Annotated in this window: 59 protein-coding genes and 1 tRNA gene (2 of these 60 cut by a window edge); 39 read left to right on the plus strand and 21 right to left on the minus strand. The window is 65.5% G+C overall.

From position 1 onward, the window contains the following. The 11 genes from MasN3_RS03095 to MasN3_RS03145 form a co-directional block, all read left to right on the plus strand. Positions 1-751: the final stretch of a TldD/PmbA family protein gene (locus tag MasN3_RS03095; protein ID WP_281912225.1), read on the plus strand. The gene continues 884 nt to the left of window position 1, outside the view; only the last 751 of its 1635 coding nucleotides appear in the window; its start codon lies off the left edge, out of view; its stop codon occupies positions 749-751. A gap of 15 nt (positions 752-766) precedes the next feature. Continuing rightward, on the plus strand, positions 767-2101 hold the full coding sequence (locus MasN3_RS03100; RefSeq protein WP_281912227.1) for a TldD/PmbA family protein: 1335 nt from the start codon (positions 767-769) through the stop codon (positions 2099-2101). Positions 2102-2233: 132 nt separating this feature from the next. Continuing rightward, complete coding sequence (locus MasN3_RS03105) at positions 2234-3871, plus strand: TldD/PmbA family protein (protein ID WP_281912230.1); 1638 nt, start codon at positions 2234-2236, stop codon at positions 3869-3871. Positions 3872-3885: 14 nt separating this feature from the next. Next, complete coding sequence (locus MasN3_RS03110; RefSeq protein ID WP_281912233.1) at positions 3886-5223, plus strand: TldD/PmbA family protein; 1338 nt, start codon at positions 3886-3888, stop codon at positions 5221-5223. After that, positions 5224-5844, plus strand: a complete 621-nt coding sequence (locus MasN3_RS03115) for a DUF4159 domain-containing protein (RefSeq protein ID WP_281912234.1) — start codon at positions 5224-5226, stop codon at positions 5842-5844. A 3-nt stretch (positions 5845-5847) separates the two neighbouring features. Next, positions 5848-6852, plus strand: coding sequence for an AAA family ATPase (locus MasN3_RS03120; protein ID WP_281912235.1), 1005 nt, complete (start codon positions 5848-5850; stop codon positions 6850-6852). A 2-nt stretch (positions 6853-6854) separates the two neighbouring features. Further along, positions 6855-7757 (plus strand): DUF58 domain-containing protein, encoded by a 903-nt coding sequence (locus MasN3_RS03125; RefSeq protein WP_281912237.1) that lies wholly within the window; start codon positions 6855-6857, stop codon positions 7755-7757. After that, positions 7754-8725, plus strand: a complete 972-nt coding sequence (locus tag MasN3_RS03130; protein WP_281912239.1) for a BatA domain-containing protein — start codon at positions 7754-7756, stop codon at positions 8723-8725. The genes MasN3_RS03125 and MasN3_RS03130 overlap by 4 nt, the downstream gene beginning before the upstream one ends. Then, entirely contained in the window at positions 8709-10700 is a 1992-nt protein-coding gene (locus MasN3_RS03135) for a DUF4175 family protein (protein ID WP_281912241.1), read from the plus strand. Before MasN3_RS03130 ends, MasN3_RS03135 begins: the two co-directional genes overlap by 17 nt. Before the next feature lie 2 nt (positions 10701-10702). Beyond that, positions 10703-12229 (plus strand): hypothetical protein, encoded by a 1527-nt coding sequence (locus MasN3_RS03140; RefSeq protein ID WP_281912244.1) that lies wholly within the window; start codon positions 10703-10705, stop codon positions 12227-12229. 14 nt (positions 12230-12243) lie between these two features. Beyond that, a complete protein-coding gene (locus tag MasN3_RS03145; RefSeq protein ID WP_281912245.1) occupies positions 12244-13308 on the plus strand; it encodes a Kelch repeat-containing protein in 1065 nt (354 codons plus the stop codon). On the opposite strand, the gene MasN3_RS03150 is transcribed toward MasN3_RS03145, so the two are convergent. The 10 genes from MasN3_RS03150 to MasN3_RS03195 all read right to left on the minus strand — a co-directional run bounded on the left by MasN3_RS03150 (position 13265) and on the right by MasN3_RS03195 (position 26041). Next, positions 13265-15646 (minus strand): TonB-dependent receptor plug domain-containing protein, encoded by a 2382-nt coding sequence (locus MasN3_RS03150; protein ID WP_281912248.1) that lies wholly within the window; start codon positions 15644-15646, stop codon positions 13265-13267. The two genes, MasN3_RS03145 and MasN3_RS03150, sit on opposite strands and share 44 nt — an antisense overlap. A gap of 294 nt (positions 15647-15940) precedes the next feature. Next, on the minus strand, positions 15941-16717 hold the full coding sequence (locus tag MasN3_RS03155) for a spermidine synthase (protein WP_281912249.1): 777 nt from the start codon (positions 16715-16717) through the stop codon (positions 15941-15943). Between the two features lie 119 nt (positions 16718-16836). Beyond that, positions 16837-17445 carry a glutathione S-transferase family protein gene (locus MasN3_RS03160; protein WP_281912251.1) on the minus strand — a complete coding sequence of 203 codons (609 nt, stop codon included), beginning with the start codon at positions 17443-17445 and terminating at the stop codon, positions 16837-16839. A gap of 16 nt (positions 17446-17461) precedes the next feature. Beyond that, the gene (locus tag MasN3_RS03165) at positions 17462-18826 is read right to left on the minus strand and encodes a sensor histidine kinase (protein ID WP_281912253.1); all 1365 of its coding nucleotides are present in this window, start codon (positions 18824-18826) and stop codon (positions 17462-17464) included. Then, positions 18823-20154 carry a sigma-54-dependent transcriptional regulator gene (locus tag MasN3_RS03170; RefSeq protein WP_281912255.1) on the minus strand — a complete coding sequence of 444 codons (1332 nt, stop codon included), beginning with the start codon at positions 20152-20154 and terminating at the stop codon, positions 18823-18825. Before MasN3_RS03170 ends, MasN3_RS03165 begins: the two co-directional genes overlap by 4 nt. A gap of 30 nt (positions 20155-20184) precedes the next feature. After that, the gene (locus tag MasN3_RS03175) at positions 20185-21417 is read right to left on the minus strand and encodes an ABC transporter permease (protein WP_281912257.1); all 1233 of its coding nucleotides are present in this window, start codon (positions 21415-21417) and stop codon (positions 20185-20187) included. 17 nt (positions 21418-21434) lie between these two features. Continuing rightward, positions 21435-22745 carry an ABC transporter permease gene (locus MasN3_RS03180; RefSeq protein ID WP_281912258.1) on the minus strand — a complete coding sequence of 437 codons (1311 nt, stop codon included), beginning with the start codon at positions 22743-22745 and terminating at the stop codon, positions 21435-21437. 13 nt (positions 22746-22758) lie between these two features. Next, entirely contained in the window at positions 22759-23475 is a 717-nt protein-coding gene (locus MasN3_RS03185) for an ABC transporter ATP-binding protein (protein ID WP_281912260.1), read from the minus strand. Positions 23476-23518: 43 nt separating this feature from the next. Beyond that, positions 23519-24784: an efflux RND transporter periplasmic adaptor subunit gene (locus MasN3_RS03190; RefSeq protein ID WP_281912261.1), complete on the minus strand. Its 1266-nt coding sequence runs from the start codon at positions 24782-24784 to the stop codon at positions 23519-23521. Positions 24785-24898: 114 nt separating this feature from the next. After that, entirely contained in the window at positions 24899-26041 is a 1143-nt protein-coding gene (locus MasN3_RS03195) for a hypothetical protein (RefSeq protein ID WP_281912263.1), read from the minus strand. On the opposite strand from MasN3_RS03195, the gene MasN3_RS03200 reads away from it, so the two are divergent. After that, complete coding sequence (locus tag MasN3_RS03200; protein ID WP_281912265.1) at positions 26040-26579, plus strand: MutS-related protein; 540 nt, start codon at positions 26040-26042, stop codon at positions 26577-26579. The two genes, MasN3_RS03195 and MasN3_RS03200, sit on opposite strands and share 2 nt — an antisense overlap. Before the next feature lie 113 nt (positions 26580-26692). Here the strand turns inward: MasN3_RS03200 and MasN3_RS03205 are convergent, their stop codons facing one another. Then, a complete protein-coding gene (locus tag MasN3_RS03205) occupies positions 26693-28483 on the minus strand; it encodes a phosphoethanolamine transferase (RefSeq protein WP_281912268.1) in 1791 nt (596 codons plus the stop codon). Between the two features lie 373 nt (positions 28484-28856). On the opposite strand from MasN3_RS03205, the gene rpsL reads away from it, so the two are divergent. The 5 genes from rpsL (at position 28857) to rpsJ (ending at position 33866) form a co-directional block, all read left to right on the plus strand. Then, on the plus strand, positions 28857-29243 hold the full coding sequence (gene rpsL / locus MasN3_RS03210) for a 30S ribosomal protein S12 (RefSeq protein WP_027867278.1): 387 nt from the start codon (positions 28857-28859) through the stop codon (positions 29241-29243). Between the two features lie 148 nt (positions 29244-29391). After that, positions 29392-29862: a 30S ribosomal protein S7 gene (rpsG, locus tag MasN3_RS03215; protein WP_224944319.1), complete on the plus strand. Its 471-nt coding sequence runs from the start codon at positions 29392-29394 to the stop codon at positions 29860-29862. Positions 29863-29979: 117 nt separating this feature from the next. Next, complete coding sequence (fusA, locus tag MasN3_RS03220) at positions 29980-32085, plus strand: elongation factor G (protein ID WP_281912271.1); 2106 nt, start codon at positions 29980-29982, stop codon at positions 32083-32085. A gap of 85 nt (positions 32086-32170) precedes the next feature. After that, complete coding sequence (tuf, locus tag MasN3_RS03225) at positions 32171-33361, plus strand: elongation factor Tu (RefSeq protein ID WP_281912143.1); 1191 nt, start codon at positions 32171-32173, stop codon at positions 33359-33361. Between the two features lie 187 nt (positions 33362-33548). Then, the gene (rpsJ, locus tag MasN3_RS03230) at positions 33549-33866 is read left to right on the plus strand and encodes a 30S ribosomal protein S10 (protein ID WP_005663509.1); all 318 of its coding nucleotides are present in this window, start codon (positions 33549-33551) and stop codon (positions 33864-33866) included. Positions 33867-33965: 99 nt separating this feature from the next. On the opposite strand, the gene MasN3_RS03235 is transcribed toward rpsJ, so the two are convergent. Continuing rightward, positions 33966-34154: a hypothetical protein gene (locus tag MasN3_RS03235; protein WP_281912275.1), complete on the minus strand. Its 189-nt coding sequence runs from the start codon at positions 34152-34154 to the stop codon at positions 33966-33968. Between the two features lie 171 nt (positions 34155-34325). On the opposite strand from MasN3_RS03235, the gene MasN3_RS03240 reads away from it, so the two are divergent. After that, positions 34326-35219 (plus strand): hypothetical protein, encoded by an 894-nt coding sequence (locus MasN3_RS03240; RefSeq protein ID WP_281912276.1) that lies wholly within the window; start codon positions 34326-34328, stop codon positions 35217-35219. Between the two features lie 9 nt (positions 35220-35228). On the opposite strand, the gene MasN3_RS03245 is transcribed toward MasN3_RS03240, so the two are convergent. The 9 genes from MasN3_RS03245 to ggpS form a co-directional block, all read right to left on the minus strand. Further along, entirely contained in the window at positions 35229-36470 is a 1242-nt protein-coding gene (locus MasN3_RS03245; protein WP_281912277.1) for a TerD family protein, read from the minus strand. Beyond that, the gene (locus tag MasN3_RS03250; protein ID WP_281912279.1) at positions 36467-37360 is read right to left on the minus strand and encodes an HpcH/HpaI aldolase/citrate lyase family protein; all 894 of its coding nucleotides are present in this window, start codon (positions 37358-37360) and stop codon (positions 36467-36469) included. The genes MasN3_RS03245 and MasN3_RS03250 overlap by 4 nt, the downstream gene beginning before the upstream one ends. Further along, positions 37353-38435, minus strand: coding sequence for a cysteine protease StiP family protein (locus MasN3_RS03255; RefSeq protein ID WP_281912280.1), 1083 nt, complete (start codon positions 38433-38435; stop codon positions 37353-37355). Before MasN3_RS03255 ends, MasN3_RS03250 begins: the two co-directional genes overlap by 8 nt. Further along, positions 38432-39184, minus strand: coding sequence for a hypothetical protein (locus tag MasN3_RS03260; protein ID WP_281912282.1), 753 nt, complete (start codon positions 39182-39184; stop codon positions 38432-38434). Before MasN3_RS03260 ends, MasN3_RS03255 begins: the two co-directional genes overlap by 4 nt. Then, positions 39162-40346 (minus strand): phosphoribosyltransferase domain-containing protein, encoded by a 1185-nt coding sequence (locus tag MasN3_RS03265; RefSeq protein ID WP_281912283.1) that lies wholly within the window; start codon positions 40344-40346, stop codon positions 39162-39164. Before MasN3_RS03265 ends, MasN3_RS03260 begins: the two co-directional genes overlap by 23 nt. After that, the gene (locus tag MasN3_RS03270) at positions 40343-41362 is read right to left on the minus strand and encodes an ATP-grasp domain-containing protein (RefSeq protein WP_281912284.1); all 1020 of its coding nucleotides are present in this window, start codon (positions 41360-41362) and stop codon (positions 40343-40345) included. Before MasN3_RS03270 ends, MasN3_RS03265 begins: the two co-directional genes overlap by 4 nt. Before the next feature lie 63 nt (positions 41363-41425). Continuing rightward, complete coding sequence (locus MasN3_RS03275; RefSeq protein ID WP_281912286.1) at positions 41426-42001, minus strand: TerD family protein; 576 nt, start codon at positions 41999-42001, stop codon at positions 41426-41428. A 129-nt stretch (positions 42002-42130) separates the two neighbouring features. After that, positions 42131-43225, minus strand: coding sequence for a mechanosensitive ion channel family protein (locus MasN3_RS03280; protein WP_281912287.1), 1095 nt, complete (start codon positions 43223-43225; stop codon positions 42131-42133). A 12-nt stretch (positions 43226-43237) separates the two neighbouring features. Further along, on the minus strand, positions 43238-45559 hold the full coding sequence (gene ggpS / locus MasN3_RS03285) for a glucosylglycerol-phosphate synthase (RefSeq protein WP_281912288.1): 2322 nt from the start codon (positions 45557-45559) through the stop codon (positions 43238-43240). Positions 45560-45875: 316 nt separating this feature from the next. Between ggpS and MasN3_RS03290 the strand changes: the two genes are divergently transcribed. The 21 genes from MasN3_RS03290 to rplO all read left to right on the plus strand — a co-directional run. After that, positions 45876-45952 (plus strand) — tRNA-Val (locus tag MasN3_RS03290). 277 nt (positions 45953-46229) lie between these two features. Further along, positions 46230-46886 (plus strand): 50S ribosomal protein L3, encoded by a 657-nt coding sequence (rplC, locus tag MasN3_RS03295; protein WP_036246294.1) that lies wholly within the window; start codon positions 46230-46232, stop codon positions 46884-46886. 2 nt (positions 46887-46888) lie between these two features. Continuing rightward, positions 46889-47509 carry a 50S ribosomal protein L4 gene (rplD, locus tag MasN3_RS03300; RefSeq protein ID WP_036208965.1) on the plus strand — a complete coding sequence of 207 codons (621 nt, stop codon included), beginning with the start codon at positions 46889-46891 and terminating at the stop codon, positions 47507-47509. Continuing rightward, positions 47506-47823 (plus strand): 50S ribosomal protein L23, encoded by a 318-nt coding sequence (gene rplW, locus MasN3_RS03305; protein WP_027867259.1) that lies wholly within the window; start codon positions 47506-47508, stop codon positions 47821-47823. The genes rplD and rplW overlap by 4 nt, the downstream gene beginning before the upstream one ends. Continuing rightward, positions 47823-48650 carry a 50S ribosomal protein L2 gene (gene rplB, locus MasN3_RS03310; protein ID WP_036246291.1) on the plus strand — a complete coding sequence of 276 codons (828 nt, stop codon included), beginning with the start codon at positions 47823-47825 and terminating at the stop codon, positions 48648-48650. The genes rplW and rplB overlap by 1 nt, the downstream gene beginning before the upstream one ends. A gap of 10 nt (positions 48651-48660) precedes the next feature. Beyond that, entirely contained in the window at positions 48661-48936 is a 276-nt protein-coding gene (gene rpsS / locus MasN3_RS03315) for a 30S ribosomal protein S19 (protein WP_005663463.1), read from the plus strand. After that, positions 48933-49265: a 50S ribosomal protein L22 gene (gene rplV / locus MasN3_RS03320; protein ID WP_171085678.1), complete on the plus strand. Its 333-nt coding sequence runs from the start codon at positions 48933-48935 to the stop codon at positions 49263-49265. The genes rpsS and rplV overlap by 4 nt, the downstream gene beginning before the upstream one ends. 11 nt (positions 49266-49276) lie before the next feature. Continuing rightward, positions 49277-50071 carry a 30S ribosomal protein S3 gene (gene rpsC / locus MasN3_RS03325; RefSeq protein WP_281912293.1) on the plus strand — a complete coding sequence of 265 codons (795 nt, stop codon included), beginning with the start codon at positions 49277-49279 and terminating at the stop codon, positions 50069-50071. Between the two features lie 2 nt (positions 50072-50073). Further along, positions 50074-50493, plus strand: a complete 420-nt coding sequence (gene rplP / locus MasN3_RS03330; RefSeq protein WP_027867255.1) for a 50S ribosomal protein L16 — start codon at positions 50074-50076, stop codon at positions 50491-50493. Positions 50494-50505: 12 nt separating this feature from the next. Further along, positions 50506-50697, plus strand: a complete 192-nt coding sequence (gene rpmC, locus MasN3_RS03335; protein ID WP_027867254.1) for a 50S ribosomal protein L29 — start codon at positions 50506-50508, stop codon at positions 50695-50697. Next, on the plus strand, positions 50694-50966 hold the full coding sequence (rpsQ, locus tag MasN3_RS03340; RefSeq protein ID WP_027867253.1) for a 30S ribosomal protein S17: 273 nt from the start codon (positions 50694-50696) through the stop codon (positions 50964-50966). Before rpmC ends, rpsQ begins: the two co-directional genes overlap by 4 nt. A 225-nt stretch (positions 50967-51191) precedes the next feature. Beyond that, positions 51192-51560 carry a 50S ribosomal protein L14 gene (gene rplN / locus MasN3_RS03345; protein WP_211519064.1) on the plus strand — a complete coding sequence of 123 codons (369 nt, stop codon included), beginning with the start codon at positions 51192-51194 and terminating at the stop codon, positions 51558-51560. A gap of 9 nt (positions 51561-51569) precedes the next feature. Continuing rightward, complete coding sequence (gene rplX / locus MasN3_RS03350; RefSeq protein WP_036208955.1) at positions 51570-51884, plus strand: 50S ribosomal protein L24; 315 nt, start codon at positions 51570-51572, stop codon at positions 51882-51884. 5 nt (positions 51885-51889) lie between these two features. Next, positions 51890-52429 carry a 50S ribosomal protein L5 gene (gene rplE / locus MasN3_RS03355; RefSeq protein WP_258826433.1) on the plus strand — a complete coding sequence of 180 codons (540 nt, stop codon included), beginning with the start codon at positions 51890-51892 and terminating at the stop codon, positions 52427-52429. A gap of 4 nt (positions 52430-52433) precedes the next feature. Beyond that, positions 52434-52739, plus strand: a complete 306-nt coding sequence (gene rpsN, locus MasN3_RS03360; RefSeq protein WP_005663444.1) for a 30S ribosomal protein S14 — start codon at positions 52434-52436, stop codon at positions 52737-52739. Positions 52740-52753: 14 nt separating this feature from the next. Further along, the gene (rpsH, locus tag MasN3_RS03365) at positions 52754-53149 is read left to right on the plus strand and encodes a 30S ribosomal protein S8 (RefSeq protein ID WP_027867250.1); all 396 of its coding nucleotides are present in this window, start codon (positions 52754-52756) and stop codon (positions 53147-53149) included. 9 nt (positions 53150-53158) lie between these two features. Beyond that, positions 53159-53692 (plus strand): 50S ribosomal protein L6, encoded by a 534-nt coding sequence (gene rplF / locus MasN3_RS03370; RefSeq protein WP_281912295.1) that lies wholly within the window; start codon positions 53159-53161, stop codon positions 53690-53692. Positions 53693-53703: 11 nt separating this feature from the next. After that, a complete protein-coding gene (rplR, locus tag MasN3_RS03375; RefSeq protein ID WP_005663438.1) occupies positions 53704-54066 on the plus strand; it encodes a 50S ribosomal protein L18 in 363 nt (120 codons plus the stop codon). 12 nt (positions 54067-54078) lie between these two features. Then, positions 54079-54597, plus strand: coding sequence for a 30S ribosomal protein S5 (gene rpsE / locus MasN3_RS03380; protein ID WP_183554232.1), 519 nt, complete (start codon positions 54079-54081; stop codon positions 54595-54597). Positions 54598-54608: 11 nt separating this feature from the next. After that, positions 54609-54788 (plus strand): 50S ribosomal protein L30, encoded by a 180-nt coding sequence (gene rpmD / locus MasN3_RS03385; protein ID WP_027867247.1) that lies wholly within the window; start codon positions 54609-54611, stop codon positions 54786-54788. Positions 54789-54816: 28 nt separating this feature from the next. Next, a protein-coding gene (gene rplO / locus MasN3_RS03390) for a 50S ribosomal protein L15 (protein ID WP_258826430.1) crosses the window boundary here: on the plus strand, positions 54817-55086 show its 5' portion. It continues 162 nt past the right edge of the window; only the first 270 of its 432 coding nucleotides appear in the window; its start codon is at positions 54817-54819; its stop codon lies off the right edge, out of view.

Raw genomic sequence — 55086 nt, forward strand, 5'->3', positions numbered from 1 at the left:
GTCGCCGGAACACCTGTGGCTGACCATCCACGAGAACGTGGGCCACCCGACGGAACTGGACCGCGTGCTCGGCTACGAAGCCAACTACGCCGGCACCAGCTTCGCCACGCTGGATAAATGGGAATCGAAGAAGTTCAAGTACGGTAACCCGATCGTCAATCTGTTCGCCGACAAGACGACGCCGGGTTCGCTCGGCGCCATCGGCTACGACGACGAAGGCGTCAAGACCAAGAAGTGGGACATCATCAAGGACGGCATCCTGGTCAACTACCAGGCCACCCGCGACCAGGCCCACATCATTGGCGAGAAGGAATCGCACGGCTGCTCGTACGCGGACTCGTGGAACTCGGTGCAGTTCCAGCGCATGCCGAACGTCTCCCTCGCAGCGGGCAAGAAGAAGCTGACCCCGGACGAGATGGTCAAGGACATCAAGAAGGGCATCTACATCGTCGGCGACGGCTCCTTCTCGATCGACCAGCAGCGCTACAACGCCCAGTTCGGCGGCCAGCTGTTCTACGAGATCAAGGACGGCAAGATCGGCCAGATGCTGGAAGACGTGGCCTACCAGGCCAACACCCAGGAATTCTGGACCGCCTGCACCGCCATCTGCGACGAGCGCGACTGGCGCATGGGCGGTTCCTTCTTCGACGGCAAAGGACAGCCGCCGCAGATCAGCATCGTCTCGCACGGGTCGTCGACCGCGCGCTTCAACGGCATCAACGTGATCAACACCGCCCGCAAGATCGGCTAAGGCAAGAGGACCCTCATGAGCATCCTTACCCAGGACCAGACCAAGCGCATCACCGACCGGGTGCTGTCGCTGTCGAAGGCCGACGAGTGCACCGTCAACGTCGAAGGCGCGCGCATCGGCAACATCCGTTTTGCCCGCAATGCGGTCTCCACCGCCGGCCTGGCCGACGACACCCGCCTGACCGTGCAGGTGGCCTTCGGCAAGCGCCAGGGCACCGCCACCATCAACGAGTTCGACGACAAGTCGCTGGAAAAGGCCGTGCGCCGCGCCGAGGACCTGGCGCGCCTGGCGCCGGAGAATCCGGAATTCATGCCGGCGATCGCCAAGACCGGCTACAAGTCGTCCGAGACCTACGTCAAGCGCACCGCCGAGATCGACCCGGAATTCCGCGCCCAGGCCGCCGCCTACGCGATGGAAGCCTGCCGCAAGAAGGGCCTGGTGTCGGCCGGCTTCTTCACCGACCGCGAGACCTTTGAAACCGTGGCCAACTCGAACGGCGTGTTCGGCCACCAGGTCGCCACCTCGCTCGACTTCACCTGTACCGTGCGCACCGAAGACGGCCGCGGTTCGGGCTGGGTCAAGCGTTCGGCGCGCGACGTGGCCCGTTTCGATCCGCGCGAAGCGGCCGACGTGGCCATCGAGAAGGCGCTGCGCTCGGTGGACGCCAAGGCCCTCGAGCCGGGCCGCTACACCGTGGTGATGGAGCCATCCGCCACCAGCGACCTCTTGACCTTCATGATCGGCGGCTTCAACGCCCGCATGGCCGACGAGGGCCGCAGCTTCCTCTCTAAAAAGGGCGGCCAGAACCGCCTGGGCGACAAATTGTTCGACCAGCAGGTCAACATCTGGTCCGACCCGTGGGACAAGGACGTGCCGGTGCTGCCGTGGGACAGCGACATGCTGCCGCGCGAACGGACCCACCTGGTGAAGGATGGCCGCATCAACGCGCTGAACTACTCGCAGTACTGGGCCAAGCAGAAGGGCCAGCGCGCCATCGGCCGGGCCGGCAACATCATCATGGCCGGCACCGACAAGAGCACGGCCGAGCTGATCGCCAACACCAAGAAGGGCGTGCTGGTGACCCGCACCTGGTACATCCGCATGGTGGACCCGCAGTCGGTGCTGGTGACGGGCCTGACCCGCGACGGCACCTTCTACATCGAGAACGGCAAGGTCAAGCACCCGATCAAGAACTTCCGCTTCAACGAGAGCCCGGTGAGCATGCTGAACAACATCGACGAAATCGGCAAGCCGCTGGTGATCGGCGGCGACGAGGCGAATTATTCGATGCTGATTCCGGCGATGAAGATCCGCGACTTCAACTTCACGTCGCTGTCGGACGCAGTCTAAAACGTAGGGTGGGCGGGTGTCCCGCCCACGCGTTCAAATCACGCATGAATAGACTGTACGTCTGCTCACGCTCGGGTTGAACGCGTGGGCGGCGAAGCCGCCCACCCTACGAAACCCCATACGGATACTTAAATGGAACGTCGTAAATTCCTCCAGATCGGCGCCGGCACCGCGGGCGCCATGCTCATCCCCGTCTTCGGCAACGCCATCGCCGCCGATGAACTGATGAGCGCCATGCCCACCAGCGCCAAGAAGGCCCTGGCCGACATCGCGCTGAACGCCGCCACCAAGGCCGGCGCGTCCTATTGCGACGTGCGCATCGGACGCTACCTGAACCAGTTCATCATCACGCGCGACCTGAACGTCGAGAACATCAGCAATACCGAATCGACCGGCGTCGGCGTGCGCGTGATCGCGGGCGGCGCCTACGGCTTCGCCTCGACCAACGGCCTGACCCCGGACGGCATCGCCAACGCCGCGCGCCAGGCGGTGGCCATCGCCAAGGCCAACGCCAAGCTGCAGACCGAACCGGTGCGCCTCGCCCCGGTCAAAGGCGTGGGCGAAGTGGCCTGGGCCACCCCGGTCAAGAAGGACTGGCGCAACATCCCGGTCAAGGACAAGGCCGAGATGCTGATCGCCGCCAACAAGGCGGGCATGGCAGCCGGCGCGAGCTTCATGACCGCGTCGCTGTTCCAGATCAACCAGCAGAAGTACTTCGCCTCCACCGACGGCTCCTACATCGACCAGGACATCCACCGCCTGTGGGCGCCGATCAACGCCACCGCGGTCGACAAGGCCAGCGGCAAGTTCCGCTCGCGCGCGGGCCTGTCTTCGCCGGTGAGCATGGGCTACGAATACTTCGACGCCAAGGCCAGCGACAAGGTGCAGGCCGCCGGCGGCGTGACCACCCTGTACACCAACTCCTACGACATCATCGAGGACGCCAGGCTGGCGGGCAAGCAGGCGCGCGACAAGCTCACCGCCAAGTCGGTCGAGCCGGGCAAGTACGACCTGGTGCTGTCGCCCGAACACCTGTTCCTGACCATCCACGAGAACGTCGGACACCCGACGGAACTGGACCGCGTGCTCGGCTACGAAGCCAACTACGCCGGCACCAGCTTCGTCGGCCTGGACAAGTGGGAGTCGAAGAAATTCAAGTACGGTTCCGAGCGCGTGAACTTCGTTGCCGACCGCACCACGCCGGGCTCGCTCGGCCTGATCGGCTACGACGACGAAGGCGTGCCGGCCAAGAAGTGGGACATCATCCGCAACGGCATCCTGGTCAACTACCAGGCCACGCGCGACCAGGCCCATATCATCGGCGAGAAGGAATCGCACGGCTGCTCCTACGCCGACAGCTGGAGCACCATCCAGTTCCAGCGCATGCCGAACATCTCGCTGGAAGCGGGCAAGGCGCGCCTGACCCCGGACGAGATGGTCAAGGATGTCAAGAAGGGCATCTACATCCTGGGCCGCGGTTCCTACTCGATCGACCAGCAGCGCTACAACTCGCAGTTCGGCGGCACGCTGTTCTATGAGATCAAGAACGGCAAGATCACCGGCCAGCTGGAAGACGTGGCCTACCAGACCAATACCCAGGAATTCTGGAACGCCTGCTCGGCCATCTGCGACGAGCGCGACTGGCGCATGGGCGGCTCGTTCTTCGACGGCAAAGGCCAGCCGAGCCAGGTGAGCGCCGTCTCGCATGGTTCGAGTACCGCGCGCTTCAATGGCATCAACGTCATCAACACCGCACGCAAGATCGGTTGAGGGAAGGGGACAATATGAAACAGCTGAACCAGGAAGAAGCAAAACGCATCGCCGACCGCGTGATCGGTCTCTCGAAAGCCGACGAATGCACCGTCTCGATCGAAGGCAACCGCACCGGTAACATCCGCTTCGCACGCAACAGCGTGTCGACCGCCGGCCTGACCGAAGACACCCAGCTGGCCGTGCGCGTGGCCTTCGGCAAGCGCGTCGGCACCGCCGTCATCAACGAGTTCGACGACAAGTCGCTGGAAAAGGCCGTGCGCCGCGCCGAGGAACTGGCGCGCCTGGCGCCGGAGAATCCGGAATTCGTGCCGGCCGTCGGCAAGCAGGAATACCAGCTCACCAGGACTTTTGTTCCGAGCACCGCCGCCATCGACCCGGCCTACCGCGCCGAAGTGGCGGCCGCGTCGATCGGCCAGGCGCGCGCCAAGAAGCTGGTCACCGCCGGCTTCTTCACCGACAGCACCCGGTTTGCCTGCATCGCCAACTCGAAGGGCGTGTTCGGCTTCCAGGAATTCACCGACCTGTCCTTCACCTGCACCGCGCGCACGGAAGACGGCCGCGGTTCGGGCTGGGTGACCCGCTCGGCGGTCGATGCGCGCCGCTTCAACGCGGCCGAGGCGGCTGAGATCGCGATCGACAAGGCGCTGCGCTCGGTCGACGCGAAAGCGCTCGAGCCGGGCCGCTACACCGTGATCCTGGAGCCGGCGGCAACCTCGGAAATCCTCGGCAACATGTTCAGCTCCTTTGGTGCGCGCGCCGCCGACGAGGGCCGCAGCTTCCTGGCCAAGAAGGGCGGCGGCAACCGCCTGGGCGAGAAGCTGTTCGACGAGCAGGTGAACATCTGGGCCGACCCGTGGAACCCGGACGTGCCGGTGGCCCCATGGGACAGCCAGACCCTGATCGCCCGCAAGCGCACCGACCTGATCAAGAACGGCCGCGTCGCCTCCCTCGGCTACTCGCCGTTCTGGGCGCAGAAGACCGGCAACCAGGCCACCGCGGGCCACGGCAACATGATCATGGCCGGCGGCACCAAGTCGCTGGAAGAGCTGGTCGCCGGCACCAAGAAGGGCATCGTGGTCACCCGCACCTGGTACATCCGCATGGTGGACCCGCAGTCGCTCCTGATTACCGGCCTGACCCGCGACGGCACCTTCTACGTCGAGAACGGCAAGATCAAGCACCCGGTGAAGAACTTCCGCTTCAACGAAAGCCCGGTCACCATCCTCAACAACATCGACGAACTGGGCAAGCCCGAGATCATCGGTGGCGACGAGGTGCCGTTCCAGATGGTGCTGCCGCCGATGAAGGTCCGCGACTTCAACTTCACCTCGCTCTCAGACGCAGTCTAAATGGCGAACTACGATTTCTACTTCACGCGCCTGAGCTACGAATCGGGCGACTGGGACGTGGATATCCGTATGCCCAGCAACGTGCTGAACTCGCTCGTCGAGTACACCACGCTGCGGGTGGATCCGGCGGAGCGCATCGTCGCCCTGTCGGATCCGAAGATGCTGCAGGCGCCGTTCTGCTATTTCGCGGGGCACAAGCTGGTGCAATTCACCCCGGCCGAGCGGCGCAACCTCGAAAAGTACGTGCGCGGCGGCGGCTTCGTCTTTGTCGACGACTGCAACCACGACATCGACGGGCTGTTCGCCAAGTCCTTCGAGGCCGAGATGGTCAAGATGTTCGGCGCCTCCGCACTCAAGAAGATTCCGAATACGCATCCGCTGTATTCCTGCTTCTTCAAGTTCGACGGGCCGCCGACCACTGGTGGGGAACTCAATGGCTGGGGCGACGACCTGGTGCACGAGTACCTGAAGGCGATCGAGTTCGGCGGGCGCATCCGCCTGCTGTACTCGAACAAGGACTACGGATGCGAGTGGGACTACGACTTCCGCAACAAGCGGTTTCTCGCGGTCGACAACACCCGCTTCGCGGTCAATATCATTCAATATGCGTTGGGAGCGTAAGCGGTGGCTGAACGTGAAGTGGTAGCGTGGAGTGAAACGGAAATTGCCGAGCTGACGGCGAAGGTCGGCGCCCTGAAGGCCAGCATGGCGCGCGTCATCATCGGGCAGGAAGACGTGGTCGACTTGCTGGTGACCTGCCTGCTGGCGGGCGGCCACGCGCTGGTCGAGGGCGTGCCGGGCCTGGGCAAGACCTTGCTGGTGAAGTCGCTGGCGCAGGCCACCGACATGGCGTTCCGCCGGGTGCAGTTCACGCCGGACCTGATGCCCTCGGATATCGTCGGCACCGAGATCCTGGAAGAAGACAGCGTCACGCGCCAGCGCGTGTTCCGCTTCCAGCAAGGCCCCGTGTTCACCCAGGTGCTGCTGGCGGACGAGATCAACCGCGCGCCGCCCAAGACCCAGTCGGCATTGCTGGAAGCGATGCAGGAACGGGCCGTCACCTTCGCCGGCACGACCCACAAGCTTCCGCGCCCCTTCTTCGTGCTCGCCACGCAGAACCCGATCGAGCAGGCCGGCACCTATCCGCTGCCGGAAGCCCAGCTCGACCGCTTCCTGTTGCGCATCGACGTGGTCTACCCGACCGAGGACGAAGAGGTGCTGATGGTCTCGCGCACCACGCACGCCGGCCTGGACGACGCCGAACCGGCGACGACGGTCGAGACCCTGCTGCGCCTGCAGCAGCTGGTGCGCGACATCGAGATCGGCGAACACCTGCTGCGCTACGCGACGCGCCTGGTGCGCAATACCCGTCCGGCCCTCACCACGGTGGCGGCGGTCAAGCAGCACATCGGCTGGGGCGCCGGCCCGCGCGCCGGCCAGGCCCTGGTGCTGGCCTCGAAGGCGCGGGCCCTGATGCAGGGACGCCTGGCGGTCACGCGCGACGATATCCAGGCCATGCTGCTGCCGGTGCTGGCGCACCGCGTGCTGCGCAACTTCGAGGCCGAGGCCGACGGCATCGCCATCGCCGACATCCTGCAATCCCTGCGCAACGAGATCCGGGTCGATTAATCTTGTCGCTGGCGAAGACCGCGCTGATCGCGCACACGCAAAAGCTCGACCTCGTGATCCGTCATGTGCTGGCGGGGCTCGGCCACGGCATCCACGCCGGGCGCGAGCGTGGGGCGGGCGTTGAATTCTCCGAGTACCGGGCCTATGCGCCCGGGGACGAATGGCGCCGCGTCGACTGGAAACTGCTGGCCCGCGCCGACCGCTATTTCGTGCGCGAGGCCGAGCGCGACAGCCACGTGGCGGTCTGGCTGGTGCTGGACGCCAGCGCCTCGATGCTGGAACCCAGCCGGCTGGTAGCGGGGGTCGACAAGCTGGCCTATGCGCGCACCTTGCTCGGCTGCGTGGCGGCCATCGCCCAGCGCCAGGGCGACGCCTTCGGCCTGGTGGTCCTGAACGGCGGGAGGGTAGCGTTCACGCCGGCCATGCGCGGGCCGCGCCAGCTCCAGCGCGTGCTGCTGCAGCTGAGCCGCGTGCAGGCGGAGGGCGAACTGCCGGACGCCGCTACCTTGCGTGCCAGCCTGCATTTTGCCCAGTCCCCCAGCGTCATTTTTACCGCCAGCGACCTGCTCGACTGGCCGTCGCCGCTGTCGCAGGCCCTGGTCCGCCTGCGCGGCATGCGCCACGACGTGCGCGTGCTGTGCCTGCAGACGCAGGCGGAAGTGGACGCCAGTTTTTCTTCGAACCTGGCCTACCGTGATCCGGAGCAGAGGAAAGACGACAGCGGGGGCGTCTACCGCTTCGGCGCCGACCTGAAGGAAGGCTATCGCCAGAACCGCGAGGCGCATTTCGCCACCGTCACCGCGGCCTGCCGCAAGAGCGATATCCCGATCGTCGCCGCGCGCATCGAGCAGCCGCCGGGTGAGGTCCTGCGCCTCTGGCTGCGCCGTCCCGGGAGCCGTTCATGAACCAGCTGTGGTGGTTCGCATTACCGATCCTGCTGCTGCCGGTCTGGTGGCACCGCCGCAAGCGCGAGCAGCACAAGGCCGAGGTGCTGGCCACCAGCCGCTTCCTGCCGCGCGCCGAACCGCGCCAGACGCGCGAGTGGCGGTGGAAGGACCTCGTGCTGCTGCTGGTGCGCTGCCTGATGCTGGCCACCCTCATCGCCTGGCTGGCCGATCCGGTCATGCCCTGGCGCGGCGATACCGTCATCGTCGCGGCCGGCACCGATGCCAAGTGGGCCGATGCGCAGGCGGCGCCGGCCGGACTGGCCAAGGCCGACCGCCTCGTCATGCCGGGGCAGCAAGCGCTCACCTGGCTGCGCGCCCACCAGCGCGAATGGCGGCCTGACGCCCGCCTGCTGGTGCTGGGCGACGTGCCGATGCCGGCGCTGGTGCCGGAATTCGGCCGCAAGATCGAACTACGCACCCTGGCGCGCCCGCCGGAGAAGGTCGAGCGCCGTGTCTACATCGCCAGCGAGCGCCCGGAGCAGTGGCGCCGCGTGTTCGCCCTGGAAGGGATTGCCGTCGATGCGGCGCCGGGCCCAAGGACCTCGCTCATCGTCTGGGACCGCAAGGAGGCGCCGCCGGCATCGCTGCGCGCGCCATTGTGGCTCGTCACCGACATCGCCGCCTTCCCGGAACTGGGCAAGGCGCAGCAGCTGGACGGCCTGCGCTACGCCGACAGCGCGCGCGGCCGTCTATGGCATGCAAAAACCTGGCCGCCGGCGTCGGCCGACGCCGCGCGCACGCTGCTGGAAAACTGGCAGCGCCTGCACGCCGGACCGCCGGCCTACACGGTGCCATCGCGTGTGTTCGAGGCGTCAGGCGCGGTGCGTGCGCCGGAACCGAGCGGCGCGCTGCGCGACATGCTGATGGCGTTGCTTGCGGCATTGTTCGTACTTGAAAGGAGTCTCACGCATGCAAGACGGCGCTGAGATCGTCAAACGCGTCTGGCGTGCGGCCCAGCTGCGCCGGCTGCCCTTGTGGATTGCCGGCGCCCTGCCGTGGCTGCTGATCCGCTCCGCTCCGGGCCTGATCGCCTGGACCATGTGGTGCGCCTTGGACTGGGCCATCCTGCGCCGCCGCGTCGGCGTCGAGTGGACCTCTTGGCTCGACGGCGCCGTGCCGGAGATGGAAGACAGCAGCGCGCTGCTCGAGCATGCGCCGACCCCGGTCGCCCAGCTCCAGCGCCGCCGCATCCTCGAGCGCCTTGATGCCAGTCTCACCAACCAGGAACTGCGCCGCATCGTACGCGGCCGTGTGATGCTTGGCCTGCCCTGGCTGCTGGGCAGCGTGGCGGGCGCCGCGGCCGTCTGGTTCGCCACCGCCGCGCCGCAGCAGGGCCTTGCCGCGGCGTCCGGCAAGCTGCCGGCGGCGATCGCAGCGCCGGCAACGAGCCAGCTGGTGGTGCGCGCCGCGCCGCCGGCCTACACCGGCGTGGCCGCCATCGCGTCGGCGCCGAAGGACCTGCAGGTGCCGGAGCAGACCATGCTGACCTGGTGCCTGAAGGACCCGTCGGCCGCGGAGGAAACCATTGAGCTCAGCACGGGCCAGGTGCTCAAGCCGGGCAAGGAATGCGCGCGCTGGACTGCGACCGAATCGGTGTTCTGGCGCTGGCAGGGCAAGCGCTATACGGTCAGGGTCATCCCCGACCAGCCGCCGGAAATCACGATCACCGCCCCGACCCAGATGGTGCAGGAGCTTTCCGAGACGGCCATCAGCGCGGCCATGGCCGTGAAGGTGCGTGACGACTACCTCATCAAGCGCGCCACCCTGCACATGACGCTGGCGCGCGGCAGCGGCGAGAACATCCGCTTCACCGACCGCGAGATGCCGCTGCCGGCATCGCCCGATCCGAAGCAGCGCAACTGGTCGAAGAACTGGACGTTGGCGGAACTCGGCATGGAGCCCGGCGACGAACTGTACTTTTTCGTGCGCGCCACCGACAACGCGGCCCGCCCGCACACGGTGCAGTCGCCCACCTACACCTTGCGCCTGCCGGCGCCAATGGAGGACGCGGAAGAGGACAGCGCCGCCATGCCGATGCTGGTCAAGCCGCAGAGCTTGCGCAGCCAGCGCCAGATCATCATCGATACCGAGCAGCTGATCGCCGACATGCGCACCCAGAAGATCGCCAGGGACGAAGTGGTCGAGCGCAGCCAGCGGATCGCCAGCGACCAGGGCGCGCTACGCCGCCGCTACGGCCAGTTCCTGGGCGAGGAATCCTCGCTGTTCACGGACGGCGACGACGACCATGACGACCACGACGACCATGGTCCGGGCGAAGGCGGCAGCACCCAGGACATCCTGCACCAGTACGGCCACGCCCACGACGAAGCCGAGAACGCGACGCTGTACGACGAAGGGACGAAAAAAGTGCTGCGCCGCGCGCTGGTGGCGATGTGGGATGCCGAGAAAGCCTTGCGTGCGATCACGCCGAAAGCCGCCCTGGCGCCCGAGCACAAGGCCCTGGAAGCGATCAAGGAGCTGCAGCAGGCCGAACGCATCTATCTGCACAAGACCGCTTTCGTTCCGCCGCCGATCAAGGAAGAAAAGCGCATGACCGGCGACATGGACGGGACCGTCAGCTACCGCCGCGAGCAGGATGGCGCCGACAAACGCGTGCCGGACGAGCTAGGCCAGCTGGTGCAGGCGCTGCTTGGGGACGGCCCGCTGCCGGCCCTGTGGACCCGCGGCGCGCACGACTGGGTGCGCGAGCGCCTGCAGGACGACGATCAGCGCCTGTCGGCCCAGAAGGCGATCCAGGACGTGGCTGACGGTTGCCTTGCCTGCCGCCCGGTGCTGCGCGCCTGGCTGCGCCAGGGCGCGGGGCAGGGCAAGGTGCTGCTGCAGGCCAAGCCAGCGGTCGAGACGCCCTTGGTGCGCGCCTGGCGTGAGGGGATGAAATGATGATGAGCACAAACCTCATGCTGGCCCTGATCGGCTTGGCCGGTGTCGCCAGCGCCGGCCTGTATGCCTGGCGCGGCAAGTTCATCGACGCGCTGCTGGTGCTGGTCGCCGCGGCGGCGCTCGGCCTGTTCGCGGCCGGCATCCGCATGCCGGGCGATGCGGGCCGCACGCTCGTCCTCGATCCGGCGGCGCCGGCGCCGGCGCTGGATGGCGTGCGCGCCTTCGCGGTGAAGGGCGACGGCCTGCGCGCCGCCCAGTGGGACGACCTGCCTGCGCTGCCGCTGCAGTGGCAGCGCCCGGAAGGCGGCACCCTGCGCCTGCATTATCCGCGCCAGCTGGCGCTCGGCCGCAGCTTTACCTTGCGGGTGCAGCGCGACGATCAGACAGAGGCACGCCTGCAACTGCTGGCCGAGAACGGCCAGCTCATCGCCGATGCGCGCGGCACGGGCGACCTGGTGGTGAACTGGATGCCGCCCCTGGCAGAGCGCCTGGTGCTCAAGGCGCGCCTGCTCGATGGCGCCGGCAAGACCATCGCCGAAGGTCCGCTGCCGCTGACCATCGTCGAGCCGAGCATCCTGCAGGTGCAGGGCCGATTCGGCGCGCCGTCCTTCGACCTGCGTACCCTGAACGAGCTGCTGGCCGGCAGCGGCGCACTGCTCGACTGGCAAGTGGTGCTGGGCCGCGCCATCACGCGCACCGAACTGCCTTTGGCCGAGATGAAGGCGCCGAACCTGCTCGTGATCGACGCCGCCTGGTTCGAGCGCGCCACCGGCGCGGAACGCTCGGCGCTGCTGGGCCGCGTGGCCGGCGGCCTGCCGCTCCTGGTGCTGGGCGCGAACGCCAATGATCCCGGCGTCTGGTCGCGCACGCTGGGCTTGCGCCTGCAGGCGCAGCCGGCGGACAGGAAGATCGATCGGCCGCTGGAGCTGCCGGTGGCGCGGCTGAACCCCGCCGCGCGTGAAGCGGGCGAATGGACTGGCACTGACGACCTGGTATGGACCCGCGGCTGGCAGAAGGGCCGCATCGCCTGGCTCGGCGCCAGTGAATGGCACCGCCATGCGATCACCGAGCCGCAGGCGCTGGCGCTGTGGTGGCAGGGCGTGCTGGACCGCGTGGGCATCGACGTTTCGAGAGAAGTCGAATGGTTGGAGCCGGAAGAACTGCCGCTGCCGGGCCGGCGCATGGAGCTGTGCGCGCGCGGCGTGAAGGGTGAAGTAGCTTTCCCGGACCTGAAGCTGGTGCGGTCCTGGACGTCGCGTCTTGACGCCGCCTGCGTGGCCGTCTGGCCGGAGCGGTCGGGCTGGCTGCGGGTAGAGGATGCCAGGGCGGGCACGCATGCGGTCTACGTGTATGCGCCGGGTGACTGGCCGCAATGGCAGGCCGCGCAGCGCCGCGATGCCACGGCGCGTTATGCCGCACGGACGCCGGCGAACGCCATGGCGGGCGCGGCGCGCGCCTTCCCGGCCTGGCCGTTCGCGCTCGCCTTTACCTTGGCGATGCTGCTGCTCTGGTGGCGCGAGCGCCGTTGATCGAAGGAGGCACATTGAAGTCGATTCTTCCGGCCGTGCTGGCCATGGCGCTGTTCGCCACCTCTTGCCAGGCCGCGGCGCAGACCGTGAGCTGGTCGCGCGCTGCCGATGCCACCGTGGCGCGGCAGGAAATCTATCCCGCCGTGGTGGGTGAGAAGATCATCGTGGCAGGCGGCGTGCTCTCGCAGGCACCGGGCTTTACCGACCATGTCGAAGCCTATGACGTGCAAGCGGGCCGCTGGACCACGCTCGCGCCCTTGCCCGAAGGCCGGCACCACATCGCGTTGGCCGAGGCCGGCGGCAAGGTCTATGGCATCGGCGGCTTCTCCGGCGCCATTCCGGACTGGCGCGCCCATGCAACCGTGTTCGTCTATGACGCCCAGGCCAACCGGTGGTCGGCCGGGCCGTCCTTGCCACAGCCCAGGGCCGAAGGCGTGGTCGCCACCGTCAAGGACAGGATCTACTTCATCGGCGGACGTGTCCCGACCGGCCCGGAGGCGGCGCACATCAACGCGCATGCGGATACCGCTCGGGGTGAGGCGCTGGACACGCGCACCAAGCGCTGGGAGCGCATCCCTGACGCGCCCAGCGCACGCAACAGCGCGGCCGCCGGCGTCATCGGCGACAAGATCTACGTGGTGGGCGGACGCCAGATGGTCAAGCAGGCCGACGGCAGGCAGCGGCCGGTCAACCTGGCGACGCTGGAGGTCTACGACACCGCTACCAGGCGCTGGGAGACCAGGGCGCCGATGCCCCAGGCGCAAGGCGGCCTGGCCGCGGCCGCCCATGACGGCAAGCTGTATGCCTTTGGCGGCGAGCAGTTCGTCCCGTCCAGCAAGGTGTTTGCCGAGGCCTGGGTGTATGACCCCGGGACCGACCGCTGGTCGGCCCTGCCGCCCATGCCGACGCCACGGCATGGGCATGGCGCGGCGGCCGTCGGCAACCGCGTCTTCCTGATGGGTGGCGGCGAGAAGGTCGGAGTGGGCGCGAGCCGGGTGCTGGAAGTGCTCGCGATCCCGGTCGCGGAACGCGTTCCTAAAACGCGTAATCAGCCTTCACGTAATACGACCGCCCATTGATCCCGAACGGGCACGTCTCCCAGCAATACGTAAAGCCCAGCTGCGGGAAGGGCGCCGCTTTCACCGGATCCCACCTGGTCGGATAGGTATCGAACAGGTTGTTGACACCCGCGCTCAGGCTCATGTTTCTGGTGAAGTTGTAGCGCCCGGTGAGATCGACGATCCACTTGGCCGACCAGGTCTGGATGAAGCCGGGCGTGAAGCCCTGGCCTTCCACTTCGCCGAAGTAGTTCGCGCGCGCCGTCGCGTTCCACTGTCCGAGCGTGTAGTCGGCCGCCACCACGTGGTGCTGGCGCGGCTGGCCTTTCTCGATCAAGGTCACCTGGGTGTCGTCGAACAGCTGGGTGCCCGTCAAGACCGCCGATTGCGAATGGCGGTCCTTCACCCTGGTGCGGTTGAAGCCGAGCTGGCCGGACAGTACCAGGGTCGCGCCCTGGGCGCGCGTGGTGTGTTGCGCCACCAGGTCGAAGCCGGTGGTGCCGGTGTCGATCGCGTTGGTGAAGAACTGCGCCTGGCCCACGCGCAGCGGGTCGAGGATGGCGCGGATCGGGCAGCTTGCTGCGGTCGGGCAGGGGCCGGACTCTGGCGCGATGTTCGACGAGAACACGATGCGGTCGTCGATGTTGGTGCGGTACAGGTCGGCCGTCACCGAGAAGTTGCGGGTCGGGCGCAGGATCATGCCGATGCTGGCGCTTTTTGAGGTCTCTTCCTGCAGCGGCGCGATGCCGAAGGCGCGGGTCACGGCGCTGTTCTCGCGCGCGGTCAGGGTCTCGGTCAGCACGCCGGCGGCGTTCAGGTTGGTCGACACCGAGCTGTAGAACTTTTGCTGCACGCCCGGCGCACGAAAGCCCGTCGACGCGCTGGCGCGCAGGCCGATGGCGCGCAACGGATCGAAGCGCAAGCTCAGCTTGCCGATGGTGGTGTTGCCGAAGTCCGAGTAGCGCTCGTGGCGCAGGGCTGCGCCCAATGCGAGCGCGTCGCCCAGCTTGCGTTCCAAGTCGACGTAGTAGGCGGTATTGCGGCGGCCATCGTCCACTTCGGTGCCCGGCGTGTAGCCCGGGAAGCCCTGGATGCCGGAAGCGGCGATGCCGCCGCTCTGGTCGCGGATGATCTTGCGCGGATCGTTGCTGCGGCCGTACTGGTACGAGACCGGGTCGCCGGCCACGATCCGGTAGTTATCCCGGCGCCATTCGAAACCGGCGCCGATGTGGAGCGGGGCGCCGGCGACGGCGATCGAGCCCTTGACGTCGAGGTTCAGCGTGGTCTGGTCGAACTTCAGCTTGCCGGTATCGGCCGCCAAGGGCGAGCTGCCGTTCTCGTAGTAGTAGCTGACGTTGATCGAGTTGCGCTCGTGGAAACCGAGCTCGCTGCGGCCGTGGTTGACGCTCAGGTCCACGCTCCAGTCGCCGCTCAGGTCGTGCTTGTAGCCCAGGCCCAGCGAGGCATCCTTCACGGTGGTGATGATGTTCGGCAGGAAGCCGTTCGGATAGACGGCCGGCACGTTGCGCGCGTCGCCCGCCGAGCGGAAGAAGCCCGAGGAATCGCCCTTGCGCTTCGAGGCGCCGCCAAAGCTGTACAACTCGCCGCCGCCCATCGGCAGCGCGGCGTTCAGCCACAGGTAGCCATCCTTGGCCAGGCTGTCGCCGATGCGCTGGGTGACGCGCGGCGGGTCGACACGCAGTGTGTCCGGGCCGGCGCGGTTGGTGTCGTTGCGGCGCCGGCCTTCCGCCGAGAGGTTCAGGTAGCCGCCGTCGAGGCCGAGGGCGAAGCCCTTGTGCGCGCTGGCGGTATAGGTGTCGCCGTCGCCTTCTCGGGTGGTGCCGAGGCTGGCGCTGAGCTGGGTATCGGTCACGCCCTTCTTCAGGACGATGTTGATCACGCCGGCGATCGCGTCCGAGCCGTACTGCGCGGCTGCGCCGTCGCGCAGGACCTCGATCGACTGGATGGCGGACAGGGGAATCGCATTGATGTCGGTGCCGGCCGAGCCGCGGCCGATGGTCTGCTGCACGTTGATAAGCGCCTGCTGGTGGCGCCGCTTGCCATTTACCAGCACCAGCAGCTGGTCCGGACCGAGGCCGCGCAGGGTGGCGGGGCGGATGATGTCGGTGCCGTCGCTGATGAACGTCGTGGTGAAATTGAACGAGGGGTCGAGGTCCTGCAGCACCTTGCCGAGTTCGAGCGAGCCGGCTGACTGGAGGTCTTTCGCGCTGATCAGGCCGACCGGCACGGCGGTCTCCAGCGCGCTCTTGGCCTGGGTCCGCGAACCCAGCACGATCACGGTCGCCGTCTCTTTCTGGTCCTGGGTGCCCGCCGCTTCCTGCGCAAACGCCGGTGCCATGGCCGATGCCAGTGCCGTTGCAAGCGCTACCCGCCTGGTCGATTGATTCACCATCTTGTCCTCTTGTGAGAAGTTATGCCATCACAAAAGTTAGGTCTTGTTTAGCTCTAACAAATTGATTCGGGACAAGTATTCATGTAAATACAAATCTGAGCTGTGCAATCGACAACACTCTCGGGTGATGCGCGCCATTCACACGGGGCAGGCATCCACGATGGGTAATCTCCTCGTGCATACCGATTTCGGCCTACCTGCGCAGGACGGCGGCGGGCCAGCAGGGACGCTAGCGCTGCCTTACGCGTGGTCGCGCATCCACTCCTTCAGTCCATCCACCCACTTCTTGCCCGGCAGGTTCAGGTGGCGCCGGATTTCGCCGGCACGTTCATACAGCACCGAAAAATCAAGCTCGGGCGCCTGCTTGAAGGCCAGCACCACGATGTTGGCATCATGCACCTCGGGCAGCCACACCACGGCGTCGAACACCTGCTGCATGGTGAGCAGGTTCTTGTCGTAGCTGTCGAAGTCGCCGAACACGTTGGCGGTCATGATGCCATTGTTGCTCAAGCAGTCATGGCAGCCCTGGTAGAACTCCAGCGAATCGAGCACCGGCCCGCGCGCGTCGTGGTCGTACAGGTCCACCTGCAGCACGTCGACCTGGCCGTGGTTGCCGGCATCGAGCACGAAGTCGAGCGCATTCATCTCGCGCACGTCCAGGCGCGCGTCGTTTTCGGGCAGGCCGAACAGGGCGCGGCAGATGGCGATCACGTTCGGGTTCAGTTCAGCCACGCTCACGCGCGCACCGGGAAAGCGCCGGTAGCAGAACTTGGTCAGGGCCGCGCTGCCCAGGCCCAGCTGGACGATGCGGCGCGGGTCCTGGATGAACAGCGTCCACATCATCATCATCTGCACGTATTCGAGCTCGATCGCATCCGGCTTGGACAGGCGCATCGCGCCCTGCACCCAGGAGGTGCCAAGGTGCAGGAAGCGCACGCCGTCGAACTCGTCGATGGTGGCGGGTGGATGGCCCGGCTGGGCGAAGCGGGGATCGATGCGGGCGTAGGAAGGAGGCATAACAGCCGAATGATACCGTAGGGTGGTCGGCTTCGCCGACCGCGCGTCCAACAGGACGATGGTTAGCCGCGCATCAGATCTTGCCGGATTTGAACGCGCGGACCGCAGAGCCGTCCACCCTATGCAATGCCGTTGCGTCCGAACTCGCGGAAACCCGGCCGTTCGCCCAGGCGCTCGACATAGGCCGCCACGTGGCGCAAGTCCGGCTTGTCCATGGGCGTCATCATCCAGCGGTTCACCGACAGTCCCAGCACGACGTCGGCTAGCGTGAAGGCGCTGCCCGCGGCGTAGGCGCCGGTGGCGCGCAGCTGGGCATCGAGGATGCCGATGTGGCGGTTCCAGGCGGCGATGCTGGCCTCGACCTGCGCCGGGTCCTGGTAAGCCGGGTGCTTGCGCACCAGCGCCATGAAAGCATGGCGCCAGGCCGTGTTCAGGTCGGTGGCCTGCCAGTCCATCCATTGCTCGACGCTGGCACGATCGCGCACACCGGGAGGGAGCAAGGCGGCGGCGCCCTGTTCGCCGTACCGGTTGCAGAGGTAGCGGCAGATCGTGTTCGATTCCCACAGCACGAAACCCTCGTCCACCAGTACCGGCGCCAGCTTGTTCGGGTTCAGCCCGGCGTGTCCCTCGTGCCAATCCTCGCGCTCGAAGGGCTGCCCGAGCTCGAGGCAGGTCCACAGCACCTTGCGCACGTTGATCGACGTGTCCTTGCCGATAATCTTCAGCATGCGCATGCTTGCATGCTCATGGGGTGTGGGTTCCCGGCAGCGCTGGCAGGATGAGGGTGACGGCCAAGCCGCCGCCCTCGCGGTTGGAGAGCGAGATGCGCCCGCCGTGGGCCTCGGCGATCTCGCGCGCCAGCGCCAGCCCGAGGCCGGTGCCGCTGCGCTTGGTGGAATAGAAGGGGACCAGGGCGTTGGTCAGCACGGCGTCGCTCATGCCGGTGCCGCGGTCCAGCACGTCGATGCGCAAGGCTTCCTGCACGCGGCGCACCTGCAGCCCGACGTCCTCGGGCCTGGATCCGGATTCGTGGGCATTCTTGAGCAGGTTCAGCAGGGCCTGTTCCATCTGGGGCGCGTCGATCCAGGCCGGCTCCTGCGGCAAGTCGCCGAGCAGGCGGAACGGCACCTGGTCGGCCAGCCGGTCCACGAACACACCCCAGGGACGGGCTTCGAGGCGCGGGGCGGGGAGCTTGGCGAAGCGCGCATAGCCCAGGATGAAGGTTTCGAGGTGGCGGGTGCGCTCGCCGATGGTCTGCAGGATCTGCGGCAGGCGCTCGGTCTGTCCGCGCCGCACCAGTTCCGCACCCGAGTGCGCGAGCGAGGCCAGCGGCGCCAGCGAATTGTTCAGTTCATGGCTGATCACGCGGATCACCTTCTTCCAGGTCTGCACTTCCTGGCGCCGCAGTTCGGTGGTCAGGTGGCGCAGCAGCAGCAGTTCGTGGCGCCGGCCGTTGAGCGTAAAGGCGCTCCGGGCCAGGTGGTAGACCTCTTCGTCCTCGCCATCGCCGGCGGTGAACAGGCCGTCGCCGCCGCGCGCCAGCGCCTCTTTCAGGGCCGGGGCCGCGGTTTCCAGGATGTCGCCCAAGCCGTGCCCTTCGAGCTTGCGGCCTTCGGACAGCAGCTGGCGCGCGGCCAGGTTGGCGTAGACGATGGTGCCGGCCGCGGTGCCGGTGCCGGCGGCGAAGTCGGTCACCAGGAGCATGGCCACCGGGGTGTTCTGGACCATGGTGTCGAGCAGCAGCTCGCGCTGCACCAGGCCGAGGCGTTGTTCGCGCAGCACCTGGCCCAGGTCGTTGTGGGCGGCGATCAGGTCGGCCAGTTCGTCGTTCTGCGGCCAGTGCAGGCTGAAGGAAAAGTCGCCGTCGCGGTAGCTCGCCACCGTGCCCTCGAGGGCGCGGAACAGCGACAGGATCGGCTGGATCTGGGTGCGGATGGTGATGACGGCGATCGGGACGATCGCCACCAAGCAGATGACGAAGACCAGCGCCGGATGCTCGGGGAACAGGTGGTCCAGCCCGAGCGCGATCAGCATGCCGAGGGCCAGCAGGGTGCCGACCAGCGCCGACCAGCGCGTGACCAGCGAGAGCCGGAACCCGTGGCGCTTCATGCCGGCCTGGCGATGCCGAGCCGCTCCATGCGCCGGTACAGGGCCTGGCGCGACAGGCCCAGTTCGCTCGAGGCCTGCGCCACCACGCCGCCGGCGCGCGCCAGCGCCTGCACGATGGCCTCGCGGTCCGGTTCCGTATCGGGTGTGGCCGCCACGGTCACCGGCAGCCCGAGGTCCGCCGCCTTGATGACATCGCCTTGCGCCAGCAGGCTGGCGCGCGCCATCACGTTCTTCAGTTCGCGCACGTTGCCGGGCCAGTGGTGGGCTAGCAGTGCGCTTTCGCTTGAGGGATGCAGCGTCTTCCCGCGCAGGAAGGACAGCGCCAGCGGCAGGATGTCGCCCGGCCGCGCGCTCAGCGGCGGCAGGCGCAGCTCGATCACGTTCAGGCGGTAGAACAGGTCTTCGCGGAAGGTGCCAGCGCGGATCATGGCGCCGAGGTCCGCATTGGTGGCGCTGATCACGCGCACCTTCACCTGGCGCTCGCGGTTGGAGCCGAGGCGCTCGAAGCGCCCGGTTTCCAGCACGCGCAGCAGTTTCATCTGGCCGGCCAGCGGCAGGTTGCCGATCTCGTCCAGGAACAGGGTGCCGCCGTCGGCGGCCTCGAACTTGCCTTCGCGCGCCTTGGAAGCGCCGGTATAGGCCCCGGCCTCGGCGCCGAACAGCTCGGCCTCGATCAGCTCGGAGGGCAGGGCGCCGCAGTTCAGCACCACGAAGGGGCCGTCGGCCACCTGCGAGTTGGCCTGGATGATCTCGGCGATGCGCTCCTTGCCGGTGCCGTTCGGACCGGTGATCAGCACCGGCACGTCGGCGCGCGCCACCTGGCAGGCCAGGGTGAGCACGTGCTCGGTGGCCGGGTCTTGCCAGACCAGGCCGCGCAGGTCGAAGTTCTGCTCCAGTTCGCGCTTGGCCTTGCGCTCGCGCTGCAGGCGCTGGTTCAGGGCGCGGTTGGCCTGGCCCAGCTCGATCAGGTTGGTGACCGTGGTGAGCAGGCGCTCGTCGTTCCAGGGCTTGGAGAGGTAATCGGCAGCGCCGGCCTTGATCAGCTCCACCGCGGCATCCAGGTGGGTCCACGCGGTGAGCAGGATCACCGGCAGGTCCGGGTGGCGCCGGCGGATGTCGCGGAACAGCGCCACGCCTTCCTCGCCGGAGGTCGTGTCGGCCGTGAAGTTCATGTCCTGGATGACCAGGTCCACGTGCTCGCGCCCGAGGATGTCCAGTCCTTCCTCGGGCGAGGCCGCGCGCAGCGCGGCGATGTCGTGGAGGGAGAACAGGACGTCGAGCGCGATGGCGACCGCGGCGTTGTCGTCGATGATCAGTACGGTGGGCATGAGGACAAGTTTAGCATTGCTTCGTTGTCATCAGGCACTACGGGTGGCGGTCGCCGGCGAAATGCTCGCCGCGCGCCACGCCGGACCGTAGGCCGCCAGGATGCCCAGCGCCCAGAACACGATCGCGCCGCCGATCAGGTACTCGGCCGGGAGGCGCGCCATTTCGAGCCTGGTCACCAGGAGGTGGTTCAGGCCCAGGCCCAGCAGCACGCCGCCGAACACGCCGGCGCTGGTGATCATGACGTTTTCGGTGATGAAGTAGCGCAGGATGTCGACCTTGCGCGCACCCAGGGCGCGGCGCACGCCGATCTGCTTGCGGCGCTGGGTGACCCACAGGCTGGCCATGCCGACGATGCCCGAGCAGGTAATCAGGAGCAGCAGCACGCTGACGGTGATCAGCATCCACGACAGGGCGACGTCGCCGCGGTAGCGCTTCTGGCGGTCTTCCGTGACCGTCTTGGCTTCCAGGATCATCGGCGTCGCCGAGGACTTGCGCAGCGCTTCCTCCGCTTCCTTCATGACGCGGTCGCGCTGGCCCGCTTCGGCGCGAACGGCGTACAGGGCGCCGGGATTGCCGTACAGGCGCGCCGGAACCAGCGCCGCCCACTCGCCGCGTTCGCCCAGGTCGCCGTGGGCCGACTGCAGGCGCTCGACCACGCCGACGATCTGGGCGCCCAGGGCGTCCGGGCCGGTGCCGAAGTACATCGTCTTGCCGATCGCGGAGGCGCCCGGCCACAGCTTGTCGGCCAGCGCCTTGGTGATGACCAGGTGCTTGGGCAGCTCGCGGCTTTCGAGCTCGTTGAGGTCGACCAGTTCCTGCGGCAGGAAGTCGCGGCCTTCGACGATCTTCAGGCCGAAGGTCTTGATCACCGAGTCGCCCGAGAAGTACACCGAGGCCAGCGCGCTCTCGCGCTCCTGGCGCCGGTCGAGCGCGACGCTGTTGGTGCTGCCGCTGCCCGAGATCGGCATCTGCGACACGTTCGCCACCGAGACCACGCCCGGCACCGCGCGCAGCACCTCGGCTTCGCGCTTCATGGTGGCGAGCATCTGCTCGGGGCCGTCGCTGTTCAGGTTGCGCACGTTGAAGTAGAAGGTCGCCGCCTCGTCCGACAGGCCGCTCGGGCGCGCCGCGACTTCGCGGCGCTCGTTGACGACATGCAGGGCGTTGGCCAGGATCGCCAGGCTCAGCGCGACCTGCAGCGCGACCAGGACCGGACCGGTCTTGTTGCGCATCAGCGCGGACAGGATGGGTTTGATTTCCATGATGGGCTCTCTCGTTCTTATTGCGATTTCAGCTGGATGGCCGGGGTCACCTGGCAGGCGCGCCAGGTCGGCAGCAGGCCGGCGACGATGGCGGCGGTGACGGACATGAGGAAGGTCAGCATCAGCATCTGCCAGTCCATGCGGGCGACCGCCGCCATGCCCTTGCTCTGCATGCCGATCAGGGCCAGCGCGCCGAAGGACAGCACCAGGCCGAGCACGCCCCCGACCAGGCCGACCACGCCGGTCTCGATCAGGAATTGCTGGAACACGTCGCGGCGCGAGGCGCCAAGCGCGCGGCGCACGCCGATCTCGGAGGCGCGCACCGAGAACTTCGCCAGCAGCAGGCCGACAGTATTGACCAGGCACAGGATCAGGAAGCCGAACGCCAGCCAGGCCGACAGCTTGCTGTCGTTGCCGACCACCTTCATGTGCTCCATCCACTCCATCACGTCGTACAGCTTGTTCGGCGCATTGCGCTTCAGGCGGCCCAGCTTGCGCTGCTCGCTTGCATAGTTGTCGAGCCAGGACTGCAGTTCGGCGCGGTCGCCGCTGCTCCTGGTCTCGAACCAGGCCTGGATCCAGGTGCATTCCGAAGTCAGGAGGTTGGCGAAGCCGGGGTCGCGGTTGGCGCTGCAGTTCATGCTGCCGTTGTGGCCCATTTCATGGCGCAGCGCGGTCGAGAACGGGATGAAGAATTCTTCGGAATTGCCGAAGCGGCTGCCGCCGATCAGCCGGTAGTAGCGCGGCAGCGGATTCCAGCTGTCCAGCACGCCGACCACCGTGTACGGGGAACCGCCGATCCTGATCTGCTTGCCGACCGGGCTGGCCTCGCCGAACAGCTTTTCGGCGACCGCGCGGCCCAGCACCACCACATCGGCGCCGCGCGCATCGTCGGCCTCGGTCCAGGGCTGGCCGTGCAGGAAGGGAACGTCGAACATGGCGAAGAAGTCGCGGGTCGGGGCCAGGCCGGAAGCGGTGAAGGCCGGGATGTCGGTGCGCGGCGGTTCGATCGGCTGATAGACGCCGTACATGGCGGTGCGGCGCTCGCCCTGGCCGCTCTTGAGGAAATTGGCGGCGTCGATGTAGCCCAGCTGGTCGTCGTTCGGACCGTCGCTCGGCGACCAGCCCTCGACCGGGCCGTTGTCCACGTGCGGCACGAACAGGCGGTCGCTCTTGGCGGGGATCGGGTCGCCCGACATCATGTGCAGGATGGTGAGCGTGGACACGCTGGCGGCCACGCCGATGGCCAGGGTCAGCACCATCAGGGCGGTCAGGGCAGGATTGCGGCGCAGGCTGCGCACGCCCAGCTTGAAGTAATAGGAGAACATGGCGCTTGGCTCCTTATGCCGACGCCGCGGCAGTCTTGGCGTCGACCAGGGTCGGGCCCTTGCGCACCAGGTCCGAGACCTGGCCGTCGATGATGTGCACGTTGCGATGGGTGCGCACCGCCAGCTCCGGGTCGTGGGTCACCATCAGGATGGTGGTGCCGGCCGCGTTGATCTCTTCCAGCAGCTCCATCACGCCGCGCGCCATCTGCGTGTCCAGGTTGCCGGTCGGTTCGTCGGCCAGCAGCAGCTTGGGTGAGCCGGCCAGCGCGCGCGCGATCGCCACACGCTGCTGCTGGCCGCCGGACAGCTCGGCCGGGAAGTGCTTCATGCGCGACGCCAGGCCGACCTTGCTGAGCGCGTCCTCGATGCGCTCCTTGCGCTCGGTCTTGTTGAAGCCGCGGTAGCGCAGCGGCACGTCGACGTTGTCGAACAGGTTCAGGTCGGGGATCAGGTTGAATCCCTGGAAGATGAAGCCCAGCTTCTCGTTGCGCAGGCGCGAGCGGGCGCTGTCGTCCAGGCCTTTTACGTTGACGCCGTCGAGGATGTACTCGCCCGAGGTGAATTCTTCCAGCAAGCCGGCGATGTTCAGGAAGCTGGTCTTGCCGGAACCGGAGGGACCGGTCACGGTGACGAATTCGCCCTGCTTGACTTCGATCTCGAAACCGCGCAGCGCGTGGGTCTCGATCATGTGGGTGCGGTACACCTTGCTCAGGTTGGTCATGCGCAGCATGGGATTCTCCTAGTTTGTGTTGGTCTTGTTCAGCGGTGATCGTTCAGTTGATCGTGACGCGGGTGGCGTTGTTGAAGGTGTCGGTGCCGGAGATGACGACCTTGTCGCCCTGCTTCAGGCCCGACAGGATCTCGACGGCGGAAATGCTGGTGGCGCCCAGCTGGACCGGGGTGCGCACGGCGATCCCGTCCCGCACCACGTAGGCATGGCGTCCGCCTTCGCTTTCCACGAAGGGGCCGCGCGGCAGCATCAGGACGTTGGGGCGCTCCTCGATCAGCAGGCGCGCGGTCACGCGCTGGCTCTGACGCAGGCCTTTCGGCTGCTCGCCGTCGAAGCGCACGCGCGCCAGCACCTGGTTGCGCACCACTTCCGGCGACAGCGCCGACAGCTTGCCGGTGGCCTTGCCCGAGGGCAGGGTGATCTCGGCGTTCATGCCCAGGCCGATGTCGGCCACATAGGTTTCCGGCACCTCGACCTCGACTTCGAGCTTGGACAGGTCGACCAGGGTCATCAGGGGCGCGTTGGCGGCCACCACCATGCGGTTCTGGACGTTGAGGGTGCCGATGAAGCCGTCCACCGGCGCGCGCACGGTCAGTTCGTCGACGCGGCGCTGGGCATTGGCCAGCGACAGGCGCTGGCGTTCCAGTTCGTTGATCTTGGTCTTCAGGGCCAGCTGGACGTCGTCGCCTTCCAGGGCCGCGGCCTGGGAGGCGTGGTTGGCGCGGATCTCGGCCGAGTTCAGGGCATCCTTGGCCTTCTGGTAATCGATCTTGGCGATGATGCCGACCTGGGCCACGCTCTCGTAGCGCTCCAGGGTGCGCTGGGCCGACAGGCGGTCGATCTCGGCGGTGTCGGCTTCGCGCTTGGCCAGCAGCTTCTGCTTGCGCGCCAGGATCTGCTGGCGCGCCACCTCAGCCTTGAGCTGCTCGTAGCTGGAGGTCTCGCGCTTGAGTTCATCGGTCAGGTCCGGGGACTCGAGCACGGCCAGCACGTCGCCCTTCTTGACGGTGTCGCCGGCCGCGACCTTCAGGTTGACGGTGGCCGGGGCGGTCGAATACAGGGTGGGGCTGACGGCGGCCACGATGCGGCCGTTCACTGATGCGTCGCGCACCAGAGGCCCGCGCGTGACCTCGGCGATGCGCAGGCGGGCTTCGCTGACGGAGTGTTCGCTGCTGGTCCAGGCGCCCAGCACGGCGACGCTGATGGCGAGCAGGGCGGCGGCGCCGCCCACCCACAGCGCGCGGCGCTTGAGCTTGTGGACCGGGGCCGGAGTGAGGACGGCGTCTTGTTCTGAGGTATCGCGGATCATGGCATCTTGGGTGATAAGCTTGGATGGCGTCGTCAATGCATGATCCGTGCCAATGAGCTAAGTAATTGGTTCCATGAGAAATATTACTGCCGCGTCCGGTGTCCGCAGTGTCCGTCATGACGCTGGGCGGACAGCGACCGGACACCGGCGGCGTGACAAAGATTGAGTATTCCGCCCAGGCGCGCTGCTACCATCCCTGCCATGCCGTCCACTCCTGCCTCCTTGCTGCGCTATCTTTCCGACCTCTTCAAGCCTGCAGCCGACCGCGAACCGCCGTCGCCCTTTTTTACTTCCGAGGAAATCGGCCGCCTGCATCGGGCAGACCTGGACCCGAAGACCGCGCTCGACGACCAGACCTGGCACGACCTGCTGCTCGCATCCTGGGAGGAGCGCCTGGCGCAGGAGACCAGCGTCTATGGGCGCCAGCTGCTGCATCGCCGCCTGCGCGCGGGCTTGCCGGATGCCGACTGCGCGGCCTTGAGCGCTCGCCTGCGCGGCCTGCTGGAGGAGCCGGAACGTCTCGATGCGCTGGACAAGGCCCTGCGGCCGCTGCGTTTTGCCGAAACGGAGGTCGCCGGCCTGCTGTTCGGCGGTCCTGGCAGCGACCTGCCGCAGCCACCGTGGTGGAGCCGCCTGCTCTGGACGCTGCCGCTGTTCCTGCTGTTGTGCCTCGGCCTGCTGGCGACCCAGCCGCTCGGCTGGATGGCGACGCTCGCCGCGCTGGCGCCGCTGATGGCGCTGCAGATCCGCTACCACCACCGCCTCGAGCTGTGGAAGAACACGCTGGAGAGCCTGGGCGCGCTGCTGGCCGGCAGCCACGCGCTGGCGCAACTCGGCGGCCATCTGCTGGAGCCCTTCGTCGAGGAGCGCGCCATGGCCGCACGCCTGCACGGGCGCATCGGCCGCCCGCTGCTGCTGCGCATGATCCCGGCCGGCGAGGCCTACATGAACTGGTTCGCCGCCCATAACGTCCGCCGCTACTGGAAGACCGTCCGCGCCGTGGCCGACGCGCGCGACTTCCTGCGCGCCTGCTATCTGCGCAGCGCCGAGCTGGAGGCCGACGTGGCGCTGGCCCGCCACCTGCGCCGGCAGGAGACCTGGTGCTGGGCCGAGCGCAGCCCCGCGCGCGCCCTGCACCTGCAGGGCGGCGTGCATCCGCTGATGGAGATGCCGGCGCCGCTGTCCGTCAGCCTGGACGGGCAGGGCGGTTTCATCTCGGGCCAGAACGCCTCGGGAAAAAAGCACCTTCCTGCGCATGGTGGGCTTGAACCTGGTGGCGGCGCGCGCCTTCGGCTTCTGCTACGCCGAGCATGCGCGCCTGCCTGCCGTGCCGGTGCGCGCCAGCATGCAGAACGAGGATTCGCTGCTGGGCGGCGAAAGCCTGTATATGTCGGAGCTGCGCCGGGCGCGCGAACTGCTCGATGCGAGCGGGGCGCTGGCCGGCATCTGCCTGGTCGACGAGGTCTTCCGCGGCACCAACCACCTGGAATCGGTGTCGGCCGCCGCGGCGGTGCTGGAAAGCCTGTGCGAGCGCGACCTGGTACTGGTCTCGTCGCACAACCTGGTGCTGGCGCGAATCCTCGCCGACAAGCTGGAGCCTTTCCGCATCGATAGCGCTAGCGGCCGGCCGGTCCTGCTGCCGGGCGTGCTGCGCGACCCGAACGGCATCGCGCTGCTGGCCACGCAGGGTTTCGGGGCGCGGATCGAGGGCCGGGCCGCCGAGGTGGCGCGCTGGCTCAGCGCACACCTGGCCGAGCCCGAAGCGAAGCAGCCGCCAGCCCTCAGTTGCGCTTGAACAAACCGGGGTCAGGTCTGACATTCGGACACAAGCTCGGCAGTTGAAGTCACTGTCGCAAGCTTGAGTCCGTGTCTAAATGTCAGACCTGACCCCGATCTTTCACCGATCTTTCAGTTGCGCTTGAGCGGCTTGCCGTTCGCAATCACCTCGCGGCAGTCGCCGCGCATGGTGGCGTCGTCGTAGTCGGTCCAGCCGTAGCTGTCGACGTAGCGCTTGTGGCGCTTGAAGGCCGGATTGACGAAACTGCGCTCCAGGCTGTCGCCGGGATAGCGGATGTCGGCCATGTCGAGCACCGTGTGGAACATGTTTTCGGTCGAGAGCCTGGCCTTGCGGTGGCGCCGCAGTTGCTCGACCTTGCCGGGGAAGCGCTCGCCATAGCTGCTTGAATACCAGACGAAGGCCGGCACGTGGAATTCGTACTGCGTGTTGTGGCCGTGGAAGGCAATCTTGCATGACTTGTCGTACAGGGTCTGGCCATGGTCGGCCACGTACAGCATGGACGCGGGCAGGCCGGTCTCTTTCAGCACCCCGATCACGTTCGCCAGGAACCAGTCGGTATACAGGATGGCGCTGTCGTAGCTGTTGTTCATCTGCGGCTCGAGGCGCGGATTGGTGTAGTCGGGCTTCTCGACTGACTTCAGCGAGGGCTGCCAGCGGTCGAATTCCTGCGGATAGCGGTGCGCGTAGTTCCAGTGGCTGCCCAGCGTGTGCAGCACCACCAGCACCTTCTGCGCCGGATCGTCGATAGCGCGCCGCAGCGGTTCGAGCAGCACCGCGTCGTGGTTGGAGGCGTCGGACACGCTGCCCAGGTTCAGGAACTGGACGTCGTCCGCCTCTTTCGCAAACACCGACACCGGGGTATCGAACTTGCCGAACGAGACCTGGTTCGAGATCCAGAAGGTCTTGAAGCCGGCCTCCTTGAACGCGGACAGGAAGGATTTTTCCGAGAAGCCGTCTTTCAGGCTCTGCATCGCGGATTTGCGCGAGATGATCACCGGCACCGACAGGCGGGTGGCCGAGACCGGCGTGATCACGTCCTTCAGCATGACCAGGTTTTCTTCCTGCGCCAGCAGGGGATTGGTCTCGCGTGCATAGCCGTTCAGGCTCCAGCGGTCATAGCGCGAGGATTCGCCCAGCACCACCACGACGACCTGCGGCCCGTGCCCGTCGCCGACCTGCTTCGCATGAAAGCGGAAGGCGGCGCTGCGCCGGTTCAGTTCGGCCAGGTAGACCCGCTCTTTATAGAAGTCGAGGCCGCGCGCGCTCAGGCCGAAGGGCCAGGACTGGGCGAACAGCGCCAGGTCGACCGGCGGCCTGGTCCAGGCCGGGAGGCTTGGCCAGCTTCCCGTGGAGGCGGCGGCGTGCTTGCCGTCGGCCTGGGCGAAGCCGAACTTCTGCCCGTAGGCCAGCACCACGGCGCCGGCGCCGAGCACCGCCAGCACGACCCAGCGCGAGCGGTCGTTCCAGTCCAGGTCGCGGGTGCGCCAGGCGGCCACCCAGGTCGAGCCGAACCACAGCAGCACGCCGACGATCACCGCGCCCAGCAGCCAGGCTTTTCCGCCCAGGAATTCCAATGCCTCGCTGGGGCTGGTCTCGGCGATGATGCCCAGGTGGTGCGTCGAGATCCCCTGGCCGTAATGGACCAGCAGGTAGAGTTCGGTCGGCAGGGCCAGGAAGGCCGGCAGCAGGGCCCAGTGGAACCAGGCCGGGCGCTTGCACAGGGCCCAGGCGGCGATCCAGGCGAACACGCCGGCGCCCAGCAGCTGCCACGGGTCGCTGCCGCCTTGCGCGCCCGGCAGGTCCAACAGCTTCGCTGCGAAAGGCGTGCTGGAGAGCAGGGCATAGCTCAGCAGCAGGTACAGGTTGGCGGGGCGCAGCAAACGCGGCAGCAGACGGGACATCGGGCGGGAAGAAGGCGAAATCGGCTATTATCCTGTCTTTATAGCCGGAAATACACTATCTTCGCCGCAAGCTTGACGGCGGCTTTGTAGCAGGCTTGCCACATCCACCACGGTAAACCCCAGGTTTACCCGAACCCCGGCTTCACCGGCCGGCAAAGCGGTTGACCCACTTGCGCATCGGGTCTATACTCGCGAGTTCTCGAATTTATTCTGCACATGTTATAAGCACCGCGCCTTCGCTGCCGCTCCTTCGGTGAGTGGCTTTCGTCGCCTCTGCTTTGGGTAGCGAATTTGGGACTAGGTTTCAGTCCCCGGACAAGCGCAACAAGGGTCCGGGTCATCAACGTAGTAATCTTTGTTGGATTTTTGAACGATGCCAACCATCAATCAACTGATTCGCAAGCCGCGTGAAGCCGCGGTTGTGAAGAGCAAGTCCCCGGCACTGGAAAACTGCCCGCAGAAGCGCGGCGTTTGCACCCGTGTCTACACCACGACCCCGAAGAAGCCGAACTCGGCACTGCGTAAGGTCGCTAAAGTTCGCCTGACCAACGGTTTCGAAGTCATTTCGTACATCGGCGGTGAAGGCCACAACCTGCAAGAGCACAGCGTCGTCCTGATCCGCGGCGGCCGTGTGAAAGACTTGCCGGGTGTGCGTTACCACATGGTCCGCGGCGCACTGGATACCCAGGGCGTGAAAGACCGTAAGCAGGCTCGCTCGAAGTACGGTGCGAAGCGCGCCAAGGCCGGCGCCAAGAAGTAATTCTTCGCGTAGCCCTGCGGACCCTGTCACAAACAGGTCACATTAAAAAGTTAAGTTGAGCCGGCCGGAAGGCCGAGTAAGTGAAAGATCATGAGGGTCTTTCGCGAGTGCGGACACCGCACTCAACTGAAGATAGGAAGGAATTGAAATGCCACGTCGTCGTGAAGTACCCAAGCGCGAGATTCTGCCGGATCCAAAATTCGGCAACACCGATGTCGCCAAGTTCGTCAACGTTCTGATGCTGTCCGGTAAGAAATCGGTCGCTGAAAACATCATCTACGGTGCGTTCGAATACATCCAGACCAAATCGGGCAAGGACCCGCTGGAAGTGTTCACGACCGCGATCAACAACTGCAAGCCGATGGTCGAGGTGAAATCCCGCCGTGTCGGCGGCGCCAACTACCAGGTGCCAGTGGAAGTTCGTCCGGTTCGTCGTATGGCGCTGTCCATGCGTTGGTTGCGCGAAGCCGCAAACAAGCGCAGCGAAAAATCCATGCCACAACGCCTGGGTGGTGAACTGATGGAAGCGGCTGAAATGCGCGGCGGCGCGATGAAGCGCCGTGACGAAGTGCACCGCATGGCAGAAGCGAACAAAGCGTTCTCGCACTTCCGCTTCTAAGCACATGGCCAAACCCCTTCGGGGAGTGCGGCCTGCAGTATCTGTTGTTCAGGCCGGGCGCGTTTTGATCGTCAAAATGCCGTCCGGTTTTGTCCATTCAAAGATTTAGGAAAAATTATGGCACGCACTACCCCCATTGAGCGCTACCGCAATATCGGTATTTCCGCTCACATCGACGCCGGCAAGACGACGACCACCGAGCGCATCCTGTTCTACACGGGTGTGAACCACAAGCTGGGCGAAGTGCACGACGGCGCCGCCACCATGGACTGGATGGAGCAGGAGCAAGAGCGCGGTATTACCATTACCTCGGCAGCGACCACCTGCTTCTGGAAAGGTATGGCCAGCAACTTCGAGCCGCACCGTTTCAACATCATCGACACCCCGGGCCACGTCGACTTCACCATCGAGGTGGAGCGTTCGATGCGCGTGCTGGACGGCGCCTGCATGGTTTACTGCGCAGTCGGCGGCGTGCAGCCGCAGTCGGAAACCGTGTGGCGTCAGGCTAACAAGTACAAGGTTCCGCGTCTGGCATTCGTCAACAAGATGGACCGTACCGGTGCGAACTTCTTCAAGGTGTACGAGCAGATGCGCGCCCGCCTGAAGGCCAACCCGATCCCGCTGCAGATCCCGATCGGCGCCGAAGACAGCTTCAAGGGCGTGGTCGACCTGGTCAAGATGAAGGCCGTCTTGTGGGACGACGCATCGCAGGGCATGAAGTTCGAATACGCCGACGTGCCGGCCGAGCTGCTGGATCAAGCCAACGAATGGCGCGAGAAGCTGGTCGAAACCGCCGCGGAAGCGTCGGAAGAGCTGATGAACAAGTACCTCGAAGAAGGCGAACTGTCGGAAGCCGAGATCAAGAAGGCACTGCGTAACCGTACCATCGCTGGCGAAATCGTCCCGATGATGTGCGGCACCGCCTTCAAGAACAAGGGCGTGCAGGCAATGCTGGACGCGGTCATCGAGTACCTGCCGTCGCCAGTGGACATCCCGCCGGTCACCGGCACCGACGAAGACGAGCAGCCGGTCTCGCGTAAAGCCGACGACAGCGAGAAGTTCGCTGCGCTGGCATTCAAGATCATGACCGACCCGTTCGTCGGCCAGCTGATCTTCTTCCGCGTCTACTCGGGCGTCGTGAACTCGGGCGATACCGTCTACAACCCGGTCAAGGGCAAGAAGGAACGTCTGGGCCGTATCCTGCAGATGCACGCCAACCAGCGTGAAGAGATCAAGGAAGTCCGCGCAGGCGACATCGCCGCGGCAGTCGGCCTGAAAGAAGCGACCACCGGCGAAACCCTGTGCGATCCGTCGGCACCGATCATCCTGGAAAAGATGGTGTTCCCGGAGCCGGTCATCCAGCAGGCAGTCGAGCCGAAGACCAAGGCTGACCAGGAAAAGATGGGCCTGGCACTGAACCGTCTGGCTCAGGAAGACCCGTCGTTCCGCGTGCGTACCGACGAAGAATCGGGCCAGACCATCATCGGTGGTATGGGCGAGCTGCACCTGGAAATTATCGTTGACCGCATGAAGCGTGAGTTCAACGTGGAAGCAACCGTCGGCAAGCCGCAGGTTGCATACCGCGAAACCATCCGCAAGGCAGTCACCGACGTCGAAGGCAAGTTCGTCAAGCAGTCGGGCGGCCGCGGCCAGTACGGTCACGCTGTCCTGACCATCGAACCGCAAGAAGCCGGCAAGGGCTTCGAGTTCGTCGACGCCATCAAGGGCGGCGTGGTTCCGCGCGAATACATCCCGGCAGTCGAGAAGGGTGTGCGCGAGACCCTGACCAGCGGCGTGCTGGCTGGCTATCCGGTCGTTGACGTGAAAGTCACCCTGACCTTCGGTTCGTACCACGACGTCGACTCGAACGAAAACGCGTTCCGCATGGCGGGCTCGATGGCGTTCAAGGACGGCTGCCGCAAGGCGAGCCCGGTCATCCTCGAGCCGATGATGGCCGTGGAAGTGGAAACGCCGGAAGACTACGCCGGTACCGTGATGGGCGACCTGTCGTCCCGCCGCGGTATGGTGCAGGGCATGGACGAAATCCCGGGCGGCGGCGGCAAGATCATCAAGGCCGAAGTCCCGCTGTCGGAAATGTTCGGCTATGCGACCTCGCTGCGTTCGGCAACCCAGGGCCGTGCGACCTACACGATGGAGTTCAAGCACTACGCTGAAGCTCCGAAGCACGTGATCGACGCGATCGTGACCGCGAAAGCCAAGTAATAACAATCCGGACAGGACGCTCACAAGGCGTCCTGTCCAAACAGACTAAAAACAAACAATCGTTTCTTTTAAAGGAAGATAGGAAATGGCAAAGGAAAAATTCGAACGGACCAAGCCGCACGTCAACGTCGGCACCATCGGTCACGTTGACCACGGCAAAACCACCCTGACGGCTGCAATCGCAACCGTTCTGTCGAAGAAGTTCGGCGGCGAAGCCAAGGCCTACGACCAGATCGACGCGGCTCCGGAAGAGAAGGCACGCGGCATCACCATCAACACCGCGCACGTCGAGTACGAAACCGCAAACCGTCACTACGCCCACGTCGACTGCCCGGGCCACGCCGACTACATCAAGAACATGATTACCGGTGCTGCGCAGATGGACGGCGCGATCCTGGTGTGCTCGGCCGCTGACGGCCCGATGCCGCAGACCCGCGAGCACATCCTGCTGGCGCGTCAGGTTGGCGTTCCGTACATCATCGTGTTCCTGAACAAGTGCGACCTGGTCGACGACGCAGAACTGCTGGAACTGGTCGAAATGGAAGTGCGCGAGCTGCTGTCGAAGTACGAGTTCCCGGGCGACGACCTGCCAATCATCAAGGGTTCGGCACGTATGGCCCTGGAAGGCCAGGCTGGTCCGCTGGGTGAAGACGCCATCCTGCAACTGGCTGAAGCACTGGATTCGTACATCCCGACCCCGGAACGTGCCGTTGACGGCGCCTTCCTGATGCCGGTGGAAGACGTGTTCTCGATCTCGGGTCGCGGTACCGTGGTGACCGGTCGTGTCGAGCGCGGCATCATCAAGGTCGGCGAAGAAATCGAAATCGTCGGTATCGTTGACACCGTCAAGACCACCTGCACCGGCGTGGAAATGTTCCGCAAGCTGCTGGACCAGGGTCAAGCTGGCGACAACGTCGGCCTGCTGCTGCGCGGTACCAAGCGTGAAGACGTCCAGCGTGGCCAGGTTCTGGCCAAGCCGGGCTCGATCAAGCCGCACACCGACTTCACCGGCGAAGTGTACGTCCTGTCGAAAGACGAAGGCGGCCGTCACACCCCGTTCTTCAACAACTACCGTCCGCAGTTCTACTTCCGTACGACTGATGTGACCGGTTCGATCGTGCTGCCGGCCGACAAAGAAATGGTCATGCCAGGCGACAACGTGTCGATCACCGTCAAGCTGATCGCTCCGATCGCGATGGAAGAAGGTCTGCGCTTCGCAATCCGCGAAGGCGGCCGTACCGTCGGCGCCGGCGTCGTGGCGAAAATCATCGCCTAATTTCGGTTAGCGAGATCGGAAGGGCGCCCCAGGGCGTCTCTTCCATCCAACGATGGGGACAGGTTTTTCGACCTGTCCCCATCTTTATGAGAGGGAACGATGTTATACTCCCGCCTCTTGAGCCGTACCGTAATACCTTTCACACATTGCCGGCACCTTGCCGGAACGTTCTTTTAAAGGAAATAGCATGTCCGCTCCGAACCAGAAAATCCGCATCCGCCTGAAAGCGTTCGACTACAAGCTGATCGACCAGTCCGCCCTGGAAATCGTCGACACCGCCAAGCGCACCGGCGCAGTGGTCAAGGGCCCGGTCCCGCTGCCGACCCGCATCCAGCGTTTCGACGTCCTGCGTTCGCCGCACGTCAACAAGACCTCGCGCGACCAGTTCGAAATCCGCACCCACCAGCGCCTGATGGACATCGTTGATCCGACCGACAAGACCGTTGACGCACTGATGAAGCTGGACCTGCCGGCTGGCGTCGACGTCGAAATCAAGCTGCAGTAATCGCATCCACCGTCAGCGGATCATTCCGCTGAGGTAGCAAGGGCCGGGAATCCGCAGGGATTCCCGGCCCTTGTCGTTTGCGGCCACCGTGGCAAGGGCTCAGTTCAGGAGCGCGTACAGCACCGGTCCGAGCAGGCTGCCCATGACCACACCGCCACCGAGCAGCATGACGAGCAGGACCGAGCGGCCGATCCAGCCGACCAGGGTCGGGTGACCGGTGAAATGGGCCCGCAGGCTTGCGGCGCTGAGGCGGGTGGCATCGTCGGGGAGGTGATCGAAGTTCGACATGGGAGCTCCTTGCAAAAGTCCATTGTCGAGTGCGCTTTTAGCGCGCACTTTGTGCTGGCGCAAACGCTAGGGCAGGCTTCCCCCACTCCCGACGGCGCTTTATGCGCTGCAAATTGTTCGAGCGCCTAGCCCATGGTGTAATCGTAGCGATCACAGCCAGACGAACAACACATGCTCCTGACACAGCGTTTCCAATCCGCAGCCCTCGATCTTCGCCGCAGGTCCTGGTCGCAGCTGGCAGGCCATGCCTACCTGGCCTTCCTCATCGTGCTGCTGGTGCGCCTGGCGGCGCCGGAAACGATGGGATCTGCGCTACGCAAGCTGGCCTTCGCGCTGCCCCTGGCCCTGTTGGCCGCCAAGGACCTGGCGCACCTGCCCGACGCGCTGCGGCGCCTGCGTGCCGCCAGCGGCTGGCGCGGCCGCATCCTTGCACTGCTGCCGCCCGAACTGATCGGCATGGCCCGGCTGGAGCGCCTGATGTGGACGGGGTTCCTGCAATGGCTGCGGCGCCGCCCGGCGGCCGCGCGGCCCGAAGGCATGGCCCTGACTTACCTGCAGCGCGGCGCCTACGGCACCGCGATCGGCTGCGCGATGGTCGCGGTGTTCCTGGAATTGCCGATCGATTTCGGCATCCTTCACCTGTTCGTCGACGATCCGGACACCCGCATGCTGATCCATGTGGTCGGCGGCATCGGGGCCTTGTACACCCTCGTGTGGGTGCTGGGTGACCGCTGGCACGTGGCCGAGGGCAGCCATGTGCTGGCGGACGAGGTGCTGCACCTGCGCGTCGGCGTGCGCACCCAGGGGAGCATTCCGCTCTCCGGCATCGAGCGCGTCGATGCGGTGCTGGAAGCACCCGAGCGCTGGCGCCAGCGCCATGGCATCCACCCGGCCGACACGATCACGGTGACGCCCTTCGACAAGCCCAACTGCGTGCTGGTCATGCGGCCGGATGCCGGCGTGACCCTGCTGCACTGGCAGGTGCGCCGCGCCGCCCCGCGCTACATCCTTCTTTATCTCGACCGGCCGGAACTGCTGGCAAGCCGCGTCAGGCAGGATCGCTGAGGCGCCGCGTCAACCCTTGGTGCCGGTCTTCCAGCGCAGCCCGAACCCGAAATGGCGGTCCATCAGCTCGTGGGCGCTGGTGCCGCCGCTCTGCTGGAAGTACTCGGCCAGCTTGGTGACCTGCAGGCTGCCGCCCCGGTTCTCGATCAGCGCGATCGCGCACATCATCTGGTTGCCGCCGCCGTCCAGGCGCACCTCGATCGGCGCCTGCTCGGGCGCGCAGATGGTCACCACGCCGTCGGTCGCCGCCCAGTTGGGCACGCCTTCGTAGATGAAGGAGAAGATCAGCGCGCGGCGGATCTGGTCGAAGCGCTCGCCGTTGATGAACAGGTTCTCGCCGCCGGCCACGGCCCCGGTGCGGTCGTCGGCATCCAGGCGGATGAAGGGCTCGCGCTCGAAGTCGCCCCAGGCATTGCCGAGCGCCTGCACCAGGCCGCGCCGGCCGTCGGCCAGCTCGTACATGCAGCCGAGGTCGAGGTCGATGCCGCCGCTGCCCTTGCGGCCGGCGCCGATGCCGCCGCCGATCAGCTTGTCGAAGAAGCCCGTCTTCGCAGGCTGGGGCGGGGGCGTCGAGGTCGCCGCCTGGTTCCAGTTCAGGTTGACGTGGATGCGGCCGAAGCCGCGGCCGGCGCGCTTGTCGAGCGAGACCTTGTCGCCGCGCTTTTCCAGCGTGACCTTCGACAGCGAGACCTTGGGCTGGGCCGGCGCGGCCGCAGGGGCCGGAGCCGGAGCGGCTGCCGGCTTGGCTTCGGTGCCGCCGAAATGCGCCAGCAGCGCCGACAGCCCGCCATTGAAACCCTGGCCGACCGCGCCGAAGCGCCACATGCCATCGCGCCGGTACAGCTCGGCCACGATGACCGCCTTCTCGTCGCCGAAGTCCGCGCCCGACCACGGGAAGCGCACCGCATTGCCGAGATTCAGCGCGCAGGCGCCGAGCGAGCGCATGGTTTGCAGACCATCGATGGCGGCCACGAACACCAGCTTGGCGATGGTCGGCGGCAGAGCATCGAGATTGACGGCGAAACGGGCCAGCGACGCGCCCAGCTCCAGCCGCACCGCGCCCTCGGGGCTGGCCAGCTGGTTGTAGAACACCATGTAGCGCTCGTCCGACAGGCGATCTGCCGCATCCAGGCCGAAACAGGACACGTCGACCGAGAGGCCCGGGGCCTGGATATCCACCTCGACGGTGAAGGCGTTGCCGGTGCCGAGGTCGGCCAGCTTGCCTTTCTGGCCACGCGAAAACAGGTTCATGAGGGTTCTCCTTCCATCGAACGGGATCCGAAGCGGTTTGACTGTTCCACCAGGCGCTCGGCCCAGGCGCGGTGGGTGGCGACTTCGCACATCGCGTCGTCCATGCGGAACACGGCGGGGCTGGCGTCGTCGAGGATGGCGCGCGCCACCGCCAGGTCTTGCGGGCGCACCTGGTAGTGCTGCTCGATCAGGGCGATCTGGGTCGGGTGGATCGCCGTCTTGCCGATCATGCCGTGGGCCAGGTCTTCCAGCACTTCCTGGTCGAGCAGCTCGGGCAGGTCGAGGTATTCGAACACCGGCGCCGTCAGGGCGAAGCCCCAGGGGCGGAACGTGGTCACCAGGCGCGCGATCACGGGCCCCAGCGGGGTGCGGTAGATCGTCATGCCGCGCGGCCGGCGCAGGCCCAGCAGGGCCAGCAGGTCGTTGCCGCCGATGCGCAAGGCCAGGATGCGGTGGCGCACGCCCGGCGCTTCGAACACGGCGCGCAGCTGCTGCATTTCGCTGTCGCTGAACACTTCCGCCGTCTCCAGCGTCGGCATCAAAACGTGACTGGTATCGCGCACCAGGCGGAAATAGGTGTCGAAGTTGTGGCGCGTGATCTTCGGCAGCACGAAGCCGCTCAGCTTTTCGGCGCCCGGCATGGCCAGCACGCGCTCCATCACCTCCGGGTTGCGTACCCGGACGAAACGCTCGGCCGTGACCTCGCTGCGCATGTTCGCCAGCACCACCGAGAGATTGAACAGCGACCAGCTCAATTCGCGGTCGGCGATGGCGTCCTCGAGGCAGAAGATCAGCGAGCGCGCGTCCGGCAGTTTTTCGCCGTTGGCGATTCTGGCCAAATCCTTGTGATTGGCCGGCACGTACAGCGACGCGCCTAAAGACTTATGCATCCGATGCACTCCTGATCAGGGAAACTGCGTGATAGGGCAGAAGCGGGTCGACCGCGACCGGCACCTGTTTTTCTTCGGCCAGCACTTCCAGGTGCCGCACGTCGGCGGCGCCCGGCTGGCGCAGCACCAGCAGGCGCGGGACGCGGCGCAGCAGCACCCGGGTCGCCTCGCCGATGCCGGGCTTGACGAGGTTGATGTCGGCGACGCCGTAGCGTGCCATCGCGCCCTCCAGGTAGGCGCGCGAGCGTGCGGCGGCCGCTTTCGGATCGGGCGGCGTGCCCTGCGGCAGGTCGCCGGCATCCCGCGCCAGCGTCACCAGCGCATCGGCGAAGCGCTGCGACTGGTCGTGGGCGGCGAACTGCTCGTAATACACGCAGCCATGGAAGTCGTCCGGGCCGATCCGTTCGTCCAGCACCGTGCGGCTCACCAGTCCCGACACGGTGGCATTCAGGATGCTCGACGGGATCAGGTAGTCGTCGCCGGAAGCGGCGCAGGCAGCCGCGCCGGCCAGGTCCGACAGCACGTACAGGCCGTTGTCGATGCCGGTGCCTTGCGCCGCATTGAAGGCGGACACGGACAGGGCCAGCTCGCGTGCGATCACGCCCTTGCCGGTCCAGCCGTCGACGAACACGATCGATTCCGGCGCGTGGCCCCGGGCCAGGATGTGGCGCAGGGCGGCGCGGTCGATGCCGCGGTCGCGCACGATCGACACGCAATAATGGACCGCCTCGCGTTTGAGCACCTCGCGCAGCAACCGCGCCACCACCACGCCCACCGGCGTGCCGGCGCGCGCCAGCGACACCACGGCGATGGCGCCGCCGCGCCGCGCGGCGATCAGGCCGGCCAGGCGCAGGCAGTCCGCCGCCATGCGCGCATTGTTGGCGCGGCAGGCATCCTCGAACACGGCCATGTAGCGCGCCGAAGGCAGCGCTTCGGGCGACAGCATCTGGCTGTAGTGGCGCTGGCCCGACTGGATCAGGCGCTCCTTGTCGTGCACGCTGGTGAATTCCTGCGCCGGCAAGCGCGTGAGCAGGAACTCCACCTCGCCGGCACGGTAGCTGCCCGGGAAGCTCACAGGGCCTCCACGGTCAGCCGCGCCAGCTGGGTGGCGCGCGGGACGATGGCGTAGTCACACGCGGCCATGAAGCGGGCATCCGAGCGGCTGTCGCCCATGCCGAAGGTGACGATGTCGCCGTGCTCGGCGCGCAGCATGGCGGTGACATGGGCGACGGCGTTGGCCTTGTCGAGCGCCTTCGGCAGGATCGCCAGGTTGTTGCCGTTGCGGTGCACCACATAGTCCGGGCGGCCGTCGGCGATCCACGGGCGGACCACCTCGTCCTCGATCGGCACCAGGCGCTCGTGGCGCTTGTCCGGGTCCTTCACGACCAGGAAGAAGGGCGTGGCGAAGTCCTCGATCATGCGGGCGCGGCCGCCGAAGCCGGTGCGTCCGGCATAGTCGTCGATATGCCGGGCCAGCTCCTGCAGGCCGGGCAGGGCGGCGTGCATCGCGCTGCGCATGTTTTCCAGCCAGGGCATGTCGGCGCCGCCGCCCGGCTGCAGCACCACGCCGCCGTAGTTGATGACGGCGTAGCTGTCGAAGGGCAGGTGCACGCGGCGCAGGCCGTCGTGGTCGCGCGCCGTGGTCGGGATCACGGTCATGCCGTCCTGCACGAAGCTCAGGAAGGCGCGTTGGGCGCGCGTGGTGTACGAGCAGATGCTGCCGTCCTTGTAATAGGCGGCCGGCTCGAGCGCGTCCGCGGCGGCGCATTTCTCGAAGGTCTGGAACAGCGTGTCGTCCAGGTCAGCGAACAGGAACTTCTTCAACGTCAGCCTCGGACAGGAAATGGAACAGGCGCGCATCCAGCAGGGCGGCAAGCTCGCGCAAGGGAGCGTTCGGCGCGGTCTCGTGGCAGGCCAGCACGTGGTCGTACTGGCCAGGCGCGATGTTGTAGATGAAATTGGCAATGCCCTCGCCATAGTTGTCGGGGAAGGACAGTGCCTGGCCGACCGCACCCCAGGTCAGGATGGGCGAGCGCGTGGTCGACTGCACCCGGACCTCGACGCCGCGCCGCTCCAGCGCCGCGCCCAGCAGCATGGCTGGATGCATGAATTCGCCCGTGCCCAGCACCGCGACTTTCGCGCCGGGCGCGAATTCCCCGGCCAGCCGCGCAGCCAGCGATTCGGGGGCGCGCAGGGCGGCGCGCAGGCCCAGGCGGCCGAAGCCGGCGCTGGCGCCGCGGTCCGCATCCGGGTCGAAGCGCTGGGCAGGGCTGGCCGGGGCCACGTAGTCGCCCGGCGTGAAGCGGTACTCGCCGCTGAGCAGGGCGCCTATGGTCACCGGCAGGCCGAAGCGGGCGGACAAGGCGGCGGTCGCTTTCCTCCCCATGAAATTGGTGATCGTTGCCAGGTGCACGCGCGCGATGCCCGGGTTGAGGCGGCGGCAGGCCTCGGTCAGGTTCAGGAAGGTGTTGCCGGTGCTGGCTTCGTCGTCCACCAGCACCAGGGTGGAGGCTGCCAGCAGCAGCGCGCGCAGTTGCGGATCTTCCGGCATGTGCAGGAACTGGCGCGGCGCATGGCTGTGCGCTTCCTCGAATTCGATCAGCGCGCCGCCGCCCACGCGGTAGCGCGTGGTGTGCACGAACAGCGCCTCGCGTCCCGGATGGGCGCGCAGCCAGGCCTCGAACACGCCCTGGCCCAGGCCGATGGCGGTTTCCGCCATGGCGATGAACACCACCGGACCATCGCTGGCCGGCACGGTGGCGGCAAGGCGCTCGTGGATGGCGAGCATGCTCGAGGGTTTGACCGGCCAGTGCTTGCCCAGCACCTTGCTCAGGAACAGGAAGCCGCGCTTGGCATTGGCGCGCGCCGCGAAACCGAGCAGGTCTTCGAACTCGTCCGCGCCCTCGGCGAGCGCGACGTCGAGCGTGCCGGTGGGCAGGGCCACGCTGCGCCGCGACAGGGCGTCCAGGTCGGATGGCGCGTTCATGCCAGCTCCAGCGCTTCCGGCACTTCGATGACGCGCATGCCGTTGGCGACCTCCGCCACCTCGACCGTGTCGAAACCGTCGGCGAAGCCCTTCAGCGCAATCCAGGGCAGGTTCGGCCCGGCCGCGCAGGCCATGCCGATGCCGCCCGACATGCGCGGATTGATTTCGAGCAGGCGCGGTTTGCCCGCGGCCTCGCGGAACTGCACGTTGAAGATGCCGTTCAGGCCATAGTCGGCGGCCAGCTTGCCGGTCGCCTCGATGATCTCGGGCCGCATGTCGATCAGCTGGCCGCTGCCGGTCTGCGCCGGCTTGCGGCGCGCCACCGCCGCCACCAGGCGGCCGTTGTCGCCCACGCAGTCGACGCTGTACTCGGCGCCCTCGAGGAATTCCATCAGCAGCATGGTGCGGAATTCCTTCAGCTCGGCCAGGCCGCGGCGCAGGTCCTGGTAGCCGATGTGGTACTCGACGCCCGCCAGGAGCAGGGCGGCGCTGCTGCGCTCTTCGTCGACGATGGCGAAGCCGATGCCGTAGATGCCGCGCGCCGGCTTGATGCACAGCTTCGCATGGCGCGGACGCAGCTCGGCCCAGGCCGCATCGAACTGTTCGACGTTGTCGAAGCGGCGGAATTCGGCCACCGGCGCCTGCGGCAAATCGGTCTCCGCATAGAAGCCGGCCTTGTCGTGCATGAGCTGGAGCTTGTGGGGCGTGGCCGCGCTCAGGACGCGCGTGCCGATGTCCAGGAAGCGCGCGTGCTGCGCGGCCAGGGTGGTGGCTTCGCGGCCGGGCACGAAGATGTCGATGCGGTGCTTGCGGCAGAATTCCAGGCACCACTCGACATAGGCGGCAGACTCCAGGCCGACCGGCTCGCCGTGGAACTCGTGGGCCAGGCGCGCCGCCGGGGTATGGCGGTTGGCATTGCTGTGAATGATGGTGAAGCGGCCGGCGGTATCGGCCTCGCGGATCAGCCGGATCGCCGCATAGATGGACGAAAACGTCCTGTTGTACCAGACGCGCATGAAGTTCTTCGAGACAGGTGGACATACGCGCCCGCCGTGCAGCGGGCGCGTGGGTTGGTTGCCTTAGACGTTGACGCCGAACGAGCGTGCCAGCGGACCCAGGCCGCCCTTGAAGCCCTGGCCGACGGCGCGGAACTTCCATTCGCCGCCATGGCGGTACAGTTCGCCGAAGATCATCGCGGTTTCGGTCGAGCTGTCTTCGGACAGGTCGTAGCGTGCGATCTCGGCTTCGCCGTTGGCGTTCAGGCAGCGGATGTAGGCCTTGGCGACCATGCCGAAGTTCTGGCGGCGCGCGTCGGCGTCGTGGATGGTGACGCAGAACGACAGCTTCTCGACCTCGGCCGGGACGCGCGCCAGGTCGACGGTGATCTTCTCGTCGTCGCCTTCGCCTTGCCCGGTGGTGTTGTCGCCGGCGTGAACCACCGAGCCGTCGCTGGACTTCAGGTTGTTGTAGAAGATGAAGTCGCTGTCGCCGCGCACCTTGGCGTCGGCTTTGAGCATGAATGCGCTGCCGTCCAGGTCGAAGGCCGCGCCGTCGGTGGAGCGCGGATCCCAGCCCAGACCGATGATCACCTTGGTCAGACCCGGTGCTTCCTTGCTCAGGTTGACGTTGCCGCCTTTTTGCAGACTGATTGCCATACGAACTCCTTGTGTGGTGTGGTTGATCGGTCGCCGCTTACGGCGTTAATTATTCGATTGTACACGCTCCGAATTTCACATTGCTCACTCTCTTTGCGTCCATACGCCTGTGGCCGCTTCGTAACATTCCTAGGCTGCGGCACGCGTATCGGCGGGCGCCGCTGCCACCACCGGCAGCTCGCCGGTCGGCCCCAGATGCACCATTTGCGCCGGCAGCGCCAGGCGGACCTTCTGCTCGCCGAGCATCGCCACGATGCGCAGGTAGATTTCCTGCTGCACGTCCATGAACACGCGGTAGTCCGGGCTGGCGACGTAGTACACGATTTCGAAGGTGTAGGCGGGGGCCGCCAGCGAAGCCAGGTGTGCGCGGTCGAAGCGCACCTGCGGCTGGGCCGCGACGATGTCTTCGAGCAGGCCGGGCAGGGCGCGCAGGGACGGCTCCGGCGTGTCGTAGGTCACCGCCACCTGGAACACCACGCGGCGCTCTTCCATGCGGCGCAGGTTGTGGATGCGGCTCTTGAGCAGGTCGGCGTTCGAGAACACGATCTGCTCGCCGCCCAGGCTGCGCACCCGGGTGGTCTTCAGGCCGACGCTCTCCACCGTGCCCAGCATCTTGTCGACGATGATGAAGTCACCCACCACGAAGGGCTTGTCCAGCACGATCGACAGCTTGGCGAACAGGTCGCCCAGGATGCTTTGCACCGCCAGCGCCACGGCGATACCGCCGACCCCCAGGCTGGCCACCAGGGCGGTGATGTTGACGCCCAGGTTGTCGAGCGTCATCAGGCCCACCACTGCCCACAGCACCACGCGCAGGAGGAAGGCGATCGCGGTCGACGAGGTGATGCGATCCGGGTCGCTGGCCTGCTCGGCGCGGGTGCCGGCCAGCCAGGCGCGCAGCGCATGGTCGCCCCAGATCGCGCACTGGATCAGCACCGCGGCGATCGCGACGCGGCTGATGAACAGTTGCGTGCGCTCCGGCAGGACCAGCAGGCTGGCGCCGGCATACAGTCCGATGATGATCAGTACCAGCAGGCGGGTTCTCGAGAGGGCGGCCACGGCCGCGCCGAGCGGGCGCGAGCCGCCCGGGTTGGCGGCCACGAAGGAGCGCAGGCGCCGCAGCACGATCGACTTGACGGCATCCAGGCCGGCCACCACCACGGCGGCGGCGGCCAGCGCCATCAGCCAGTCGGCCACCGGATTACCCAGGAAAACGGTATTCATGTGTGCTCCTCGTCAGGCTGCCGGGCGTTCGTCGACGCCGGGCGTTTCGTTGCGTCCCAGGGCCGCCAGGAAGCCTTCGCCCCAGCGCGTGACGTCGTGCTCGTCCACGATCATGGCCAGGCGTGCGGCGCGGTAGGCGACTTCGTCGGCGCCCATGCTGATCGCCTGGTACAGGGTCTCGCTCATCGCATTGGCGTCGTAGGGATTGACCAGCAGGGCGCCGTGCAGCTCCACCGCGGCGCCGGCGAATTCGGACAGGATCAGCACCCCGGGCCGTCCCACCGCATCGCGGGTGGCGACGTATTCCTTGGCCACCAGGTTGAGGCCGTCGCGCAGCGGCGTGATCCAGGCGATGCCGCAGGCGGCGTAGTGGGCCACCACGTCCTCGAAGGGCAGCGAGCGGTAGAAATAGCGCACCGGGACCCAGTCGAGGGTCGAGAAACGGCCGTTGATGCGGCCGACGGTGCGGTCGAGTTCCTCGCGCAGGCTGTCGTAGATCTCCATGCCGCTGGCGGCCGGGGTGACGATGTTCAGCAGCGTCACCTTGCCCAGCAGCTCGGGATGGCGTTCCAGCATGCGCTCGAAGGCCTGCAGCTTTTCCAGCGAGCCCTTGACGTAGTCGAGGCGCTCGATTGAGACGATGCCGGTGCGGCCCTTCAGCAGCCCGTCGAGTTCGGCCAGCTGGCGTTGCACCTCGCCGCCCTCGGCCAGGCGCCGGATCAGCTTGACGTCGGTGCCGACCGGATGCGCGCCGAGCGCCACCCGGCGTCCGCCGACCTCGATCGCGGTCATCATGCGGTCGACCCCGAGCGCGCAGCCATAGGTGAGGAAGCGCGGCGCGCAGGGCACGCTGCCGGCCACCTCCACCGGCGCGAACGAGCGCACCGCGTCGACGAAGTTCTCGACGTAGCGCGGGATGTGAAAACCCACGTAGTCGCACTGCAGCAGGCTGCCGATGATGTCGCGCCGCCACGGCAGGATGTTGAACACGTCGCTCGAGGGGAAGGCGGTATGGTGGAAGAAGGCGATGGTGAGGTCCGGCCGCAGCGGACGCAGGAAAGCCGGCACCATCCACAGGTTGTAGTCATGGATCCAGGCGGTGGCGCCATGGGCGGCCTCGCGCGCGGTCTGCTCGGCGAACAGGCGGTTCACTTCCAGGAAGCGCTCCCAGTGGGCCTGGTGGAATTCGGCCTTGTCGGGGAAGGAGAAGATGATCGGCCAGAAGGCCTCTTTCGAGAACTTCTTGTAGAACAGCTCGATGTCCTCGCCGGTGAGGGCGATGCGCGCCGCCTTGAGCTGCGGGTAGCGCTGCGGGTCGACCGCGACGTGGGTGTCGAAGCCCTCCGGCGCGCGCGACGCCTGCTGCGACCAGGCCACCCAGGAGCCCTTGCGTCCGCCGGCGAAGAAGTTCAGCAGGGTCGGCATGATGCCGTTCGGGCTCTTCGGGCGGCGCTGCAGCGTGACGCCGTCCACCACCAGTTCGTCGTAGGGCAGGCGATGGTAGACCATCACCAGGTCGGCGTCGCCCGATGCCGGCGCGGCGCTGGGCGCGGCGGCCGCGCCAAGCGGCATGCCGTGGCGCGCCAGGCCTTCCAGGATGCCGCCGCAGCCTTCCAGCGTGGCCACGTGCACGCGCACATTCCTGCGCACGCGCTCCACCAGGGCCGGCTCGGCGCCGCCCACCACCACGCCGCGAAAGCCCGCTTCGAACATCGACAGGTCGTTCAGGGTGTCTCCCGCCACCACCACGCTGGCTGGGTCGAAACCGGCGGCGCCGGCCAGGCGGCGCAGCGCCGCGCCCTTGCCGACGCCGCGCGGCAGCACGTCGAGGTAGCGGCCGGCCGAGAACAGCAGCTCGCAGTCGAGCGCTTCCACCGCCGCCCGCAGCGCCGGCGTGACGGCGTCCTCGGAGGCCAGGAAGGAGCAGCGCCGTTCCTGCGGCACGCTCTGGCGCACCAGCTGCGGGAAGCCGGACAGGGCGCGCAGCACCGCCTGGCTGCCGGGCCAGTGCGCGGTCAGCTCGTGCTGGATCGGCTCCACCGGCCGCAGCTCGCGGTCGACCACGGTGGCGCCGACGTCGGCGATGATGTAGTCGGGGTTCGGGATGGTCGGATCGCTCAGCAGGGGCATGACGGTTTCCAGGCCGCGTCCGGTGACGAAGACCAGGGTGGGGCGGCAGCCGGCGGGAGTGTCGGCCAGGTCGGAGAACAGGTCGCGCACGCGGCGCCGCGCCTCGGGGGTGCCCGCCAGCAGAGTGCCGTCGAGGTCGGTGGCGAGCACGAGGCGGGAGGGGGCGAGGGGGCGGGACCAACGTTGCGAGTCGATAACAGTCATGGATCATCCTTATCTACGATGCGTCCGCGCACCCAGGGCGGCGGACCGGGTCGGGGCGTGCCGGGTCCGCCGGGAGGCGGGCACGCCAGGAAAAAGGGCAGGCATGGTGCGCTGGACGCACCGTCATCTGCCGGCGAAGGGAACGTGAAAAGCGGGAAGGGCGGGGAGGTCGCCCGCAAACTACATTTGTACAATAGCATTTCATGGCGGCATCGACAACCGGCGATCCGGCAGGGCCTGGCGGAGAGCATGCAACACACGCCGGAAAAAAAGCTATTGCAAAACTGTCGCGCTGCTACGTATAATGCGGCTCCCCGGGCGGTTAGTTCAGCTGGTTAGAATACTTGGTCGACATCCAAGGGGTCGCAGGTTCGAATCCTGCACCGCCCACCAGACTTCCAGATCGCAGGCTCCCAGCAATGGTCGTAGCCTGCAGAGAAAAGGCGCAGCGGTGTGCCTTTTCTGTGCTGACCAGCAGGTCAGATTCCTTGCTCTCTCCAGCTACTGCGGAAAACGCAACAGGCCGAGGTCACCTCGAATTTATCCTGTTGCGCCGTTGCCGTTTGCGCGTTATACTAGCCGGCTTCGGTATGGGCGCGTCTTTTTTAGCCCATGCTTTTTTAGTAGTACTAATTAGCCCCGCCCAATCGTAGGTGGGAATGGAGAAAAAATGAGCCTGGGCCTCCTCGGTCGCAAGGTTGGCATGATGCGTATCTTCACGGATGACGGCGATTCGATCCCTGTCACCGTGCTGGACGTGTCCAACAACCGTGTTGCGCAAGTCAAAACCCCTGAAACTGACGGCTACACTGCTGTGCAAGTCGTCTTCGGCCAGCGTCGCGCTTCCCGCGTGAACAAGGCTGCTGCTGGTCACTACGCCAAAGCTGGCGTCGAAGCCGGCACGATGCTGCGTGAATTCCGCATCGATTCCACCAAAGCCGCTGAACTCAAAGCCGGCGACACCATCAATGCTTCGATGTTCGAAGTGGGCCAGAAAATCGACGTGCAAGGCACCTCGATCGGTAAGGGCTACGCCGGTACCATCAAGCGTTACAACTTTGCCTCGGGTCGTCAGACCCACGGTAACTCGCGTTCGCACAACGTTCCTGGCTCCATCGGTATGGCGCAGGATCCGGGCCGCGTGTTCCCAGGCAAGCGCATGACCGGTCACATGGGCGACGTTACCGTCACCACCCAGAACCTGGAAATCGCCCGCATCGACGCTGACCGTCAGCTGCTGCTCGTGAAAGGTGCCGTTCCTGGCGCCAAGAACGGCCAGGTGATCGTCAAGCCGGCTGTCAAAACCAAAGCCAAGAAAGGAGCCTAAGTATGGAACTCCAGCTCCTGAATGAGCAAGGTCAAGCTGGCGCCGGCGTTGCAGCTGCCGACACCGTGTTCGGCCGCGAATACAACGAAGCCCTGATCCACCAGATCGTGGTCGCCTACGCCGCCAACGCGCGCAGCGGCAACCGCAAGCAGAAAGACCGTGAAGAAGTCAGCCACACCACGAAGAAGCCATGGCGCCAGAAGGGCACCGGCCGCGCTCGTGCTGGTATGTCGTCGTCGCCTCTGTGGCGCGGCGGTGGTCGCATCTTCCCGAACACCCCGGACGAGAACTTCTCGCACAAGGTCAACAAGAAGATGTTCCGCGCAGGTATCTGCTCGATCTTCTCGCAGCTGGCCCGCGAAGGCCGTCTGAACGTTGTCGAAAACCTGTCGATCGAAGCTCCGAAGACCAAGCTGCTGTCGCAAAAGCTGCAGGGCATGGGCCTGGAATCGGTCCTGGTGATCACCGACACCATCGATGAAAACCTGGAACTGGCATCGCGCAACCTGCCGAACGTGCTCGTCGTCGAGCCGAAGTCGGCTGACCCGATGTCGCTGGTGTTCTACAAGAAAGTCCTGGTCACCAAAGCTGCTCTGGCCAAGATCGAGGAGATGTACGCATGAGCACCGCTATCAAATTCAGCGAAGAGCGCCTGATGAAGGTGCTGCTGGCTCCGGTTATTTCCGAAAAGGCGACCTTCGTCGCTGAAAAGAACGAACAGATCGTGTTCAAGGTTCTGCCGGATGCAACCAAGCCGGAAATCAAGGCTGCCGTCGAACTGCTGTTCAAGGTCGAAGTGGAATCGGTGCAAACCGTCAACCGCGAAGGCAAGGTCAAGCGTTCGGGCCGTTTCACCGGTCGCCGCAACCACACCAAGCGCGCTTTCGTGGCCCTCAAGCCGGGTCAGGAAATCAATTTTGTCGAGGAGGCTAAATAATGGCACTCGTTAAGATGAAGCCAACCTCCCCAGGCCGCCGCGGCATGGTGAAGGTTGTGAACAGCGACCTGTACAAAGGTCGTCCGTTCGCAGCCCTGGTTGAGAAGAAATCGAAGACTGCTGGCCGTAACAACAACGGTCACATCACCACCCGTCACATCGGCGGTGGCCACAAGCAGCACTACCGTCTGGTCGACTTCAAGCGCCAGAAGGACGGCATCCCTGCCAAGGTCGAGCGTATCGAATACGACCCGAACCGTACCGCGCACATCGCTCTGCTGTGCTACGCGGACGGCCAGCGTGCGTACATCATCGCTCCGAAGGGCGTCGCTGTCGGCGATACCCTGATGAACGGTTCGGAAGCACCGATCAAGGCCGGTAACTGCCTGCCGATCCGCAACATCCCGGTTGGTACCGTGATGCACTGCGTCGAAATGCTGCCGGGCAAAGGCGCACAGATGGCCCGCACCGCCGGCGCCGCTGTCGTCCTGATGGCCCGCGAAGGCACCTACGCCCAGGTTCGCCTGCGCTCGGGTGAAGTCCGTCGCGTGCACATCGAGTGCCGTGCAACCGTGGGTGAAGTCGGCAACGCCGAGCACAGCCTGCGCAAGATCGGTAAAGCCGGTGCGATGCGTTGGCGCGGTGTCCGCCCGACCGTCCGTGGTGTCGTCATGAACCCGATCGACCACCCGCACGGTGGTGGTGAAGGCCGTACGGCAGCAGGTCGCCATCCGGTGTCGCCATGGGGCCAGCAGACCAAGGGCAAGAAGACGCGTTCGAACAAGCGCACTTCGTCGATGATCGTCTCGCGCCGCGGCAAGAAATAAGGGATAACACATGACTCGTTCATTGAAAAAAGGGCCGTTCATTGACGCCCACCTGGTGAAGAAAGTCGAAGCCGCGCAAGCGACCAAAGACAAGAAGCCAGTCAAAACCTGGTCGCGCCGCTCGACGATCACTCCTGACTTCATCGGTCTGACCATCGCCGTGCACAACGGCAAGGTCCACGTGCCGGTGTACGTGTCGGAGAACATGGTCGGCCACAAGCTCGGCGAATTCGCGCTGACCCGTACGTTCAAGGGCCACGCTGCTGACAAGAAGGCGAAACGATAATGGAAACTAAAGCAATCCTCAAAGGCGTTCGCCTGTCGGAACAAAAGGGCCGCCTGGTGGCAGACCTGATCCGCGGCAAGAAAGTTGACGCAGCACTCAACATTCTGCAGTTCAGCCCGAAGAAGGGCGCGACCATCATCAAGAAGGTTCTCGAGTCGGCAATCGCCAACGCGGAACACAACGATGGCGCCGACATCGACGAGCTGAAGGTCGTGCAGATCTACGTTGAAAAGGGCCCGATCCTGAAGCGCTTCACCGCACGTGCGAAGGGCCGCGGCGATCGCATTTCGAAACAATCCTGTCACATCTACGTGACTGTCGGTAACTAAGGGGTCACACGATGGGTCAGAAAATCCACCCAACCGGCTTCCGCCTGGCGGTCACCCGTAACTGGGCGTCGCGCTGGTATGCTGGCAACGGCAACTTCGCCGAAATGCTGAAGGAAGACCTGGAAGCTCGCGCTTTCCTGAAGAAGAAGCTGAAGAACGCTTCGGTCGGCCGTATCGTCATCGAGCGTCCTGCCAAGAACGCGCGCTTCACCATCTACTCGTCGCGTCCTGGCGTCGTGATCGGCAAGAAGGGCGAAGACATCGAAGTGCTGAAGTCGTCGCTGACGAAGATCATGGGCGTGCCTGTGCACGTCAATATCGAAGAGATCCGCAAGCCGGAAATCGATTCGCAGCTGATCGCCGATTCGATCGCCCAGCAGCTCGAAAAGCGCATCATGTTCCGTCGCGCCATGAAGCGTGCGATGCAGAACGCCATGCGTCTGGGCGCTGTCGGCATCAAGATCATGTCGTCGGGCCGCCTGAACGGCATCGAAATCGCACGTACCGAATGGTACCGCGAAGGCCGTGTGCCTCTGCACACCCTGCGCGCCGATATCGACTACGGCACCAGCGAAGCATCGACCACCTACGGCATCATCGGCGTCAAGGTGTGGGTCTACAAGGGCGATCGTTCGGCAACGGGCGAAGCACCAGTGATCGACACCCCGGCCGACGAGAAGAAGCCACGCGGCCCGCGCCGCGATGACGGCAAGCCTGCCGGCCGTGGCCGTCCGGGCGCCAAGCCAGGTACCGCACCAGCAGGCCGCCGCGCTGCCAAGCCGGCTGCTGAGAAAGCAGGAGAATAAGCATGCTGCAGCCAAACCGCAGAAAGTATCGTAAAGAGCAGAAGGGCCGTAACACCGGCATTTCGCACACCCGCGGCACCTCGGTGTCGTTCGGTGAGTTCGGCCTGAAGGCAGTTGCCCGCGGCCGTATCACCGCACGTCAGATCGAAGCTGCACGTCGCGCGATGACCCGTCACATCAAGCGTGGCGGCCGTATCTGGATCCGTATCTTCCCGGACAAGCCGATCTCGAACAAGCCGGCCGAAGTCCGTATGGGTAACGGTAAGGGTAACCCGGAGTACTACGTCGCTGAAATCCAGCCAGGCAAAGTCCTGTACGAGATGGACGGCGTTGCTGAAGAACTGGCGCGCGAAGCGTTCCGCCTGGCCGCTGCCAAACTGCCGCTGGCGACCACGTTCGTGGTCCGTCAAGTCGGCCAATAACAGGAGTTGAATATGAAAGCATCGGAACTCCGCGGCAAGGACCAGGAAGCGCTGCAGAAGGAGCTGAATGAGCTGCTGAAGGCCCAGTTCGGCCTGCGCATGCAAATCGCTACCCAGCAGCTGGGCAATACCGCGCAGCTCAAGAAAGTACGTCGCGACATCGCGCGTGTGAAGACTGTGATGAACTCGAAGGAAGCCAAATGAACGACACCACTAAAACGGCGCTGAAGCGTACGCTGGTCGGCAAGGTCGTGTCCGACAAAATGGACAAGACGGTGACCGTCCTGATCGAGCGTCACGTGAAGCACCCGCTGTACGGCAAGATCATCGTGCGTTCGAACAAGTATCACGCGCACGACGAGACCAACCAGGTCAAGACCGGCGACACGGTCGAGATCACGGAAGGTCGCCCGATCTCGAAGACGAAGGCCTGGACCGTGACCCGTGTTGTGCAGCAAGCACAGGTCATCTAAAGCCTAAAAATTTGTCTTGCGTGGCCCGCTGGTATCTGTGATACTAGCGGGCTTCGTTCATGTGTTGCCGCAGTATGCCCCCGCGGTTCTGCGGCCTGTAACGAATGGAAAGTCCATCACCCAAACATGGGGCTCCAGCAGGGGCGTCATGGCGGGACCAAGACTGACCGCAGGCCCACGGTTTCCGTGGGGTTTTCTACGGCTTAAGTTGGGAAAGAAAATACTATGATTCAAACCGAAAGCCGGCTCGAAGTGGCCGACAACACCGGTGCCAAGGAAGTTCTGTGCATCAAGGTGTTGGGCGGCTCGAAGCGCCGTTATGCGAGCATTGGCGACATCATCAAGGTCACCGTGAAGGTGGCTGCGCCGCGTGGTCGCGTCAAGAAGGGCGAAATTTACAACGCCGTGGTTGTGCGTACCGCTAAAGGTGTGCGCCGCCAGGACGGTTCCCTGGTGAAGTTCGATGGCAATGCCGCCGTCCTGCTGAACAGCAAGCTGGAGCCGATCGGTACCCGTATCTTTGGACCGGTCACGCGCGAACTGCGTACCGAGAAGTTCATGAAGATCGTGTCCCTGGCACCTGAAGTTCTGTAAGGAGTCGACATGGATAAGATTCGTAAAAACGACGAAGTCATCGTTCTGGCCGGTAAAGACAAGGGCAAGCGTGGCGTCGTTCAGAAGCGTGTAGACGCTGAACACGTCATCGTTGAAGGCGTCAACGTCGCTAAAAAAGCGACCAAGCCGAACCCGATGACCGGTGTTACTGGTGGTATCGTCGACAAGACTATGCCGATTCACGTGTCGAACGTCGCGCTGTTCAACGCTGCGACCGGCAAGGCAGATCGCGTTGGCTTCAAAGATGTGGACGGCAAAAAAGTCCGCGTCTTCAAGTCGAACGGCGAAGTAGTGAAGGGGTAAGATAAATGGCCCGTCTCCAACAAATTTACAAAGACAAGATCGTCGCCGAACTGACCGAGAAATTCGGCTACAAGTCGGTGATGGAAGTCCCGCGCCTGACCAAGATCACCCTGAACATGGGTCTGTCGGAAGCAGTCGCCGACAAGAAAGTCATCGAGCACGCCACTGGCGACCTGACCAAGATCGCCGGCCAGAAGCCGGTCGTCACCAAGGCACGCAAGGCAATCGCAGGCTTCAAGATCCGCGAAGGCTACCCGATCGGCACGATGGTCACCCTGCGTGGCAATCGCATGTACGAATTCCTGGACCGCTTCATCACCGTGGCCCTGCCGCGCGTGCGTGACTTCCGTGGTGTCAACGGCAAATCCTTCGATGGCCGTGGCAACTACAACATCGGCGTCAAAGAGCAGATCATCTTCCCGGAAATCGATTACGACAAGATCGATGCGCTGCGTGGCATGAACATCTCGATCACCACCACCGCTAAGACCGACGAAGAAGCCAAAGCGCTGCTCGCCGCCTTCAAATTCCCGTTCAGGAACTAAGAGCATGGCAAAACTTGCACTGATTAACCGCGAACAGAAGCGTGCAGACCTGGTGGAGAAATTCGCCGCAAAGCGTGCAGCTCTGAAAGCAATCATCGACGACCAGTCGAAGTCGGAAGAAGAACGTTACGAAGCGCGCCTGAAGCTGCAGGCTCTGCCGCGCAACTCGGCCCCGACCCGCCAGCGTAACCGCTGCGCCATGACCGGCCGTCCACGTGGCACTTTCCGTAAATTCGGTCTGGCCCGTACCAAACTCCGCGAATTCGCCATGAAAGGCGAAATCCCGGGTATGACCAAAGCTAGCTGGTAATAGGAGAATAAGCAATGAGTATGAGCGATCCTATCGCCGATATGCTGACCCGCATCCGCAACGCACAGACCGTTTCGAAGACCACCGTCAACATGCCGTCGTCGAAAGTCAAAGTTGCGATCGCCAACGTCCTGAAGGACGAGGGTTACATCGAAGATTTCGCCGTGACCACCGAAGGTGGCAAGGCTGAACTGAAAATCGGTTTGAAGTATTACACCGGCCGTCCGGTCATCGAGCGCATCGAGCGCGTGTCCCGTCCTGGCCTGCGCGTCTACAAAGGCAAGAACGAGATCCCGTCGGTCATGAACGGCCTGGGCGTGGCAATCGTCTCGACCCCGCAGGGCGTGATGACCGATCGCAAGGCACGTGCTACCGGTGTCGGTGGCGAAGTGCTGTGCTACGTGGCTTAAGGAGTAGACATGTCTCGAGTAGCTAAGATGCCAATCGCCGTCCCGGCAGGTACCGATGTCGCGATCACCGCGTCGTCGATCACCGTCAAGGGCCCGCTCGGCACCCTGACCCAGTCCCTGAACGGCCTGGTCAAAGTGGAAAACAACAACGGCACGCTGACCTTCAACGTGGTGGACGATTCCCGTGAATCGAACGCCATGTCGGGCACCCTGCGCGCCCTGGTTAACAACATGGTTACCGGCGTCACCAAGGGCTTCGAGCGCAAGCTGAACCTGGTGGGCGTGGGCTACAAGGCAGCTGTGCAGGGCAACGCCCTGAACCTGTCGCTGGGCTTCTCGCACCCGGTGCTGCACGCGATGCCGGAAGGCGTCACCGCGACCACCCCGACCCCGACCGAAATCGTGATCAAGGGTATCGATCGCCAGAAGGTCGGCCAGACGGCCGCTGAAGTGCGCGCTTACCGCGCTCCTGAGCCTTACAAGGGCAAGGGCGTCCGTTATTCGGACGAAGTGGTGAAGCTTAAAGAAACCAAGAAGAAATAATCGGAGCTGACATGGACAAGAAACAATCGCGTCTGCGTCGCGGACGTCAAACCCGCATCAAGATCGCCCAGCTGGGCGTGAACCGTCTGTCGGTTCACCGCACCAACCTGCACATCTATGCGAACCTGATCAGCCCGGACGCTAAGGTGCTGGTGTCGGCCTCGACGCTGGAAGCTGAAGTGCGTGCTGAACTGGCAGGCAAGACCGGCGCCGGCGGCAACGCTGCCGCTGCTGCCCTGGTTGGCAAGCGCGTCGCAGAGAAAGCACTGAAAGCAGGAATCACCGAAGTCGCATTCGACCGTTCGGGTTTCCGTTACCACGGCCGTGTGAAGGCGCTGGCAGAAGCCGCGCGTGAAGCCGGTCTGAAGTTCTAAGGAAGAATCGTCATGGCAAAAATGCAAGCGAAAATGGCAAGCGACAAGCCGGATGATGGCATGCGCGAGAAAATGATCGCGATCAACCGCGTCACCAAAGTGGTGAAGGGTGGTCGTATCATGGGTTTTGCAGCGCTGACCGTTGTCGGTGACGGCGATGGCCGCATCGGCATGGGCAAAGGCAAGTCGAAGGAAGTTCCTGTCGGCGTGCAAAAAGCGATGGAAGAAGCCCGCCGCAACCTGATCAAGGTGCCCCTCAAGAACGGTACGCTGCACCACACCGTGTCGGGCCGTCACGGCGCGTCGCGCGTCATGATGATGCCGGCCAAGCCTGGTACCGGCGTGATCGCTGGTGGCGCAATGCGCGCTATCTTCGAGGTGATGGGCGTGACCGACGTGGTCGCCAAGTCGACCGGTTCGTCGAACCCGTACAACCTGGTTCGTGCCACCCTCGACGGCCTGTCGAAAATGAGCACTGCCTCCGACATCGCTGCCAAGCGCGGCAAGTCGGTTGAAGACATCCTGGGTTAAGGGGAACACACATGGCAAACACTGTCAAAGTCAAGCTCGTCAAGGGCCTGATCGGTACCCGTCAGGATCACCGTGCCACCGTGCGCGGCCTGGGTCTGCGTCGTGTCAACTCGGTCTCCGAGCTGCAGGACACCCCAGCTGTGCGTGGCATGATCAACAAAGTCGCGTACCTCGTTAAAGTTGTTTCGTAAGCCCTCGGGCTTACGTACGGAGAAATCAATGGAACTCAATACCATTCAACCAGCTGACGGCGCCAAGCACGCGAAGCGTCGCGTTGGCCGCGGTATCGGCTCGGGCCTGGGCAAGACTGCCGGCCGCGGTCACAAGGGTCAGAAATCGCGTTCGGGCGGCTTCCACAAAGTCGGCTTCGAAGGCGGTCAGATGCCTCTGCAGCGTCGTCTGCCGAAGCGCGGCTTCAAGTCGCTGAACGCCAGCTTCAAGGCTGAAGTTCGTCTGTCGGACCTGAACAACCTGGCCGTCGGCGAAATC

It is taken from the genome of Massilia varians (assembly GCF_027923905.1).
Lineage (GTDB): Bacteria > Pseudomonadota > Gammaproteobacteria > Burkholderiales > Burkholderiaceae_D > Telluria > Telluria varians_B.

Excerpts from the sequence above, each read along its gene's own strand:
- MasN3_RS03100 (WP_281912227.1), top strand. The coding sequence starts at position 767 with ATGAGCATCCTTACCCAGGACCAGACCAAGCGCATCACCGACCGGGTG.
- MasN3_RS03105 (WP_281912230.1), top strand. The coding sequence starts at position 2,234 with ATGGAACGTCGTAAATTCCTCCAGATCGGCGCCGGCACCGCGGGCGCC.
- MasN3_RS03110 (WP_281912233.1), top strand. The coding sequence starts at position 3,886 with ATGAAACAGCTGAACCAGGAAGAAGCAAAACGCATCGCCGACCGCGTG.
- MasN3_RS03115 (WP_281912234.1), top strand. The coding sequence starts at position 5,224 with ATGGCGAACTACGATTTCTACTTCACGCGCCTGAGCTACGAATCGGGC.
- MasN3_RS03130 (WP_281912239.1), top strand. The coding sequence starts at position 7,754 with ATGAACCAGCTGTGGTGGTTCGCATTACCGATCCTGCTGCTGCCGGTC.
- MasN3_RS03135 (WP_281912241.1), top strand. The coding sequence starts at position 8,709 with ATGCAAGACGGCGCTGAGATCGTCAAACGCGTCTGGCGTGCGGCCCAG.
- MasN3_RS03140 (WP_281912244.1), top strand. The coding sequence starts at position 10,703 with ATGAGCACAAACCTCATGCTGGCCCTGATCGGCTTGGCCGGTGTCGCC.
- MasN3_RS03150 (WP_281912248.1), bottom strand. The coding sequence starts at position 15,646 with ATGGCACCGGCGTTTGCGCAGGAAGCGGCGGGCACCCAGGACCAGAAA.
- MasN3_RS03155 (WP_281912249.1), bottom strand. The coding sequence starts at position 16,717 with ATGCCTCCTTCCTACGCCCGCATCGATCCCCGCTTCGCCCAGCCGGGC.
- MasN3_RS03160 (WP_281912251.1), bottom strand. The coding sequence starts at position 17,445 with ATGCTGAAGATTATCGGCAAGGACACGTCGATCAACGTGCGCAAGGTG.
- MasN3_RS03165 (WP_281912253.1), bottom strand. The coding sequence starts at position 18,826 with ATGAAGCGCCACGGGTTCCGGCTCTCGCTGGTCACGCGCTGGTCGGCG.
- MasN3_RS03170 (WP_281912255.1), bottom strand. The coding sequence starts at position 20,154 with ATGCCCACCGTACTGATCATCGACGACAACGCCGCGGTCGCCATCGCG.
- MasN3_RS03175 (WP_281912257.1), bottom strand. The coding sequence starts at position 21,417 with ATGGAAATCAAACCCATCCTGTCCGCGCTGATGCGCAACAAGACCGGT.
- MasN3_RS03180 (WP_281912258.1), bottom strand. The coding sequence starts at position 22,745 with ATGTTCTCCTATTACTTCAAGCTGGGCGTGCGCAGCCTGCGCCGCAAT.
- MasN3_RS03185 (WP_281912260.1), bottom strand. The coding sequence starts at position 23,475 with ATGCTGCGCATGACCAACCTGAGCAAGGTGTACCGCACCCACATGATC.
- MasN3_RS03190 (WP_281912261.1), bottom strand. The coding sequence starts at position 24,784 with ATGATCCGCGATACCTCAGAACAAGACGCCGTCCTCACTCCGGCCCCG.
- MasN3_RS03200 (WP_281912265.1), top strand. The coding sequence starts at position 26,040 with ATGGTGGGCTTGAACCTGGTGGCGGCGCGCGCCTTCGGCTTCTGCTAC.
- MasN3_RS03195 (WP_281912263.1), bottom strand. The coding sequence starts at position 26,041 with ATGCGCAGGAAGGTGCTTTTTTCCCGAGGCGTTCTGGCCCGAGATGAA.
- MasN3_RS03205 (WP_281912268.1), bottom strand. The coding sequence starts at position 28,483 with ATGTCCCGTCTGCTGCCGCGTTTGCTGCGCCCCGCCAACCTGTACCTG.
- rpsL (WP_027867278.1), top strand. The coding sequence starts at position 28,857 with ATGCCAACCATCAATCAACTGATTCGCAAGCCGCGTGAAGCCGCGGTT.
- rpsG (WP_224944319.1), top strand. The coding sequence starts at position 29,392 with ATGCCACGTCGTCGTGAAGTACCCAAGCGCGAGATTCTGCCGGATCCA.
- fusA (WP_281912271.1), top strand. The coding sequence starts at position 29,980 with ATGGCACGCACTACCCCCATTGAGCGCTACCGCAATATCGGTATTTCC.
- tuf (WP_281912143.1), top strand. The coding sequence starts at position 32,171 with ATGGCAAAGGAAAAATTCGAACGGACCAAGCCGCACGTCAACGTCGGC.
- rpsJ (WP_005663509.1), top strand. The coding sequence starts at position 33,549 with ATGTCCGCTCCGAACCAGAAAATCCGCATCCGCCTGAAAGCGTTCGAC.
- MasN3_RS03235 (WP_281912275.1), bottom strand. The coding sequence starts at position 34,154 with ATGTCGAACTTCGATCACCTCCCCGACGATGCCACCCGCCTCAGCGCC.
- MasN3_RS03240 (WP_281912276.1), top strand. The coding sequence starts at position 34,326 with ATGCTCCTGACACAGCGTTTCCAATCCGCAGCCCTCGATCTTCGCCGC.
- MasN3_RS03245 (WP_281912277.1), bottom strand. The coding sequence starts at position 36,470 with ATGAACCTGTTTTCGCGTGGCCAGAAAGGCAAGCTGGCCGACCTCGGC.
- MasN3_RS03250 (WP_281912279.1), bottom strand. The coding sequence starts at position 37,360 with ATGCATAAGTCTTTAGGCGCGTCGCTGTACGTGCCGGCCAATCACAAG.
- MasN3_RS03265 (WP_281912283.1), bottom strand. The coding sequence starts at position 40,346 with ATGAACGCGCCATCCGACCTGGACGCCCTGTCGCGGCGCAGCGTGGCC.
- MasN3_RS03270 (WP_281912284.1), bottom strand. The coding sequence starts at position 41,362 with ATGCGCGTCTGGTACAACAGGACGTTTTCGTCCATCTATGCGGCGATC.
- MasN3_RS03275 (WP_281912286.1), bottom strand. The coding sequence starts at position 42,001 with ATGGCAATCAGTCTGCAAAAAGGCGGCAACGTCAACCTGAGCAAGGAA.
- MasN3_RS03280 (WP_281912287.1), bottom strand. The coding sequence starts at position 43,225 with ATGAATACCGTTTTCCTGGGTAATCCGGTGGCCGACTGGCTGATGGCG.
- ggpS (WP_281912288.1), bottom strand. The coding sequence starts at position 45,559 with ATGACTGTTATCGACTCGCAACGTTGGTCCCGCCCCCTCGCCCCCTCC.
- rplC (WP_036246294.1), top strand. The coding sequence starts at position 46,230 with ATGAGCCTGGGCCTCCTCGGTCGCAAGGTTGGCATGATGCGTATCTTC.
- rplD (WP_036208965.1), top strand. The coding sequence starts at position 46,889 with ATGGAACTCCAGCTCCTGAATGAGCAAGGTCAAGCTGGCGCCGGCGTT.
- rplW (WP_027867259.1), top strand. The coding sequence starts at position 47,506 with ATGAGCACCGCTATCAAATTCAGCGAAGAGCGCCTGATGAAGGTGCTG.
- rplB (WP_036246291.1), top strand. The coding sequence starts at position 47,823 with ATGGCACTCGTTAAGATGAAGCCAACCTCCCCAGGCCGCCGCGGCATG.
- rpsS (WP_005663463.1), top strand. The coding sequence starts at position 48,661 with ATGACTCGTTCATTGAAAAAAGGGCCGTTCATTGACGCCCACCTGGTG.
- rpsC (WP_281912293.1), top strand. The coding sequence starts at position 49,277 with ATGGGTCAGAAAATCCACCCAACCGGCTTCCGCCTGGCGGTCACCCGT.
- rplP (WP_027867255.1), top strand. The coding sequence starts at position 50,074 with ATGCTGCAGCCAAACCGCAGAAAGTATCGTAAAGAGCAGAAGGGCCGT.
- rpmC (WP_027867254.1), top strand. The coding sequence starts at position 50,506 with ATGAAAGCATCGGAACTCCGCGGCAAGGACCAGGAAGCGCTGCAGAAG.
- rpsQ (WP_027867253.1), top strand. The coding sequence starts at position 50,694 with ATGAACGACACCACTAAAACGGCGCTGAAGCGTACGCTGGTCGGCAAG.
- rplN (WP_211519064.1), top strand. The coding sequence starts at position 51,192 with ATGATTCAAACCGAAAGCCGGCTCGAAGTGGCCGACAACACCGGTGCC.
- rplX (WP_036208955.1), top strand. The coding sequence starts at position 51,570 with ATGGATAAGATTCGTAAAAACGACGAAGTCATCGTTCTGGCCGGTAAA.
- rplE (WP_258826433.1), top strand. The coding sequence starts at position 51,890 with ATGGCCCGTCTCCAACAAATTTACAAAGACAAGATCGTCGCCGAACTG.
- rpsN (WP_005663444.1), top strand. The coding sequence starts at position 52,434 with ATGGCAAAACTTGCACTGATTAACCGCGAACAGAAGCGTGCAGACCTG.
- rpsH (WP_027867250.1), top strand. The coding sequence starts at position 52,754 with ATGAGTATGAGCGATCCTATCGCCGATATGCTGACCCGCATCCGCAAC.
- rplF (WP_281912295.1), top strand. The coding sequence starts at position 53,159 with ATGTCTCGAGTAGCTAAGATGCCAATCGCCGTCCCGGCAGGTACCGAT.
- rplR (WP_005663438.1), top strand. The coding sequence starts at position 53,704 with ATGGACAAGAAACAATCGCGTCTGCGTCGCGGACGTCAAACCCGCATC.
- rpsE (WP_183554232.1), top strand. The coding sequence starts at position 54,079 with ATGGCAAAAATGCAAGCGAAAATGGCAAGCGACAAGCCGGATGATGGC.
- rpmD (WP_027867247.1), top strand. The coding sequence starts at position 54,609 with ATGGCAAACACTGTCAAAGTCAAGCTCGTCAAGGGCCTGATCGGTACC.